The sequence below is a fragment of the Microcoleus sp. EPA2 genome (assembly GCA_020882975.1).
Classification (GTDB): Bacteria; Cyanobacteriota; Cyanobacteriia; order Cyanobacteriales; family Microcoleaceae; genus Microcoleus.
Window position 1 is genome coordinate 115344 of sequence record JAHRFD010000010.1, and the last position, 57671, is coordinate 173014.

At 45.2% G+C, this 57671-nt stretch carries 48 protein-coding genes (2 of these 48 cut by a window edge); 22 read left to right on the forward strand and 26 right to left on the reverse strand.

The features are described 5' to 3' along the window. On the reverse strand, positions 1-358 hold the start of the coding sequence (locus AAFP14_RS11835) for a M15 family metallopeptidase (protein ID WP_341732452.1). The gene continues 764 nt to the left of window position 1, outside the view; only the first 358 of its 1122 coding nucleotides appear in the window; the start codon lies at positions 356-358; the stop codon falls past the left edge of the window. A 204-nt stretch (positions 359-562) separates the two neighbouring features. On the opposite strand from AAFP14_RS11835, the gene AAFP14_RS11840 reads away from it, so the two are divergent. Together AAFP14_RS11840 and AAFP14_RS11845 are read left to right on the forward strand one after the other, a co-directional pair. Further along, positions 563-715, forward strand: a complete 153-nt coding sequence (locus tag AAFP14_RS11840; protein WP_341732453.1) for a hypothetical protein — start codon at positions 563-565, stop codon at positions 713-715. 578 nt (positions 716-1293) lie between these two features. Beyond that, a complete protein-coding gene (locus AAFP14_RS11845) occupies positions 1294-1998 on the forward strand; it encodes a glycoside hydrolase family 24 protein (RefSeq protein ID WP_341732506.1) in 705 nt (234 codons plus the stop codon). Positions 1999-2057: 59 nt separating this feature from the next. On the opposite strand, the gene AAFP14_RS11850 is transcribed toward AAFP14_RS11845, so the two are convergent. Then, positions 2058-2483, reverse strand: coding sequence for a hypothetical protein (locus tag AAFP14_RS11850; protein ID WP_341732454.1), 426 nt, complete (start codon positions 2481-2483; stop codon positions 2058-2060). 63 nt (positions 2484-2546) lie between these two features. On the opposite strand from AAFP14_RS11850, the gene AAFP14_RS11855 reads away from it, so the two are divergent. Further along, positions 2547-3794 (forward strand): MFS transporter, encoded by a 1248-nt coding sequence (locus tag AAFP14_RS11855; protein ID WP_341732455.1) that lies wholly within the window; start codon positions 2547-2549, stop codon positions 3792-3794. A gap of 156 nt (positions 3795-3950) precedes the next feature. Continuing rightward, positions 3951-4151 (forward strand): hypothetical protein, encoded by a 201-nt coding sequence (locus AAFP14_RS11860; protein ID WP_341732456.1) that lies wholly within the window; start codon positions 3951-3953, stop codon positions 4149-4151. 508 nt (positions 4152-4659) lie between these two features. Here AAFP14_RS11860 and AAFP14_RS11865 read toward each other — a convergent pair. Next, positions 4660-5004, reverse strand: coding sequence for a Dethiobiotin synthetase (locus AAFP14_RS11865; protein ID WP_341732507.1), 345 nt, complete (start codon positions 5002-5004; stop codon positions 4660-4662). A 282-nt stretch (positions 5005-5286) separates the two neighbouring features. Here AAFP14_RS11865 and AAFP14_RS11870 point away from each other — a divergent pair, with 282 nt between their 5' ends. Continuing rightward, positions 5287-6804, forward strand: a complete 1518-nt coding sequence (locus AAFP14_RS11870) for an SGNH/GDSL hydrolase family protein (RefSeq protein WP_341732457.1) — start codon at positions 5287-5289, stop codon at positions 6802-6804. Positions 6805-6946: 142 nt separating this feature from the next. On the opposite strand, the gene AAFP14_RS11875 is transcribed toward AAFP14_RS11870, so the two are convergent. The 5 genes from AAFP14_RS11875 to AAFP14_RS11895 all read right to left on the reverse strand — a co-directional run bounded on the left by AAFP14_RS11875 (position 6947) and on the right by AAFP14_RS11895 (position 11130). After that, complete coding sequence (locus tag AAFP14_RS11875) at positions 6947-7759, reverse strand: MlaE family lipid ABC transporter permease subunit (protein ID WP_341732458.1); 813 nt, start codon at positions 7757-7759, stop codon at positions 6947-6949. 79 nt (positions 7760-7838) lie between these two features. Next, on the reverse strand, positions 7839-8876 hold the full coding sequence (locus tag AAFP14_RS11880; protein ID WP_341732459.1) for a patatin-like phospholipase family protein: 1038 nt from the start codon (positions 8874-8876) through the stop codon (positions 7839-7841). Positions 8877-8896: 20 nt separating this feature from the next. Continuing rightward, the gene (gene mtnB / locus AAFP14_RS11885; protein WP_341732460.1) at positions 8897-9526 is read right to left on the reverse strand and encodes a methylthioribulose 1-phosphate dehydratase; all 630 of its coding nucleotides are present in this window, start codon (positions 9524-9526) and stop codon (positions 8897-8899) included. Positions 9527-9570: 44 nt separating this feature from the next. Further along, entirely contained in the window at positions 9571-10239 is a 669-nt protein-coding gene (locus AAFP14_RS11890) for an HAD-IB family phosphatase (protein ID WP_341732461.1), read from the reverse strand. A 138-nt stretch (positions 10240-10377) separates the two neighbouring features. Then, positions 10378-11130, reverse strand: coding sequence for a Crp/Fnr family transcriptional regulator (locus tag AAFP14_RS11895; protein ID WP_341732462.1), 753 nt, complete (start codon positions 11128-11130; stop codon positions 10378-10380). 28 nt (positions 11131-11158) lie between these two features. Here AAFP14_RS11895 and AAFP14_RS11900 point away from each other — a divergent pair, with 28 nt between their 5' ends. Further along, positions 11159-12199, forward strand: a complete 1041-nt coding sequence (locus AAFP14_RS11900) for a DALR anticodon-binding domain-containing protein (RefSeq protein WP_341732463.1) — start codon at positions 11159-11161, stop codon at positions 12197-12199. 293 nt (positions 12200-12492) lie between these two features. Here the strand turns inward: AAFP14_RS11900 and AAFP14_RS11905 are convergent, their stop codons facing one another. Continuing rightward, positions 12493-17604 (reverse strand): DUF4347 domain-containing protein, encoded by a 5112-nt coding sequence (locus AAFP14_RS11905; RefSeq protein WP_341732464.1) that lies wholly within the window; start codon positions 17602-17604, stop codon positions 12493-12495. A 382-nt stretch (positions 17605-17986) separates the two neighbouring features. Between AAFP14_RS11905 and AAFP14_RS11910 the strand changes: the two genes are divergently transcribed. Together AAFP14_RS11910 and AAFP14_RS11915 are read left to right on the forward strand one after the other, a co-directional pair. Then, entirely contained in the window at positions 17987-19357 is a 1371-nt protein-coding gene (locus tag AAFP14_RS11910; protein WP_341732465.1) for an FAD-binding oxidoreductase, read from the forward strand. 170 nt (positions 19358-19527) lie between these two features. Continuing rightward, the gene (locus AAFP14_RS11915) at positions 19528-20937 is read left to right on the forward strand and encodes a (Fe-S)-binding protein (protein ID WP_341732466.1); all 1410 of its coding nucleotides are present in this window, start codon (positions 19528-19530) and stop codon (positions 20935-20937) included. A 160-nt stretch (positions 20938-21097) separates the two neighbouring features. Here AAFP14_RS11915 and AAFP14_RS11920 read toward each other — a convergent pair whose 3' ends face one another. Beyond that, complete coding sequence (locus tag AAFP14_RS11920) at positions 21098-21637, reverse strand: cyclic nucleotide-binding domain-containing protein (RefSeq protein WP_341732467.1); 540 nt, start codon at positions 21635-21637, stop codon at positions 21098-21100. A gap of 470 nt (positions 21638-22107) precedes the next feature. Between AAFP14_RS11920 and AAFP14_RS11925 the strand changes: the two genes are divergently transcribed. The 4 genes from AAFP14_RS11925 to AAFP14_RS11940 all read left to right on the forward strand — a co-directional run bounded on the left by AAFP14_RS11925 (position 22108) and on the right by AAFP14_RS11940 (position 29753). After that, entirely contained in the window at positions 22108-23214 is a 1107-nt protein-coding gene (locus AAFP14_RS11925) for an outer membrane protein (RefSeq protein ID WP_341732468.1), read from the forward strand. Positions 23215-23493: 279 nt separating this feature from the next. Beyond that, on the forward strand, positions 23494-26721 hold the full coding sequence (locus AAFP14_RS11930; protein ID WP_341732469.1) for an AAA family ATPase: 3228 nt from the start codon (positions 23494-23496) through the stop codon (positions 26719-26721). 433 nt (positions 26722-27154) lie between these two features. After that, entirely contained in the window at positions 27155-29029 is a 1875-nt protein-coding gene (locus AAFP14_RS11935; protein WP_341732470.1) for an adenylate/guanylate cyclase domain-containing protein, read from the forward strand. A 121-nt stretch (positions 29030-29150) separates the two neighbouring features. Continuing rightward, entirely contained in the window at positions 29151-29753 is a 603-nt protein-coding gene (locus AAFP14_RS11940; protein ID WP_341732508.1) for a Uma2 family endonuclease, read from the forward strand. A gap of 9 nt (positions 29754-29762) precedes the next feature. On the opposite strand, the gene AAFP14_RS11945 is transcribed toward AAFP14_RS11940, so the two are convergent. The 3 genes from AAFP14_RS11945 to AAFP14_RS11955 form a co-directional block, all read right to left on the reverse strand. Next, complete coding sequence (locus tag AAFP14_RS11945) at positions 29763-30530, reverse strand: YebC/PmpR family DNA-binding transcriptional regulator (protein ID WP_341732471.1); 768 nt, start codon at positions 30528-30530, stop codon at positions 29763-29765. 162 nt (positions 30531-30692) lie between these two features. After that, complete coding sequence (locus AAFP14_RS11950; protein ID WP_341732472.1) at positions 30693-31331, reverse strand: histidine phosphatase family protein; 639 nt, start codon at positions 31329-31331, stop codon at positions 30693-30695. Between the two features lie 106 nt (positions 31332-31437). Next, a complete protein-coding gene (locus AAFP14_RS11955) occupies positions 31438-32127 on the reverse strand; it encodes a class I SAM-dependent methyltransferase (protein ID WP_341732473.1) in 690 nt (229 codons plus the stop codon). Between the two features lie 206 nt (positions 32128-32333). Here AAFP14_RS11955 and AAFP14_RS11960 point away from each other — a divergent pair, with 206 nt between their 5' ends. Beyond that, the gene (locus AAFP14_RS11960) at positions 32334-34163 is read left to right on the forward strand and encodes a polysaccharide biosynthesis/export family protein (RefSeq protein ID WP_341732474.1); all 1830 of its coding nucleotides are present in this window, start codon (positions 32334-32336) and stop codon (positions 34161-34163) included. A 390-nt stretch (positions 34164-34553) separates the two neighbouring features. Here AAFP14_RS11960 and ndk read toward each other — a convergent pair whose 3' ends face one another. Next, entirely contained in the window at positions 34554-35003 is a 450-nt protein-coding gene (gene ndk / locus AAFP14_RS11965; RefSeq protein ID WP_341732475.1) for a nucleoside-diphosphate kinase, read from the reverse strand. Between the two features lie 300 nt (positions 35004-35303). Between ndk and AAFP14_RS11970 the strand changes: the two genes are divergently transcribed. After that, positions 35304-36059 (forward strand): hypothetical protein, encoded by a 756-nt coding sequence (locus AAFP14_RS11970; protein WP_341732476.1) that lies wholly within the window; start codon positions 35304-35306, stop codon positions 36057-36059. A 307-nt stretch (positions 36060-36366) separates the two neighbouring features. On the opposite strand, the gene proB is transcribed toward AAFP14_RS11970, so the two are convergent. The 9 genes from proB to AAFP14_RS12015 all read right to left on the reverse strand — a co-directional run bounded on the left by proB (position 36367) and on the right by AAFP14_RS12015 (position 45905). Next, positions 36367-37476, reverse strand: coding sequence for a glutamate 5-kinase (gene proB, locus AAFP14_RS11975; RefSeq protein ID WP_341732477.1), 1110 nt, complete (start codon positions 37474-37476; stop codon positions 36367-36369). Positions 37477-37750: 274 nt separating this feature from the next. Continuing rightward, entirely contained in the window at positions 37751-38272 is a 522-nt protein-coding gene (locus AAFP14_RS11980) for a YqeG family HAD IIIA-type phosphatase (RefSeq protein ID WP_341732478.1), read from the reverse strand. A 167-nt stretch (positions 38273-38439) separates the two neighbouring features. Next, entirely contained in the window at positions 38440-39564 is a 1125-nt protein-coding gene (gene mltG, locus AAFP14_RS11985) for an endolytic transglycosylase MltG (RefSeq protein WP_341732479.1), read from the reverse strand. A 26-nt stretch (positions 39565-39590) separates the two neighbouring features. Further along, positions 39591-40169, reverse strand: a complete 579-nt coding sequence (locus AAFP14_RS11990; protein WP_341732480.1) for a DUF3727 domain-containing protein — start codon at positions 40167-40169, stop codon at positions 39591-39593. A gap of 169 nt (positions 40170-40338) precedes the next feature. Next, positions 40339-40776, reverse strand: coding sequence for a Holliday junction resolvase RuvX (gene ruvX / locus AAFP14_RS11995; RefSeq protein ID WP_341732481.1), 438 nt, complete (start codon positions 40774-40776; stop codon positions 40339-40341). A gap of 155 nt (positions 40777-40931) precedes the next feature. Next, a complete protein-coding gene (locus AAFP14_RS12000) occupies positions 40932-42254 on the reverse strand; it encodes a GNAT family N-acetyltransferase (RefSeq protein ID WP_341732482.1) in 1323 nt (440 codons plus the stop codon). A gap of 184 nt (positions 42255-42438) precedes the next feature. Continuing rightward, on the reverse strand, positions 42439-43620 hold the full coding sequence (locus AAFP14_RS12005; protein WP_341732483.1) for a F420-0:Gamma-glutamyl ligase: 1182 nt from the start codon (positions 43618-43620) through the stop codon (positions 42439-42441). 263 nt (positions 43621-43883) lie between these two features. Further along, the gene (locus AAFP14_RS12010) at positions 43884-44984 is read right to left on the reverse strand and encodes a FliH/SctL family protein (RefSeq protein WP_341732484.1); all 1101 of its coding nucleotides are present in this window, start codon (positions 44982-44984) and stop codon (positions 43884-43886) included. 180 nt (positions 44985-45164) lie between these two features. Further along, positions 45165-45905 (reverse strand): SIMPL domain-containing protein, encoded by a 741-nt coding sequence (locus AAFP14_RS12015; protein WP_341732485.1) that lies wholly within the window; start codon positions 45903-45905, stop codon positions 45165-45167. Between the two features lie 212 nt (positions 45906-46117). Between AAFP14_RS12015 and AAFP14_RS12020 the strand changes: the two genes are divergently transcribed. Both AAFP14_RS12020 and pcrA read left to right on the forward strand, forming a co-directional pair. Further along, positions 46118-46501, forward strand: coding sequence for a YkvA family protein (locus tag AAFP14_RS12020; RefSeq protein ID WP_341732486.1), 384 nt, complete (start codon positions 46118-46120; stop codon positions 46499-46501). A gap of 84 nt (positions 46502-46585) precedes the next feature. After that, a complete protein-coding gene (gene pcrA, locus AAFP14_RS12025) occupies positions 46586-48955 on the forward strand; it encodes a DNA helicase PcrA (RefSeq protein ID WP_341732487.1) in 2370 nt (789 codons plus the stop codon). 188 nt (positions 48956-49143) lie between these two features. On the opposite strand, the gene AAFP14_RS12030 is transcribed toward pcrA, so the two are convergent. After that, positions 49144-49707 (reverse strand): hypothetical protein, encoded by a 564-nt coding sequence (locus tag AAFP14_RS12030; RefSeq protein WP_341732488.1) that lies wholly within the window; start codon positions 49705-49707, stop codon positions 49144-49146. A gap of 48 nt (positions 49708-49755) precedes the next feature. On the opposite strand from AAFP14_RS12030, the gene AAFP14_RS12035 reads away from it, so the two are divergent. After that, positions 49756-50088 (forward strand): DUF565 domain-containing protein, encoded by a 333-nt coding sequence (locus AAFP14_RS12035; RefSeq protein ID WP_341732489.1) that lies wholly within the window; start codon positions 49756-49758, stop codon positions 50086-50088. Between the two features lie 497 nt (positions 50089-50585). After that, complete coding sequence (locus AAFP14_RS12040) at positions 50586-51674, forward strand: glycerate kinase (RefSeq protein WP_341732490.1); 1089 nt, start codon at positions 50586-50588, stop codon at positions 51672-51674. Positions 51675-51763: 89 nt separating this feature from the next. Here AAFP14_RS12040 and AAFP14_RS12045 read toward each other — a convergent pair whose 3' ends face one another. Together AAFP14_RS12045 and AAFP14_RS12050 are read right to left on the reverse strand one after the other, a co-directional pair. After that, the gene (locus AAFP14_RS12045) at positions 51764-53095 is read right to left on the reverse strand and encodes an FGGY-family carbohydrate kinase (RefSeq protein ID WP_341732491.1); all 1332 of its coding nucleotides are present in this window, start codon (positions 53093-53095) and stop codon (positions 51764-51766) included. A 250-nt stretch (positions 53096-53345) separates the two neighbouring features. Next, positions 53346-54710 (reverse strand): histidine phosphatase family protein, encoded by a 1365-nt coding sequence (locus AAFP14_RS12050; RefSeq protein ID WP_341732492.1) that lies wholly within the window; start codon positions 54708-54710, stop codon positions 53346-53348. Between the two features lie 184 nt (positions 54711-54894). Here AAFP14_RS12050 and AAFP14_RS12055 point away from each other — a divergent pair, with 184 nt between their 5' ends. The 4 genes from AAFP14_RS12055 to AAFP14_RS12070 all read left to right on the forward strand — a co-directional run. Then, positions 54895-56487, forward strand: coding sequence for a CPBP family glutamic-type intramembrane protease (locus tag AAFP14_RS12055; RefSeq protein WP_341732493.1), 1593 nt, complete (start codon positions 54895-54897; stop codon positions 56485-56487). A 227-nt stretch (positions 56488-56714) separates the two neighbouring features. Then, complete coding sequence (locus tag AAFP14_RS12060; RefSeq protein WP_341732494.1) at positions 56715-56927, forward strand: hypothetical protein; 213 nt, start codon at positions 56715-56717, stop codon at positions 56925-56927. Positions 56928-56995: 68 nt separating this feature from the next. Continuing rightward, positions 56996-57343 (forward strand): NINE protein, encoded by a 348-nt coding sequence (locus AAFP14_RS12065; RefSeq protein ID WP_341732495.1) that lies wholly within the window; start codon positions 56996-56998, stop codon positions 57341-57343. Positions 57344-57438: 95 nt separating this feature from the next. Next, positions 57439-57671, forward strand: the 5' portion of a protein-coding gene (locus AAFP14_RS12070) for a helix-hairpin-helix domain-containing protein (RefSeq protein WP_341732496.1). 472 nt of this gene lie beyond the right edge of the window; only the first 233 of its 705 coding nucleotides appear in the window; the start codon lies at positions 57439-57441; its stop codon lies beyond the right edge, outside the window.

The window sequence follows — 57671 nt, forward strand, 5'->3', positions numbered from 1 at the left end:
CTAGCCCTAACTGAGTAGCGAGAACAGGTGTTAACAGTCCAGCAGCTTTTGCTAAACTTTCTTTGAAAGCTGTTTGGAGTTGAGCTTGAATTTCTAGATCGTCAAACAGTTCGCTACACATCAGATTGTAGGATTTGATATTCAGACTCCTGAAGAGACGATCGCCAAAGTTGACATCGGTGCGATCGGGAATTCCACCTCTGGGAGTCGCACTTAAAGCCTCATCAAGACTTTCTAAAGAAGCCGATGGCGCTGTGGGATCTGTCGCTATTTTTTGAGCTATAATTCCAAGCTGCGCCTTGAGACTATCTTCATCAAGGTCTAACAGCTTTTGGGTTAAATCATCCACTTGCAGCATGAAATTTGACCCCTGTTTGTTAATTCAGGTTCAATCATAAGAGAACGATCGCCCAAAAGTTTCTGGCTTTTTGTTGAGTCTTCCATTAACCTAACGGCTAGCTTGCTGCTGATGGTGAGCCAGGAAAGAATCTGTACTTTTGGCTAGGTATTGCACTAAACCAGGCCCTAGGATACCTGTAGGGGCTGGTGTAAACAACCATCTATGTCACAAACCAAAAATTTGATCGACACGCCCCAGCCAATGAATAATCGGAATTGCTATTTTGGGAATACGATCGCCAAATCTGGCAAAATCTTAATGGTTTTACAATTTAGTTCCACCCTTCGCCGTTTTGATTTCACTCTCCCAGCATGAAAACTCTCCAGTGGCCAGCTTGGTTCCCCTATCCGATTTCGTGGTTAAGGGCATTTGCTCTGGCTCAGAGTTTTAGCTTTGTAGTCAACAGGGGCATTCCTCTGGTTAACGATGATAGGGGCTTCCTGAGTTTACTGCTAACCGCTTGGCTGATTCAGTTGCCTTTGTTCTTTGTTGCTCACTTTTTTGCCACGACAATCTTAAATCCTCTCATCACTTTGGTTTCCGCCAGCTTTCTCCGGGGGCGCAAGTTCCAGCGCCGACCTACGGGGATGCGCCAGCACCTGCGGGAAGGCTTGAATGCTCTAGTAGTCATTTTTCTGGCCTTTAATCTGTCCCTGCTGGTGCAAATAGCGATTTTTTATTGGCCCGCACGCTCGATCGATCCAGGACAATTATTCACAGGAATATCTACTCTCACCAATGTGGCGATCGCCGGTGAATTCGATTTTTGGCTCATTAAACTAGCCGCCGCTTTATCAAGTTTAACACTATTAGCCGCACCCCTCTATCAACACGATTTCCGAGTCCGCCAAATGCGGGCTGCTCAAAAATTGACCGAAATTGCCGAACTGGAAATGACTTTGCTGCAAGCTAAAAAACTCCAGCGTCAAAGAATCAATTTATTGAGACAGTCAGAAATTCAAATCCTCGGATTTTTACTGATAATCGCTATGGTGATTGGTGGCGCTGTTTTTTTGGCTGTGAATTTGCGGGGAAATCAGCCGTTTTTATCCCCCGCAACTGAGGCGATCAAAATCCCGCCTTTGGCTATGAAATCTGGCGATCCTTACCTTCGGGCACTGATGCGAACTATTTCTGCTAGCGAATCCAATGTTTCTCGACCTTATCACGTTGTTTACGGTGGTAAATACCTGTTAGATTTGAGCCACCATCCTGATTGGTGCGTCAAGATTGTGAATGGTCCCAATCGCGGCAAATGTACTACGGCTGCGGGCAGGTATCAATTTTTGAGTTCGACTTGGAAAGATAAAGCTCAGCGCTATCACCCCCGGCCTACTAATTTTATTGTTTGGCAAGATTACAGTTTTGAGCCGGAATATCAAGATGCGGTGGTTTATGCTTGGTTGAGCGATCGCCAATTTTGGAAAGCTGATATTTCACAGATGTTGAAGGAAGACAAATTAACTGACGTTTTGCGGATGTTGTCGGGAACTTGGACGAGTTTGGGATATGGCATTGAAACCAATTCTATGAGTTCTAGTTTGCCTAAAGTTTATAGAAAAATGCTTGATGAAGAGTTGAAAAATGCTGGTTCTTAGTTAAGAGTTATTGGTTATTGGTTATTGGTTGTTTATGATTCATTTCCGATAGTTAATAACTAATAGTTCAATTTGGGTAAAAATGCTGTCAAACATTTGTACAATTCTAATCCTGGTCCTGCTTGCAGCGGATAAAGTTGGTCAAAATTAATTGGGCTTCCCGGCTCCAATTTCCACTCTGTTTTCTGGGTTGTTTGGGGAACAATTTCAGTGGCTACTGTGATATTAATGACGTTGTTGTGCAGCGCTAGGCCCCGAAAACAGTAGCTTTTACCTGTGCGTTTGTCGGAATCGCTGCCGGTGATGTATCTATCTTGTTTGCGAAATTGGATTTCTCTAAAAGGTCGATCGATCGCAAAGGAGTCTCGATAGCGGTAGTCTCCGTCAGGTAAGCTGTTGATATTTGGTCTTATTTGAGCGATCGCTGTCGGTGGTTCGAGAGTTAGATTCAGGAAGTCGGCTCGTGGTACTTGATAGTTAAACATAGGTGCAAAAATTAAAAATAGTAACAATATAGCTGAGTTTTTTTTAAAGTGTAGATAAAGTGATTGAATCACCAACTGTCAAAAATTGTCAAAACCATGAAAAATCCTCAATCTCAGTCTTTAATTCTGTGGCGACAAGTAGGCGGCGTGGCGGCTTTGCAGGGAGCAATTACTCTAACTTGGATGCTTTATCGATTGTATTTACCTCAACTTTTAGCGGGATTTGGTTTTGCGGGATTTGATAGGGGAATCACTATTTTAGAGGATATTTTGGCAATTGCGATCGAACCTTTTGCTGGCTGGCTTTCTGATAAGCAGCGTCACTGGATGGGAACTCGTTTTCCGCTGATTGTGGTGGCTACTATCCTGTCGTCGGTTATATTTATGGCGATTCCGGCTATTTTTATTTTCGGCAATCCAGTCTCGCCTCTGCGCTGGATTTTCCCTGTGGTAATTGTGGCTTGGGCGATCGCCATGGCGATGTTTCGATCGCCCGCCGTGTCGCTGTTGGGCGAATATGCAACTCAAACGCAGTTGCCCCACGCCATGAGTTTATTGGTGCTTGTGGGGGGATTGGTTGGGGCTGCAAGGCTTGTGGCGGGGGATTTTATTCTGAGTTGGGGTCCAGCTTTTGCCTTCGCTCTTGGTTCGTTTGTATTGTTGGGTGCGGTGGCTTTTTTGCGATCGGTTAATCCTGATGCTGCGGTGTCGGAATTGCCACCGGATACTGCTATTTCTGGGGCAGTTTCTATCAAAGCCTTGGGGTTAGTGGCGCTGACGGGAATGGCTGTTGCTTGGGGAACTCGCGCGATGGGAGAACGGATTTTGCCCCATGTTTTTAAAACTCAAATTGTGGGTGTTGATGCTAAGTTGTTAATGGCTGGATTTACCTTGGGTTTAGCTGTTTCTTGTTTGCTGGCTGGAGCGATTGCGGTGCGTTTGGGAAACCAAACCACGCTGTTAGCTGGATTAATAGCAACGGCGGTTTTGTTGTTGGTAATGGTTTTGAGTCAGGGTTTTGTGATGGTGGCGGTGACTGTTTTGGCTGTGATTTTTACTAATAGTTTCATTACTACTGGTGCGATTCCTTTTGCTTTGTCTCTGGTACCTCCGCATCGGGGAGGATTGGGAGTAGGATTTTATTTTGGTGGTTTTTCCCTGGGGATGAGTTTGTATTCTATGGTGTTTGTCGCACCTTTGGCAGTTGCTGCTATGACAACGGCGATGGTGGGGGCGATCGCCTTTTTGGTTGCTGCGGTTTGTGTCCTCGCGGGCGATCGACTTAAATTGACACCCTATGTAACAAATTAATAAGAGTTATTATACTGTTTTCGTCGATCCCCAGCTATCGTGAATTATTATTTCATCATTTCATTTATTTGGCAGATCTGAGCAACAATGGAAGTATGGCTCAAGCGCTGAAAAATTTTGCGGGCGCGGCATTCGGGAATAAATGAGGATACAGCTATGTTTTGCCTGACGCGAGAAACTAGAAGTTCTGGGCTAGTGGAAACCGGAAATCGGGAACTGCGAGGATCTACAACCTCTAATTCCCAGAGAACCCGCATTATCCAAGCACGGGTTTACAAGGATGAAGTTTTGGTGTCAGCGGCGCTGGCGGGATTGCCCACACTTTTGGCATCTCTGGAAAGCTTTTGTGAACAGTAAAATTTGGCTGGTTGAAACCTGGAAATAACGGTTTTTTGGTCAAGTGAAATAACCCAAAACTTCGCTATTTCTTGGTTGTGATATCGCAGGATTTGCTCTTCTTGCCCCCAGATGCACCAGACCACAAAAAAAAGCTCCCTATCTTGCTTATTCATAGCCCACGGATTTATCCGTGGGAATGATATCAATTACCGTTATATCGGAATGATTAAACCACAGAGAACACAGAGGACACAGAGAAAGAGAAGAGAGAAATAGTAAGTAATATCAAATCCTCTCTTCATTGGAATTATTAAACTCTCTCTTCTCTTGCTTCGCGTACTTCGCGCCTTCGCGGTTAAATCATTCCGATACAACCGGAATTGATATAAGGGCGAACCATGACCGCAGACAATTTATTAGCTCGCGCTAGAGATTTACAGCGGTCAGGCTAGAGCATCGTACTAATATATTTGCAAAACACAGATCCACCCTAGCGGAACTTATATCTAAAATCCCACTCAGTTAATTATTTCCAGACACCCGAAAAGATATTTTTAACGGCGATCGCAATTCTATTTAAGTCTTCTTTCAGCAGTGGCGGCCAAGAAACTCCCCTGCGAACTCCTGCTTCAAATTGCTGCAAACTTTCTACCGACAGTAAATGCAGTGCCGAGATTAATTGGCGATCGAGCATGGGAGATTCCTGCAAACCCTCAAACAATATTTTTAAAGCTAATAAAATCGATGTCACCTGTCCAGGGACGGGAGAGAGTCCTTGTTGGAGGCGCATCAAAAAAGCGTCGGGATTTTTCTTGGTTTCCAGGGCACTTCCCTGGTCTATCAGGAAACTGCGGGCGGTTTTGTAATCCATTTGATGTGCGATCGAACTCCTGAAATTAATGAGCTTACAAATAGACATCTCCCATAATTTCTGCGCCACAAGCAATCGGGCTTGTTCTTGACTATCTTGTGAGAAGATGCCTCATGGAATCGCTGACTAAATACCAAAATAATTATAACATTTGCCACTCCTTTGTCAACTCTTGGCTGCTGCTATTTCTGGGCGACACCGCTAAAATTGCTATAGTCTATCAAATAGCTCCCGCCCCTCAATATCGGGTCTAGATTCAAGGAGCCTCAAAAATATAAAACAATGAAAAAATACCATAGCCCTAGCATCAAATCAAAAATTTATCGTCACTTCTGGGTATTTTGTTTATCTCTGGTTGTCCTGTTGGTTTCATCCCTCGACAAAATCAATGCTACACCAAGATTTCCCACACCAGTTTCCCCGGAAAACAGTGCTAATTTCGGAGCTAACATTCAAAGGACAATGGGATTGCTCGCGAGCAGCACTCCAGGCGATCGCAAACCAGTACGCATCCTATTTTATGGACAATCTATCACCAAACAAGATTGGTGGCAAGATGTAGCCAACGATATCAGAAAGCGATTTCCCTATGCAGATTTGACCATTGAAAACCGCGCCATCGGAGGATTTGCCGCTGGGCTGTTAATCCGTCCCAGCGAACACGACTTATATCCTTTTTATCCAGATTTGGTAATTTTTCACGTTTACGGAGGAGATGAAGATTACGAAGCAATCATTGCTAATATCCGCCGTCGCACCACTAGCGAAATACTCATACATTCAGATCACATCGACTGGATGCCAACAGGAGAAAAAGACGATCCAGATCAGCTAAAAAGATACGAATGGCACAACACTCATTCTACCCAATGGTTGCCTCAACTTGCCGAAAAATATGGCTGCGAAATTGCCGAAATTCGCGCACCTTGGAGACGCTATTTGCAAGACAATGGCTTGCAGCCAAAACAGCTCTTGAGTGACGAAATTCACCTCAACGATTGGGGAAACTTTCTCCTAGCAGCCCTGATTAAGCCCCACCTCCAATACAATCCAAATTTCCCCAAAAAACCCGATCCAGATTTAGTAAAAACCTATAGAGTTGGTAAGGAAGTCCAGTGGAAAAATGGCAAATTGCGGTTAGAATTTGAAGGAAATAGAATAGATGCGATCGCCGATAAAAACTTCAAGGACAAAGCCAGTAGTGCTAGGATTACCATAGACGGCAAAAAACCATCCGAATTTCCCGAACTTTATGCAATTACCCGCCCCAGTCCCGCCGTTGGCGTCGGTTGGCCAGCCATTATCCAAGTATCAAGTCAGAAACCCCTAATCGTGGAAGATTGGAAAGCAGTAATTACAGAAATTAACAGCGACGCCAGCAAGTTTAAGTTTCAGGTTTTTGGTTCAAAAACAGGTTACGACGGTAGCGGTACAAATGACAAATTATTTGTCTCAAATTCTGGTCGCGTTGTCATTGAACCCAAAAACTGGTGGCTGCAAAGTTCCTATGAATATTCTAAACAGCCAACACCCAAAGGATTTGAGACTGCATGGCAGGTAAAACCAATGTTTGTGGATACCTATGGGACACCAGAAATTACCGATTTAACCCGCGAGTATTATACCACATTGGCTCAGAATTTAAGCAATTCCAAACATATTTTGGAAATCGTTCCTGAAGCTAATGGGAACGTTCCTATTCAGGAAATTCGAGTGTATCGCCCTCCTTACAAGCCGGAACCGAAAAGCCCAAAAAGTCAGCTAGGGACTGATAAGATATTCACCCCACCTACCACTTAATTTGTTGAAGAGGGGGAGAGGGGGAGGGGGAGGGGGAGAAATTAGTTCACTCTTTCATAAAGCGGGTAAGTAACCCGGATTTAGTATCAGACGAAAGAGAACACGCCCTAGGGATAAAAAATAATTTGCCTCACTAATATCATCAACTTCTGGTAATTCCCAACTCATGAAAAAGTAACAGCGACAAAAAGAAATCAGCCACAAAAATAAACACCCAAGAAGTTACCACCGCCGCCGTCGCAGCTTGTCCAACTCCCTTACCTCCCCCGGTTGTAGTCAATCCCCAACCGCAACCCACAATGGCAATAATCAATCCAAAAATAAAACTCTTAATCGCCACCGTGACTAAATCCCAAGGTCCTAAAAAAGTCCGAACAGATTCTAAAAATACTGACGGTTCCAACTCATAAAAAATAGCAGCTACAAACACTCCACCTATAATCCCCACCGCCACCGAAAAAATGGTTAATATCGGCAGCATCACACAACAAGCTATCACCCGTGGTACTACTAAATAATCAACCGGATTTGTTCTCAACATATACAGGGCATCTATTTGTTCCGTCACCTGCATTTCGCCGATTTCCGCTGCAAAGGCTGAACCTACTTGTCCCGCCACTACACCGGCAGTTAAAACAGGTGCTAATTCGCGGCAAAATGCCAAAGCAAAAGCACCTCCTACCGCGCCCACAGCCCCAAATCTAATCAATTCTCTGGCTGATTGAATGGTAAAAATCATGCCGGCAAAGAAGGCTATTAATAATACAGCACGCAAAGAATCTAATCCTACTGTGACTAAGTGTTCCATGATTTTGCGGCGGTCAACTTTGCCACTGAGTATGCGCCACAGCACTTGTCCACCTAGGAACATAGTGACAGAAAATCGCTGAAACCATCTGTTGTTAATGGTTTCATCTAAAGGTCGATCGCGCTTGTCTTGGTATTTTTTCACCAATGATTTAGATTTTATATGTGACAGTGCTGTACGCTAAAGATTAACCACTAATAACCAATAACTAATTATTAATTATTAATTATTCCGCCACTAATAAGTCAATAAAGCGATCCAATTCTCCATCGTATTTTTGTGCTTGCTCTTTGCCAATTTTCACCAGTTGTGATATTTTTGGTTCCGACGCATCATCGATGGGTAGCGGTTCTGTATATAAACTCAAATCAGGACTAATTCTCAAATATTGATGTGGTCTTTCAATGGCATCAAAAATTTGCATGAGTTGATAATGGACTGTTTCAGAAACCCCGGTCATCAGTATACTAATCAAAGGCTCAATCCACTCCACTTGACCCCAGTCTTTGGCTTCTTCGTAGGGATATTTTTTTTGAGCGTCTCCGGTGCCGAGAGATAAGATTACCATCTCCTTTGCCGTCGGACCTCTGTCTGGGCGATCGTCGGGAATGCGGAATTTATTTCTCACTTCTGCATAAGCACAAAGTGCGGGATTGTTGGCAAATACTCCCCCGTCAACTAAAACGTAGGATTCGTTGGTCAAGGAGCGAATTTTGGGAACTTCAAAATAAGAAGGAGCAGCCGATGTCGCTCTGGTTATATCTTTGATGAAATAGTCTTCTTCGGGATTATTTACAGCATCTTGTTGATTGAAAAAGTGAGCTTTTCTCCTTTCGATGTCGTAACTGGTAATTAAACAAGGTTTCAGCAGTTGACTGAGTTGGCCATCTCCAAAGTGTTCTAAAAAGAATTGTTCTAGGCGATCGCTCGAATATTTTTCATCAACTAAACCGTCTAGAGATGTGAGTGTTTGCCAAAAGGAACTCTTAAAAACATCGCGACCACTTTTGATGGAGAAATTAACAGCATCTTCGGCAGACCACAGAGGTCGGTTGGGATTATCTGGGTCGGGAAACAAGTAAAGACAAGTTAAAATTCCTCCGGCACTGGTGCCTGCGATTAAATCAAAATAATCAGCTATTTTTGCTTCTGGGTTGCCGCTTTTTTGTTTCAGTTTTTCTTCAAGGGCTACTCCAACTTGTCCGGGAATAATTCCTCTAATACCGCCTCCATCTATGGAGAGAATCCGGGTATATTTAGCCATAAATATTACCTCAACTTGTTCTAAAATGTATAGTCTAAAATCGATTGACGGGCCATCACCATGTAGCGAAAAATGTATTCGACAATTTCTATGTAATTGTAGGCTGTAGCTGGGGAGTTAGCCCAGACTGTAACGCCGTGATCGCGAATTAACAAAGCGGGTACTTGCGGGGGGGAAATGGCAAATAATTCGCCAATTTCCTGGGCGATTTGTGGGACTGAAAAATAATTGGTAAATAAGGGCATGGATACTTGGGGGTTTTCCTCCCAGACTCCCAAACCTTTGAGCATTTCGATCGCAGGTAAAGACACGGCATCTCCGGCTGCTAACCGAGAGACTAAATTTGCCTCGATGGAGTGAACGTGATAGCAAGCTTGAGCTTCGGGAAAACTCTGATACACCGCTAAATGAATGCTGGTTTCTGCGGAAGGGCGACTATCTGGATCGGGTTGCTCTAGAATTATGCCGTCTAAGTTCATTCTAATAAAATCAGTGGCAGTTAATTTGCCTTTTTGGCGGCCGCTAGCGGTAATCCAAAAACTGCCGTCATCTAAGCGAGAGGAAAGATTACCGGCTGTCCCAACCATCCAACCTCGATCGTAAAAATGTTTTGCCGCTGCTATTAAATCTGTTCTCAAATCGCCGCTCATTCTTTGCCAATCCTCAGCTTTTTGTGCATGATTTTAGTTGAGTTTTAATCCCATTGTTGGGAGAGCTTTTCTAGCACATCAAAAAAATTATCCCATTTAGTATAGGGCTTTTGCTGTTCGTCTAGATATTGGGCCAGTCGATCGCGCGCAAACACCCATGAAGCCTGCAAAGCCATGTTAAAATCCGTGATCGAATCACCGATCGCCACCTGTTCCTCGGCTGGGTGCTGTTCCATTACCCGCACCTTTGACACCAATTCCGTATCTCCCTCAAACTCCGACTTTACTTGCAACCGAGGCCCGGTGGTGTCCACATCCACAGCATAAATAGCGCTAGCCCGATGGACTAAATCGCCGAGGACGGTTTCTACCATAATTCGCAAACCGCCGGAAACAATCACAAAATGCACCCCTTTAGCATCCAAAAAATCCAGTAATTCTACCAATCCCGATCGCCAAAGCTTGGGGCGGGAAAATTCGATAATTTCCCCGTAACATTCCGAGGGAATCGACTCCAATAACTGCCGCACTCCCGATCGCAAACTCAGCCTTCTAGCATACATTTCTGGCATCAGTTCCGATGACAGTTGTGGGGCGAAATGCTTCAGCATAGCCACAAAAGTTTCTTCTACGGTAATCGTGCCATCAAAGTCACAGAAGAGGACTCGTTGCTGATGGTTCGGGATGGTCAATTTTGGCTGTTCATCGGTCATGGTCGATCGCACAAAAGAGAGAACCGTAAAATTTTACACAATTCATCCTACAATGTGGAGTGACAAAGACCGCGATCGGCTAAAAAAACTAACAGTTAACCCTGTTTGGGAACAATCGGCCCCTGGGTTAGACCCAGATTATTCCATGGACGCTTCCGGTTTCGGCTTAGGATTTTTAGTTTTGGGCGAATCAGGGCTAGCCGGTAAACAGATTAAATTGTCATCCTCAGTATTAATCAAACCTTTCGATCGCAACTTACCCATCAACCTAGTGACTGTCACCCGCGTTGAACCAATCGCACTGCCAATTTGAGCATGAGTCAGGGCCCAAGGGAGGCGATAGCCGCGAACCACATCAGGTTCCGTCTCACCTACGTAGGGTTCCCCAAACTCTTCTATCAACAATGTGAGAAATCCCAGCAAGCGGTCGATTGTCCGGCGCTGTCCCAAAGTGCTTAGCCAGAGCAGTTTCCGCTGGTGCTGGTAGCGAAACGCATCCAAAATTTCTCGGCGGAAGTGAGGCCAGTTATCCAAATCGTGCCAGTACATCCACACTACGTGAGTTTGGTCAGCGTGGGCGTAGGCTTGCAGAGTAAACGGCGACTGTGCCACCAGTTCAAAGGGCTGACCCGCTCCTACGAACCCCAGAAAAGCTTCTTCTGGTGCTTCGCGATCGGATTTTGACGATTTTGAAGTGGCACTGACCTGAGCGCTACCTACGAGCCGCACAGACCCCTTTTGTACTAAATACAGGAGTCCCGGCCTAGCTGGAATGCGCTCGTCTTTGCTAAAAGTCCGGCAGCGGTAGTGTTCCTGGGCCCAGTCTATAATTCGTTGCCAAGTTATAAACGGTCGATCGATCGTCTCTAGAGATGTGGAAGTTGATTGCATGGGTGAGGCTTTGGGATATGTGTGACCAGTGAAAAAAACAGGTTTTGCCAATATGGCGATACAAAGTGAGATGACTGACAGCGATCGAGCTTACACTAGCTTAGCTGTGCTTGCTTATTTTTGTCAGTTTTACATAAATATTCAATGTAACAAAAAATACATCTCAATGGTTGAATTCAGCAAATATAAAGTTTTGAGTATGGAGTCAAAATCACAAGACGGGGAGTTGAAAAAACTCACAGTCAAAACTCTGTTGCAGTCACGGCTACAAACTGCAATGGAACGGGCTAATATACCAGAAACTGCCCTAAAACTAGATGAAATTCCCTTAAATCGGTCTCAGAATAGTCTAGGAGTAGTGTACATTTCGGCGATCGCCCTCAAATTGGCTAAAGTGTGCCAGCAGACACCCCAAGCCATCGCCACCCAGTTAGCTGAAACTCTGCAAAGTATGTGTCATCGAGATTTCGCCGTTACAGTCACGCCGTCGGCCATCATTGAGTTTGAGTTCACCCCTCCAGGTTTGGCCTGGTGGTTGCAGCGTTTAGCTCAAACTCCCATTCCTGTTGCACAATCTCGAATAATATCACCCGTATTCTCAGCCGATCGACTGTTTCCTCTTCAATACAGCCACGCCCGCTGTTGTTCTCTGGTGCGAATGGCCCATCGCGATCGCCTAATTGCGATCGCCCAACCCGATGTCGCCACAACACCCCAAATTTGGTCGCTGACGGCCCCCAATCCCTTACCCTGGCTCGACAACGAACAACTGAGATTAATACATCCAGCCGAAAGCCATTTAATTTCCCAACTATTGACAGTGCTAGACAGTCTAGCTTTTGTGTTTGGGGAGTGCAACCAAGAAAGAGCGATCGATCATTTCAAATTAGCAAATAGTTTGAGCACAGCCTTTCAGACTTTTTACAGCCAGTGTACAATTTGGGGCGAAATTAAAAGAGAAAACCTCAAACTCGCCCAAGCCAGATTGGGTTTAGTATTAGCAACTCAGTCCTTGCTGCGATTTATGTTAGAAGAATTATTGAACGCTGTTGCTCCTTTAGAACTCTGATTTTTTCTTATATTAGGGATCGATCCCCCCTAGCCCCCCGATCGAAGGGGGGGACAGGAGTCTTCTCAAATTCCCCCTTCGATCGGGGGATGCGAGGGGGATCTAGACTGGTGCATCTGTGTTTTGCAAATATATTCCTAGGGGCGAAGCATGACGGCTGTAAATCTCTGGCGATCGCTAATAAATTGTCTGCGGTCATGCTTCGCCTATGCGAAATCGGGATGCTCTATTTCATTCTCAAAAAAACGAGGATTTTGTAGGGGTAGTGCCCCCGTGCCTACCCCGCTGCTGCTCTAAGCTAAATTGAAATTGGCCGCACTAATCGCACTTGCAGATACCCCATTCAGAGAGGCTAAAATTTCACCTGTTGCTGACAAACGGATGAAAGTAGCACTGTTTTCTTGAGTAATTGACAATTGTGAGAAAGTGAGATTATTGCCCAGTATTAGCAAATCTTGGCCATCCTCAAAATCCAAGATAGTATCGATACCAGAATTGGTAGAAAGCAAGAATTTATCATTGCCAGCACCTCCTGTCAAAATATCACTTCCCAAACCGCCTGTGAGCAAATCATCACCCTTACCTCCCAGCAGAATATCGTTACCATCACCGCCATTCAAAATGTCGGCACCGCGACTGCCAAACAAGGCATCATCACCGCTACCTCCCAGCATAATATCATCACCTTTGCCTCCGAAAAGAGAGTCATTGGCGATCGCACCGTCGAGGTAATCATTGCCCCTCATCCCCATCAAAACATCATTTGTGTTTCCGCCAGTCAGGATATCGTCCCCGTTTGTACCGATAATTGCGTCGGGCGAATTGCTGCCCAAATCAACGTCGCCGGTGACAACAGGAGTAGCAAGCCCACCAGGTAGTGTCACAGCTTGAATTTGGGTATCTAAAGCCGTACCAGTATTCTCAGAAACTACCTGAGAAATTGTCTTAGTTCCCGCACCAACAGCTTTGAAATCTTGAGTAGTTTCGCCCAAAGTTACTTTTTGGACGCGGGCGACTGCTTCAGGAATGGATGTTCCTGTTGTGCTGGAGACAGCGGCATCAATGCGTTGATTTGCTGTTGCCATTACAGTCGCAGCTTGCGAGGTCATTTGGGTAAACTTTTGACTGTTGAAACGGGAGTCAAATTGCTTGATTCTAGTGGCAGCTTGCTGAATAATCGGTTCTAAATCGGCTGCATTGCTCAGATTTAAAACAGTACCAGATTGAACTCGAATCGTAATTGAAGTGACAACAGCCTTGACAATATCCTTCGTTGCCACACTAGAAGCACCGTCAATCAAAGCAGCAGTTTGAGTGATAAAATTTTGGACTTTTACCATAGCAGATAAAGTTGCGACTCCCCCTGGCTGGTTGTTGTTGGTGGCGTCTATGGGATCTAAGCTGGTCAGGTCAACATTAGTGGGAATGGAAAGGGAAGTTTTGACTAAAGATTGTGCTTCTGCTGGTGCAATTCCTTTGTCGATTAAGTCGGCAACTAAGCTGGTTAAGAGGGTGACAACAGTAGCATCGGGTGGTGCGGTTACTGGTGTTTCTAGGGGTAAACCAGTGGCGGTATCCGTCCCACCAATAGCTACTAAATTGCCTTTACCTGAGTCAATTTCGCCATTTTGATTGTTGTCGAAAGTCTCGAAGGGGAGATTGAGATTAAATTCACCGTTAGAGTCAGTATTAGTTAATGGTTCGCCGGCATCAAGAACGCCATTTTTGTTGACATCTAAGAAGACAGTCGCACCAGAAATGTAACCGTCGATAACCCGCCCGTCTCTGGATTTTATTACCTTGATTATCTGGCTGGCACTTGCACCATAAGGGTCTATTGCTGTTAATTTAGCCCGGAATTCTTGCCAGTTACTTGGGGGAGTTCCGGTAAACTTAATGCTGTTTGTGGCAGAGTCAAACGAGAATCCAAGCCAACTGCTGTTCGGATTGCTCTGTAATAAACTGCCGTCAGGAAGGGTTAGCGTGTAGGTTAGTAGGTCCCCATCCGGGTCTATGTAGACGTTAGGAATGTCCCGATCTAAAGGAGTGTAACGGTAGCCCAGGTGAATATTCTCCTCTGGAGGACGATTAGTGGGCGTTGGCGTTGGTATTGGTATTGGAGTTGGTATTGGTATTGGTATTGGTATTGGTACTAATATTGGAGTTGGTATTGGGGTTGGTGTTGGAGTTGCTATTGGAGTTGGAGTTGGTATTGGAGTTGGTGTCGGTGTTGGTGTCGGTGTTGGTGTCGGCGTTGGTGTTGGTGTCGGTGTTGGTGTAGGCGTGACTGGTGTCGGTGTGGGCGTTGGTGTTGGCGGTGTTGGTGTCGGCGGTTCTGATGTTGGTGTCGGCGTTGGTGTCGGCGTTGGCGGTGTCGGTGTGGGCGTTGGCGTTGGCGTGACTGGTGTCGGTGTTGGCGTCGGCGTCGGTGCAGTGTAATTAATAATAGTTGTGGTAGCGGTATCCGCGGTAATTGTCGGTGTTACCGCTGCGATACCTGTGGCCTCCGACAGGGTGACGGTAATAGTTTCATCGGGTTCCACCGTGGTGTCGCCCAACACATCCAGAGTGATGGTTTTTGATGTTTCACCAGTCGCAAAATTAATCGTGCCAGTAGCATTCCTTGCCCCAGAAGTGCCGCCGATATTGTTATAATCGCTGCTGTTGGTAGCTGTTCCTGCTATTGCATATTTGACGCTACTTGCCCCGTTAGTGACGTTGCTGCGAGTCACAGTGAAAGTTAAAGGTTTTTTGCCGCTATTGCCTTCGTCAATGCTGGCAGTACCGGCAGCAATGGCATAAGTAACAAAAACCCGATCTGAAATAGTTAGAGTTGTTTTCTTTGTAGATCCGGCAATCGCACCTGTAATTGTGCCAAGGTTGAAAATTACAGTTTCGGGGTTTTCAGAGAGATTGTCAGGCTTGATCGTAACTGCAACATTCTTGGTGAGTGCGTCACCTGTTGCACCTGCGGGGAAGGTAATCGAAGTAGGAGAAAAGGTGTAGTCTGTATTTTGGGTGGCAGTGCTGCTGGAGTCGAGGATAATTGGCACAACTACATCGTTTAAGGGAGTGCCGCCTGCGATCTTGACGGGAATATTAACTACTGTGTCTGTTGCTCCTTCCACGCCGCTGTAAGTCGCCGCACCGAAATTAACTGTATTCGATGTATTCAGCAGAATCGAGACAGTATCATCGGAAGTTGCAGCTATATCCAACTTGCCGTCAGCATTAAAATCTCCCACAGCCGAAAAAGAATAATAACTATCAATGTTCACGGCACGCGGGAGCGTAAATGTGCTGAGAGTACCAAATTTACCCGTACCATCTCCTGACAAGACTGAAAGTTCCTCAGTGGTGAAGCTAGGCGTCGCTAAATCGAGTTTGCCATCGCCACTAAAATCCCCTGCAACGACAGATTCGGGACCTCCATATAGATAACGTGGGAGACTAAAGTTGTTAGCAGTATCAAAATTACCCGTACCATCTCCCAAGAAGACTGAGACAGATTGATTGGAGCTGTTATTAGCTGCAATATCGAGTTTGCCATCGCCATTAAAGTCGCCTGTGACGACAGTGCGAAACTCTGTTCTGGGGGAGGTAAGGTTAACGGGGGAGTTAAAATTGCCTTTACCATCTCCTAAGAAAACGGAGATGTTATTAGTCTCTGAATAGTTCGATGTGACTAAATCGAGTTTGCCATCGCCGTTAAAGTCGGCTTTGTCAATAGTAAACTTTGGTGTTTGTGTATTAATCTTAACGGGAGTACCAAAGCTACCAGTACCGTCTCCAACAAGTATTGAAATGAAGTTATCTCGATAAGGAGTTGTGGCTAAATCTAACTTGCCATCTCCATTAAAGTCACCGGCTACGATCGAAGCATGATCTATATTTTCACCGAAGTTGGTGGGATCGCCAAAAGTACCAGTACCCGTCCCCAGACGGATGGAAACGAAATTGCCGTTACCTTGTAAATTCTTACGATTCGCTACAGCTAAATCGAGTTTTCCGTCTTTATTAAAGTCGCCAAATGTAACCCCAGAGGGATTCTCCTTACCTGCTGGCTTAAGTAAGCTGATAGGAGTACCAAAGCTGCCCGTAGTGCCCGTACCCAACAATATGGAAACATCTCTTGAGACGAAGCGTTGCTCCGTACCTGCTACCACTAAGTCGAGGAAACCGTCACCATTAAGGTCGCCCGTATCAAGGTCTCCAGCATTTGGTACAGTATAGTTTCTGGCTTCACTGAAGGTGGCAAGGACGTGGTTATATGCTGCTAGAACTTCGGGCCGAAATGCTAAAGGTGCTGCTATTTTCCCGGTTGTGACTTCTAGTTCCCAGTCGCCACCTTTTGCTGCACTGCCGGTGAGGTTTTTGGAGGCGGCAACGTTGGTATTTGTGAGTTGGGCGATGCGCTGGATGAAGGTGAAACCGTCTCGATCTAAATCTAAATTTAAATCTAAATCTATCGTTTGTTCCCCGGTTCCGCCGGGGGTTGAAACCCCCGTCTCATAGCGAAAGTCCTCTGAAGAGGACTGTTGATTCGATTGTTTATTGAGATTATTTTCAGTCGGTTTCAACCGACTTGCGCTATGAGACGGGGAATTAATTCCCCGGCGGACTTTCGGGTAAATGCGAGATAGATCGATCGCCCGTTCACGATCTTTGGCGTTTTCGAGCTCGATCGCCCGTTCACGATCTTTTGCGTTTTGGAGATCGATCGCACATTCATCATTTATCGCCCGTTCATCATTTATCGCCCGTTCATCATTTATCGCGTACTCCTCCGATCCGCCAGGGGTTGAAACCCCCGTCTCATAGCGAAAGTCCTCTAAAGAGGACTGAATACCCACCTTGTTTTCAGTCGGTTTCAACCGACTTGCGCTATGAGACGGGGAATTAATTCCCCGGCGGACTTTGAGGCAATCGCCAGGCCCCGATGCGACATTGCAATCGATCGCGTTTTCATTGTCGATCCCGTATTCATTATCGATCGCACATTCATCCGATCCGCTGGGGGAATTAATTCCCCGGCGGATTGTCGGGCAATCGCCAGGCCCCGATGCGACATTACAACCATAAATCAAAATTTCTGCACGAGGAGTTAAAGCACTCCGCCACTGCTGCAATTTCTCGGCATAAGTTTCCAGATTGTCCGCACACAATCTAGTTTTTCCCAGTTGCAAACTACCCGGAGCACCGTGAGAAACTATGTGAATGCTATCAATATTTGTGCGATCGCCCAAAACTTCGGTAATTTGTGCGATCGCATCCCGGTTCCCATCCAAAACCACTACTTCGGTATTCGGTGTTGCCCCTGCAATCAAACTTTGATAATCTGTAACCAGGCGATCGATAAAAGCGATCGCACTTCCCGAAACCTGAGTGTTTAAATTTGGCATCATACACCTACTGTGAGTTCAAAAAATAGTCAAAATTTGTTGTACCAACGATAACGGCTTATTACTTAAAAGATCTGTTAAGATTTAATAAAAATGTATTGATACATAGTCCTTTAGAGCGCTCCAATCGATTGCTTTGTCCCCAAAACCGCCAGGGATTTAAATCCCAGTCCCATCGCCAAATTCGGTTTCAACCGACGGTCAAAAAAACCTGAAAATAATTATCAAAAAATGTGTATTTAAGTCCTGGTTTAGAGGATTTGTGGTATGAGACAGGGGTTGAAACGAAGAGCCGATTAGTGTGTAAGTGTGGATATTGTGGTACAGTATTTGGGGTGAATTATTGCGAATTTGGAGGTGAACCCACCCCTAAAGCTTATTGAGAATGCTGCAAGATGTCAGCTCGATCGCACTTTTTGCCGTATTGCTATTAAATCAGGTGACTATAAACTTGGCACAAATCAAACAACTAGAAACTATTGTCGGCAATGCTGGCATCTGTCAGTGGCAAGATACAGAGGCTTTTTGGCAACAACAGATAGACACAGCAGTTAGCCCCGGCACGAAAGTAGACAGCATCGTTTATCCCAATACCCAGGCAGAACTCGCGGCTGTGATTGCTTGGGCTGGGCAAAATGGTTATGCTGTCTTGCCTTGTGGTGGCGGCAGTAAACTGGATTGGGGCGGTTTGGTCAAATTAGACTCGAATCTCCGACTCATGGCTGTCAACACTTCGCGCCTGAATCGACTGATAGAACACGCTGTAGGCGATTTAACCGTGACTGCGGAAGCGGGGATGAAGTTTGGGGATTTACAGCAAGTTTTAGCCGCCGCCGGTCAGTTTTTGCCCATCGATCCGGCCTACCCACAGCAAGCAACCTTGGGTGGCATTGTCGCTACTGCTGACGCGGGTTCCCTGCGCCATCGCTATCGGGGGGTTCGCGATTTGCTGTTGGGAATGACTTTTGTGCGATCGGACGGTAAAATAGCCACTGCGGGCGGCCGAGTAGTCAAAAACGTCGCCGGTTACGATTTGATGAAACTATTTACCGGTGCTTACGGCACTTTAGGTATCATTAGTCAAGTCACTTTCCGAGTTTATCCCCTCCCCGTCGCCTCCGAAACAGTCCTCTTGACTGGGGCACCAGGGGCTTTAACTCAAGCAACCCAAATCCTCTTATCTTCGGCTTTGACTCCCACAGCCGTGGATTTACTATCACCGGATTTAGTCGCCAAATTAGGTTTAGGAAAAGGCTTAGGATTAATAGTCAGATTTCAAAGTATTCCAGAGAGTGTTAAACAACAATCAGCCCGCTTGCGGTCAGTTGGGGAAAAGTTGGGTTTGCAAGGGGCTAGTTGGGGCGAAAATGATGACCATCAGTTATGGCAAACATTGCCAGAAACTATCTGGAATCATACCCAAGACTCTCCGATTATTTGCAAAGTAGGAGTCAGGCCCTCTGAAGCTGTCAAGGTAATGGATGAATTGCCCATACAGGATGCTGTGATTCATGCCGGTAGCGGTTTGGGGATTTGGCGCTGGGAGAGTGCGACGGCGGAAACATTGTTGCAAATACGCCGAGTCTGTGAAGCTAAAGCAGGTTTTTTGACTGTTTTGGCTGCGCCTCCTGCTCTCAAGCAACAGTTGGATGTTTGGGGCTATACTGGAAGTGCGATCGATCTTATGCGCCGGATTAAGCAACAGTTTGACCAGGAAAATATTTTGAATCCCCATCGTTTCCTTAATGGTATTTAGTTTAAAGTTTGTAGTCAGGACTTCAGTGTTTGTTTTTTGACGAACCGCGAAGACGCGAAGAACACGAAGGAGGAGAAAAGAAGAGAAGTGTTTGTTTGCTTCTGATTTCGATTTTCAATAACTAAAGCTTTATTCTTGGTTCATTTTTTCTTATTTCTTCTTTCTGCCCTATGCAAACTTCCGAAAAATCTCAAGTTCCCAGCGATAATTTAAAACCTGCTAAGGAAAGCAATTTTTTAGCACAAAATTCTCATTTACAAATTCCCGAACTCCAGGGTTTTGATACTCATAATCCTCCGAATCCTAAATTAATTGATACTTGCGTGCATTGTGGCTTTTGTTTGTCCACTTGTCCTAGTTATCGCGTACTGGGTAAAGAAATGGATTCCCCCAGAGGCCGCATTTATTTGATGGATGCTATTAACGAAGGTGAAGCACCTTTGAATGAAGCAACTTCCCAGCATTTTGATACTTGTTTGGGCTGTTTGGCCTGTGTTACTACTTGTCCATCGGGTGTACAATACGATAAATTAATTTCCGCCACACGTCACCAAGTTTCTCGGAATCAGGAACGCTCTTTTTCTGACAAAGTAATTCGCACTCTGATTTTTAATCTTTTTCCCTATCCTCACCGATTGCGGCCTTTACTTGTGCCTTTGTTTATTTATCAAAAATTAGGACTATCTCAACTGGTTCGCAGCACAGGTTTACTGAAAAAAGTATTTCCTCGTTTGGCTGCGATGGAATCTATCTTGCCGAAAGTTACTGTGGATTCTTTCCGGGATAATTTACCAGCGGTAATTCCAGCCCAAGGTGAAAAACGCTATCGAGTTGGCGTGATTTTAGGTTGTGTACAGCGGCTGTTGTTTTCCCCGGTTAATGAAGCTACGGTGCGGGTTTTAACTGCTAATGGTTGTGAGGTGGTGATTCCCAAAAGTCAGGGATGTTGTGCTGCTTTGCCAGAACACCAAGGACAAGGGCAACAGGCACAAACTTTGGCGAGACAAATGATTGACAGCTTTGAAAATACGGGTGTGGATTTTGTGATTATCAATGCTGCGGGTTGTGGTCACACTTTGAAAGAATACGGTCATATTTTAGCTGATGACGATGCCTATCGGCAGAAAGCTGAAGCTTTTGCGGCTAAGGTTAAGGATGTGCAAGAGTTTTTGGTAATGGCGGGTATGACGGCAAAACTTCATCCTTTGGTGGATGGAGATTTGACAATTGTTTATCAGGATGCTTGCCATTTGTTGCACGGACAAAAGATTAGTGCTCAACCTCGTCAGTTGTTGCAACAAATTCCGGGAGTGAAGTTAAAAGAACCTATGGATGCTGCTTTGTGCTGCGGGAGTGCGGGTGTTTATAATCTGTTGCAGCCGGAGATAGCTGATGAATTGGGAGTGCAAAAGGTGGAGAATTTGCTGAATACTGGGGCGGAGTTGATTGCTTCTTCTAATCCTGGTTGTTCGCTGCAAATTAAGAAGCATTTGGAGTTGCAGGGAAAAGAGGTTTGTTTGATGCACCCCATGGAGCTTTTAGATTATTCTATGCGAGGTATTAAATTGCAGAGGAAGTAGTAATTGGTAATAGGTAATTGGTAATAGGTAATTGGTAATTGGTAATTGGTAATTGGTAATTGGTAATAGACATCTCCCAAAAAGCTTCTGAAGCACAGGCTGTCTGACTTGTTTCACTATAATTATGGGAGATGTGTTGTTGGGATTGATGAAAATTGTTTCAATTTCCTCTTAAACGCTGCAAGAGGGATTTAAATCTCGATTGGGCTAAATCGGGATTGTCCCAGGCTTGGGAGATGGGGAGTTCGTCCTGTGGTTGTTGATATACTAGGTCGTTGGTATCTTCGCCTAAACGCTTGACAGTACCGCGCAATCTGGATGATAAAAATTTGGTAATGGCGCGATAAAATCGCAGGGAAAATAGTACGTCTTGTTCGAGTTTTTCGGTTAGTAGACGTCTAGAAATTGATAGGATTAGGCATTCTTCTTGGGCGATGACACTAGCAGATGGCAGTCTTCCGTCTACAAAGGACATTTCGCCTAGGACTTCGCCGGAAATAATTGTCCCAATTGGTTTGTTGCCTAGGGATGAGGCAAATACGCTCAAAGTGCCATCGAGTACGATATATAGTGCTTCTAAGGGTTTGCCTTCGGTGATAAGTGTGGTGCCGGCTTTGATTTGGGTGCGCTTCCCGTTAGCAACCATCCAATCAATGTCCCGATCGCTCAATTCCCCTAATATAACTAAAACTTTGCTCATAAAATCAGGTTGAGATTAGATAGTATGTAAACCAATTGTTAACTGCGGATGTTGCCTAGACGGTTTTGAACTCTCGCTTGGTGTTGGTTTCCCGCTGGTGTGGCCAGACTTGCCGGATTTTTCCCTGTTGCTGTCGGTGCAGTGTACCACCTTGTCTATTTAATCGCTAGCTGGGTACTAGCTCACTAGAAGATTTTATCTTGGTCTCACCTGCGATCGACTCTGTACTCTGCTAACGACACAGCTTTTGTATAAAATCTTCCCTGGGATTGATTTTTGGTCGATCGGCAAATTATAATAAAACCGACAACTGATAGACACTCAAAGAAGTGCATCGGCTGGAGAGTTGACTCTTCAAAGGTTAAGTGGCAATGTAGGAACAAGACCACTCAGATTTTTGTCAAGTTTAAACAAAGCTCTCGACTTTAGCTCTGATACACTTTTAACACACCATTGATTGAGGAAAATCTGTGAATAATCTATTTTCCAGGTCTACTTTCGCCTTAGTAAATCTTGCCGCTTTGGCTGTTTGTTGCAGTACCCTGTCAGTTAAAGCTGAAACTGGCAACTTGCCAGATACCGCCACATCAGCAAGTTTGCCCTCTCAAAACATCCCTGAAGTTTCCGAGCCCGTTGCGACTGTGGCGGTTAAAACCGATGCAGTAACAACTGCTAGTAATAAAGAAATTGATTCTATAAGTTCTCTACAACTAGATGAGGGAGTCAAATCTGAGTTAGTACCAGAGACAGCAACTTCGGAATCACCCACGAATGTGGAAGCATCTGCCATGGCACCAGCCACATCAGATGTCGCAAATTCCGAAATTCCGGCGACTGAAAATCTGGAAAATACATCTATGACTGCTGCTGAGACTAAAGACTCCGAACCAGCAGCTACCATCGCTGATAATAGCGCTAAAGTGCAGCCTACTGCCGAAAACGCCACCAAGGGCGATCGAACTTCCGAACTGACAGCAGTCAATGCTGATAAAGAAGTCAAAACTGCCAAGGAAGTCTTGAGTAATCCTGTGAGCACTTCGGCATCGGCCTTGACAAAAGAACCGACAACTGCTACAGAAAAACCGGAAATTGCCTCAGCACCAACTCAAAAAGTGGCTCAAGCAAACCAAGTCAGACCCGGACGCTCTACCCGTTCTGGCCCTAGCTACATCGGCATTGGCGGTAATCTTGGTTTTGGGGGAGATACAGCCTTGGGCGACACTTCCTTTGCGATTCTTAGCAAAATTGGTTTGACCAACAATTTCTCGGTGAGGCCTAGTGTTTTGTTCCGGGACAACCTCACGGTTTTGATTCCTGTTACCTACGATTTTGGAACGGGAAATGCAGTAGAAGTCAGCGATGATTTTGTGATTACTGCTGCTCCTTATGCAGGTGCTGGCGTGGCATTTTCTACCGGAGACAACAGCAATTTTGGCTTCCTGATTTCCGGGGGCGTAGATGTGCCACTCTCTAGAAATTTTACAGCAACGGCTGGGTTGAATATTGGTTTTCTGGATGGTACTGAAGTGGGATTGTTACTGGGTGTCGGTTATACCTTCCCCAATATTGCTCGATAGTTGGGCTGTTTGAGCAAATCTATAACAAGTAAGTAGGTGGTTGGCTGTAGGATTGCAGCCAACCTTTTTTTTTTGATTTAGGAGCGATCCCCAGAGTCGGGACTTCTTTGAGAAGTTATATCAAATCCTCTCTTCTCTTCCTTCGCGTCCTTTGCACCTTCGCGGTTAAATCATTCCGATACAACCGGAATTGATATTATTCTGGATCTGGATTGAATAACTAGCCAACACCACACAAATAGTGTTACTTATAAGAGATTGTATGGCGCGATGCCTTAAATGATTCCTATACAACTGACACTTAAAAATTTTCTCAGCTATCGCGAAGCTGCTTTAGACTTTCGCGGCTTGCACACTGCTTGCATTTGCGGGCCTAACGGTGCTGGCAAATCTTCACTCTTGGAAGCGATTACCTGGGCTGTTTGGGGCTGTTGTCGCAGCGATGAAGATGAGATCATCCACATGGGCGAAATAGATGTTCGGGTTGATTTCACTTTTGCTACTGGTGGCCAAGTTTATCGGGTAATTCGCCATCGCCGCCGCGGACAATCCGGGAGTTTGGAATTTCAAGTAGCAACCAACCTCCCCTTCCACGCCCTGAGTAAAAGGGGGGCGCAAGAGGAGAATTGTGCCCTTGGTGAGGGAACGCAAGCAGAATTCACTTCTTCTTCCTCGCTTACTAAGGAGGGGCTAGGAGGGGTGAATTTTCGCACGCTGACTGATAAAGGTCTGAGAATCACTCAGCAGAAAATTCTCGAATACATTAAATTAGATTACGAGACTTTTATCAACTCAGCCTATCTGCGACAAGGGCGAGCTGATGAGTTTATGCTGAAAAAGCCGATCGAGCGCAAACAAGTGTTAGCAAATCTGCTCAAACTCGATCGCTACGATGCTTTGTCGGAACAAGCCAAGGATAAATCGAGACAATTTAAAACTCAAGTTGAAGTGCTCAAACAGAGTTTGCAAACCATACAAGAGCAACTGCAACAAAAAGATGCGATCGCCACAGAACAAGTCCAATTGCAACAAGTAACGACGCAATTGCAACAACAGCAGGAAATTGACACCGCACAGTTGCAGCAACTGCAACTGCAACACCACAATCGCCAAACTTGGCAAACACTCCTGGCTGGCTACCAACAACAACATCACAACATCTCTCAAGAATGCCGTCGCTTGCAGCAAGAACTAGCCGGAGCCAAACAGCAGCAAAATGAGCTGCAAGCCCTGCTAGAACAAGAAAATGAAATTACAACAGGAATTACTTATTTCCACAGTTTACAAGCTAATGAAGAGAGTCTAGCAGGGAAATTAAAAGCTAACCAAGAGGCTCAAAATCAACGTCAAAAATTCCAAGAACAGCAGCGGCAAGAATTGAGTGTTTTGCAAGGCAGAATTCAACAATTGCAAGCTCAGTTAGATGTTTTGCAACAGCAAGAAACTGAAGTGATGGAAGTGCTGAAACAGCAGCCGGAGGTGGAAAAAGGACTGGCTAAATTGCAAGTAGCCCGATCGCAACTCCAACAACTAGAACAACTGCAACTGCAAGTTTCGCCCCTACTCCAAGAGCAACAACAGACACAAACTAAACTCGATCGCGCCCACGCAGGTTTAACCGCCCGCTTGCAGGAAATTAACCGACAGTTGCAAGTGGAACAGCAGCAGCGACAGCCACAATTGCAACAGGAAATTTCGGCAATTGCTAATCAAATTTTGCTGTTAGAAAACAAGCGAGTTTATCAGGAGCGAGTCCGAGAAAAAGGCAGAGAAAGACACAACTTTCTCGAAAACCTGAAAGCTAAAAGCCTGGACTATCAAACTAAATTAGATGAAATCGATCGCAAACTGCAACTTTTACGGAAAGAAGAAGGCGAAAAAACTGCCGAGAAGGCTTTGCTACGGGAAAGTCAAGCAGCGAATTTGCTGGAAAATGAGCAATCTCACTCGCATTTAGTGGTGCGCCATGCCGATTTTGGAAATTGTCCTTTGTGCGATCGACCTTTAGACGAGCACTACTGGAATTTGGTAGTCAAAAAACATCATACCCAACAGCAAGAAATTTGGAACCAACTGTGGGTAGTCCGCGAACAGTTAGCCGTGTCGGAACGGGAAATTCACGTCCTCAGACAGGAATTTCGCCAACTAGAAGCTGAGTTAGCCCCCTACGAAGAATTGCGGGAACGGCGCGCTAATTTGCAGGCTCAATTGGAGGCCCTAGGTAAGGATGAAAACCGCTTGCACATTCTGCGCAAAGATGCTGCGGAAATAGAGCGATCGCTCCGTACTGGGGATTACGCATCCGATGAGTATGCCCAACTCCAACAAATCGAACAGCAACTGCAAGAACTTAATTATAGCGATCGCAGTCATTCCCTCGCCCGCAGTGAGGAAAAGCGTTTGCGGTGGGCAGAAATTCAGCAATCTCAAATCAAAGATGCTCAACAAAGACTTCATAAAATTAACGCCCGCCGTCCTGAATTGCAAACTCAATTAGTCGCATTACAGCAGCAGTTAGAACAGGAAAAAAATAGTTCGCCCATACAGCAACAAATTCTGTCTTTAGATAGATATATTGCGGAAGTTGGTTACAATTTTGAACAGCACGAACAAGTCCGCAGCGAAATGCGCCGGACGCAATTTTGGCTTCCTAGGGCAGAAAAACTGCGCGCGGCAACTCAGCAGTACCCACAAGTGCAGCAGCGACTTAATGAAATAGCTAGTTCGATGGCTGTGCGCGATCGAGATTTGCAAGCTGTCAGCGCTCAAATTTCCGCCATGAGCAAGCAGTTGCAAGAACATCCCGATCCCAGAACACAAATAAGTGCGATCGAACAACAAATCAGTCGCCGTCGCCAGCAGCTAGACCAACATTTGGGAAGTCTGGGACGGCTTCAGCAACAGCAGCAAAGTCTAGAAACTTGGCAAGTTCAGCTAGTAGCTCAAAAGGAGCAAATGCAAGTTGCCAAACGCCAGCAGCGAGTTTATCAAGAGCTTGGTCAAGCCTTTGGCAAAAATGGCATTCAAGCTTTGATGATTGAAAATGTGTTGCCTCAACTAGAAGCAGAAACTAATCAAATATTATCCAGGTTGAGCGCCAATCAATTGCACGTTCAATTTATTACTCAGCGGGCTGCTGCTTCTAAAAAAGCCACTAAATTGATTGATACTTTAGATATTTTAATCGCCGATGCCCGTGGCACTCGTCCCTACGAAACTTATTCCGGTGGTGAAGCTTTTCGGATTAATTTTGCGATTCGGTTGGCGCTGGCGAGATTGTTATCTCAGCGGGCAGGGACGGCTTTGCAAATGTTGATTATTGACGAGGGATTCGGGACTCAGGATGCAGAAGGATGCGATCGACTGATTGCAGCTATTAACGCGATCGCCTCCGATTTCGCCTGCATTCTAACTGTCACCCATATGCCACACTTAAAAGAAGCTTTTCAAGCCAGAATAGAAGTTAACAAAACTGCTCGCGGTTCTTGTATCAGCTTGTCGGTGTAGAGTGATATCAAATCCGTTGACATCGGAATGATTAATCTCTCTCTTCTCTTCCTTCGCGTCCTTAGCGCCTTCGTGGTTAAATCATTCCGATACAACCGGAATTGATATGATGGGCGAAGCGCACAGGAAATGACAGATTGGGAACTGTCGATCCGCTATCAAATTATGGTAAAAAAATATAAGGGAAGCCTGGGGTACATCTGGGCATTCTTGCCAGGGAAGAGAACTGTGGATTTAAATTCCAGTGTGGGAGTAGGTTCTTAAGTTGTTGACAAAGGTGCAAAATATCAGAAACCTCTAAATTTTAATTCCCAATTGCCCTCCGTTTTTGAGCGATCGGGGCTTTAAATTCGCAGCATAAAACGCTGAAATTAGCTGAAATTAATCGAAATCAGTGCTGCGCTATCCTAAATCCCCTATTGGCGACTCGATTATGTTGAAAAAATTACCTTTGCCCTGGTTTCGCTACATTCCAGCAGGTTTGACGCTGAGTTTGGGTATAGGGTTGTCTGTGTTTACATTTGCCATTGTGTGGAACTGGGAAAACGGGCGCTGGGACTACGAAACCCACCGTCGCATGGATGATATCTCGATCGCCCTCGAAAGGCAGCTAAACTCCGATTTAGACGCAGTGCTCGCCCTCAGCGACTACATGAAAGCTTTCCGCACAGTCGATAAGTCCTCCTTTGCCCGATTTGTAGGTCGTCCCCTATCAGTCCACCCCAGTCTGCAAATCCTGGCGTGGCTACCCCGCATCCCCGATCGCGATCGCGCCGACTACGAAGCCCAAAACCAAACCCAAAACCAGCCCAAGTTCCAGATTACAGAATTAGGTCTCCAAGGACAACCAATCCCAGCCCGTCAGCGTTCCGAATACTTCCCTGCTTTATACCTAGAACCCGCAGCCACCAACAAAAATGTTTTGGGCTTTGACTTCGCCTCCCAACCACAAATCCGGGCCGCACTCTCTCGCGGGCGAGATACCGGAGAAATGGTTGTCACCAGCTACATGGGTTTAATTCAAAATAATTCCTCGGAATTAAATCTATTAGCCATAGTCCCGATTTACGAAACCAGCACCAAACTAACTACCGTCGCCTCCCGTCGCCAACTGCTGCAAGGATTTGTCATGGGAGTATTTCGAGGCAAAGATGTGTTGCAAACTTCTTTAAAAGGACGCAATACCGACTATCTAAATATTTATATCTCTAGCGAGGCTCCAGACAAGCCAGAAGCATCCTCAATTTCACGGGATAGCCGCCCCCCCGTTCGGCAAGATACACCAGCCACCAGCCAAGTTAACGAATTTTCAGTGCTGTTTCAGTCCGACAGCCAACAACTCTTGCCGGGGTCCGCCGAGTTGCAACACCAAGTCAAGTCAAACTGTCCCATTCTCAACAATCCGGGTCCAGATTATACCGCTTGCAGGAGACGCCTCAAAATTAGCGATCGCGATTGGTATGTCTACATCTCAGCCAGTCGGGAAATTCGTAAAAATCGCAAACACTGGCGTTCTTGGGGCACTCTCACCATGGGGATGTTATGGACTTTCATTCCCGTCACTTATATGCTGACAGCTTTGAGCCGCACAGCCCAAATCGAAAAACTAGCCCAAGAAAGAGCCCGCCAAGCTTCCCAGTTGCACGATGCTTACAAACAGTTGGAAGCCGAACAAACAAAGTCCGATCGACTCTTGCTAAATGTGTTACCCGCCGCGATTGTCCAGCGTTTGAAGCACAACGAAAATAATATTGCCGAAAGTTTTAGCGAAGTAACCGTCATGTTTGCTGATATTGTCGGGTTTACAGAACTTTCTTCGAGAATTTCAGCCACCGCGGTGGTGGAAGTGCTCAACGATATTTTTTCCGCTTTTGACCACTTGGCCGATCGCCACGGTTTAGAGAAAATTAAAACTATCGGTGATGCTTACATGGTAGTCGGTGGTTTGCCTACGCCCCGAAAGGATCACGCCGAGGCGATCGCAGCAATGGCGATCGATATGCTACAAGAAATTCGCCGCCTCAGTTTACAACATTCAGAACCTTTCAGCATTCGGATCGGCATTCACACCGGGCCAGTAGTAGCCGGAGTTATCGGACTCAAAAAATTTATTTACGATTTGTGGGGCGACACAGTAAATATTGCTTCGCGAATGGAATCCCATGGGATTACCGGCTGCATTCAAGTCACCGTAGAAACCCAAGAACTCTTAAAAGATAAGTATACTTTTCAGAAGCGTGGCGCTATTCAAATTAAAGGCAAAGGTTACATGATTACTTATTTGCTAACTGGCAAAAAAGATTATTAACACCGCCCAAAAATGGATATAAGCCTCCGACTCCCCGATCGACTAAGACTTTCGATCGCAAAGCTAAGATATGATAAGCTCAAGGTATTCTGTCACCCCTGCACCAAAAAAAGGAAAAACCATGACGACGCTGCTAATTCAAACCGAAAGCGTCCCACTGACGGTCAATTTCCCTGCGATCCAATCGATGACTGTTGAACAGTTCTCTGAATTCTGTATAGTTAATCGCGATTTGAGAATTGAGCGTACAGCCAGTGGGGAAGTTATCATTATGTCACCCGCCTTTTCAGATACAGGGAACCGCAACATTAAAATTGCTCAGCAACTTGCAAACTGGGCAGAAGAAGATGGCACAGGTGAAACGTTTGACTCCAGTGCAGGCTTTACCTTGCCGAATGGAGCAATCCGCTCCCCCGATGCCTCCTGGATTAAATTAGAGCGCTGGAATGCCTTAACTGAAGAACAAAAAGCCTCATTCGCACCGATTTGTCCAGACTTTGTGATTGAATTGCGGTCTGCTAGTGACACTCTCAAGGGATTGCAAAACAAGATGCAAGAATATATTGAGAACGGTGTATCGCTCGGCTTTTTGCTCGATCGCAAAAATAGAAAAGTCTACATCTACCGTCCCGATAGCGAACCTGAAATCTTGGATAATCCTGAAACAGTCAGCGCCGATCCAGAGTTACCGGGATTTGTCTTGCGGATGGCAAAAATCTGGTGATTGAGATCGTTAAACCATACTCAAAGACATCAATTCATCTGTCATTTCAAAATTAGCAGTCACACTTTGGACATCATCCAAATCTTCCAGTGCATCCATTAACTTCAAGAGCGATCGAGCTTTTTCAGCATTGTCTATTTCCACTATAATACTGGGAATCCAACGAATCTCTGACTGCAAAACTTGAAAACCTTTCTGTTTCAAAACCTCAGAAAGATTTTCCAAATTAGCCACAGTCGTAAACACCTCACCACCTTCCTCATCTTCATCAATAGATATCAACTCATAGGATTGAGCCTCGGCTTCTAGGGACGCTTCAAACAATTTTTCCTCATCAATAAAACCGCCTACCGTACAAACCCCTTTTTGGTCAAACATCCAGCCCACGCAGCCAGTTTCACCCAGATTCCCACCATTTTTTGTAAAAGCTTCCCGCAAGCCAGCCGCCGTGCGATTGCGATTGTCTGTCAGCGCTTCAATCAAAATAGCCACACCGCCAATACCGTAACCTTCGTAGCGGATAGCTTCTAATTCCGAACTCGCCCCAGACAAACCCGCACCTTTGGCGATCGCCCTTTCTATGTTTTCATTAGGAATACTCGCCGCCTTCGCTTTTTCAATAGCCGTTCGCAATTGAAAATTGCCCGCCGGATCTGACACACCGCTGCGGGCTGCGACAATAATTTCACGAGATATTCTAGCAAAAACCTTGCCTTTAACGGCATCAACTCTAGCTTTTTGGCGTTTAATATTCGCCCACTTACTATGTCCAGCCATACCGATTATGAATTGTCGATTTGATATTTTTTAAGAGACTTCTCAAGTAATTCTGGCAAGGTAGACATCCCGCCAACCCTGAACAGGCTTTTGAGGAGACATCTGATGAAATTGAACAATCTCAGCCTAATTTTAATACACAAGATTGTATAACTCTCAACTTTAATTAAACCGAATCATCACTTCTGTGTCGCTGAGATGAGAAGTATCACCATTAAGTTCGATCGACCATTCCCCCCCATCCCGTACCACTTTCACCAAACAACACAGAGAAGCATTAATTTCCGTTTCCAGACCCCCCGCCAGTCCGATCGCAGTCCCTAACACCGACGCACCATGACCTACTAACAGTATATCTTCAGGAAACTCAGCGACAAGGCGTCTAGCAGTTTCGCCAGCCCTTTTAAGACAAGCCTCCCCTGTTTCTGGATAATTTGCCATCCCACCTTTATAGGAAGCATCAATCCGAGGGAAACGCTCACATAAAGCCTCCACAGAAAGAGTTTCCGGCATTTCCGTCATCCATTCAGGATTCAGCCACTCGCACAATCCCCACTCTAATTTTAGCGACAAATCCAGGGCCCCGGCCACGTAGTTTGCCGTTTGGACGGTTCGCAGAAAAGGAGAAGTAAAAATGTGAGAAATGCCTTCACCTTTGAGGCGGTTAGCCAATTGTCTAGCTTGAATATGTCCATCTTCTGAAAGATAGGGATCGTAGCGGTGTTCTGCGGTGAGAAACCAGTCGGGGTTAACGAAGTCGATGCGGTTTCCGTGTCGTGCGATCCAGACTGTTTGTGGCATGAGTTGGTTTGAATTTGGCGAATGGTTTAACATTATATCAAATAGGATGCAGACTGAAGATAATTTGAGGAGTTTACGTCTAGACAATGTTCAACCGCCGAATACTCTAATTCGCCACACTCCATACTCGCAACAATTGATAGCCTCCCCTTTGAAACTCATAGGATACATCCTGAACTTCTACTTTATATCCTTGTCCTTTCAACTCTTCGATAATTGGCGCTAGGAAAGGAGAAGGTTCACCCGAAATTTTGATCACAGGAAAAATCCGCACTTCCCTAGCAGTACGACACATTTCGCGAATTGATTCCCGATGAAATTCTTCCGTAAAATGGTCGGAATAAGTAAACAAAAAATGACTGCATAGTGCCAAATCAAACTGACCATTCTCAAAAGGTAATATCGGCAATTCACCAGTTACATAACGGCGTTCCTGAATCCCTTGGGGCAAATCTTCCAAGAATTGCTGCATCGCCGCCATTCTCACTTCGCCCAATTTAGTTGGTGACTCGATATTTGTCCATAGGTAGTCATCTACATTGGCCCTGACTCCATCAATCACCCTTTGATATGTTTCCTGGATGCGTTCGGCAATTTCGGCCGCCGAAAACTCATAAACAGGATCGCAAGAAGTTACTTGATTACCTTGGCGAGTCATTTCTGCATTGAAGCTAGCTGGACCTCCAGCACAGTCAAGTATCTTTAACTTCCGGTCGGCCGATGTCAGGTGGAACATTCCGATATATTCGTCCAAGCAGCGACCCCAAGGAATCACTCGATCAAGCTTAAGTCCCACGTATTTTTGACTCGCAAATAAGAGTAGACGATCTGGATTTTACAGCAAAGTGAGGCTACACTGGATGTCAGTTGATTTGAGATTTTAGATTTGAGATGTTAGATTGACTCCCCAGATGAATGTGGAGCTTAAACTTTGGTCTAAAATTATAAACTAATTAACCGAATTGCGATCGCCCCGGAACAGACTGCCACCAGAAAAAAAATATGAAACATACCGTTAAAGGCGCTACCAGTCTTAGTTTATCGGCACTCGTGTTATTGAGCAGTTCACTACCCACTATCGCTCAGTTACCAGCCCTCAGACCCAGACCACCCATTCCTAACCCAAATCCAGTAAGACTACCGCCACCGCCACCTCTTCCTGGTGCTCGCGTCCCCCTGGGCAATTCCGGTTTACCCACCCAGGAATCACCTTATGTTTTAGGTTCGGGCGATCGCATTGCTTTAGATATTTTCGGTGTCCCTGAATTTAGCAAAGAATACCAAGTATTAGTTGACGGTACCCTCAATTTACCAATCATTCGTAGTGTATCAATTCAAGGGCTAACATTGCAACAAGCCGCCAGCGCCATTACCAGGCGATATGAACCCTTCATCAATGTGCCCGTTGTCACCGTAACTTTGATGGTTGCTAGACCCCTAAACATCGGGATTGCTGGAGAAATTACTCGTCCCGGTTCCTACAAGATTAATCCCTCCAGAGAAGGGGGAGGAGTCAAATTTCCCACTTTGATGGAAATGCTGCAACTTGCAAAAGGAGTCACATCCGCAGGAGATATGCGGGCCGTCCAAATCCGCCGCCCCCGCAGAGGGGGACCAGAGCAAGTTATTACTGTTAATTTGCAGGAATTTTTAGATACCGGAAATCTACAGCAAGACGTCACAATCCGAGATGGAGATACAATTTATATACCCACAGCCAGTGCTCTGAATACTCAAGAAGTACGTCAAAGAGCCAGTGCCAATTTTTCCGCTGATATTACTAAACCAATTGGTGTGGTCATTGTCGGCGAGGTAAGTCGCCCTGGACCTTATACTATATCTGCTGCTGATTTGCGATCGACCAACCAACAAACGGAACTCGGTTTTGTTAGCATCGAGCAACAGCAAGGAGCCGTGGTGGGTTTACCAACTATCACCAGAGCACTCAAAATTGCTGGCGGTATCACCACAGAAGCAGACATTCGCCGCGTGCAAATCCGCCGCCAAATCAGAGGAGGCAACGAACAAACTATCATGGTAAATCTCTGGGATTTGCTGCAAAAAGGTGATGCTACCCAAGATGTTTTGTTGCAAGAAGGGGATAGCGTTATTATCCCCACCGCAGCGAACGTAGACTTGACAGAAATTTCCCAAATTGGCAGTAGTAGTTTCTCTCCCAATGCCATTAGCATCAATATTGTAGGCGAAGTAGTCAGACCTGGAGCTTTGTTAGTTAAACCCAGTACATCTCTCCACCAAGCTTTGCTAACTGCTGGCAGTTTCAATCAATTGCGTGCCAAAAAAGACAAGGTGGAACTGCTACGTTTGAACGCCAATGGCACTGTTTCTCGCCGTACCATAGATGTTGACTTTGCCCAGGGTTTGAATCCAAACAATAATCCCACTCTCCGCAACAATGATGTGATTCTTGTAGCGCGATCGGGCTATACTAGGGTAGCAGATAATGTCAACAGTTTCTTGCAGCCCTTCACCGGAGTTGCAGGTGTCATCAACAGTGTTAGCGGAGTTTTGAGTGGTTTTCAAACAACTATCAACACTTTTCAGAACTTATTTTTAGGCGGAGATTTCGACCGACGCAATCAGCTTAGACAGATTCGCGAACAACGCCAAGATAGAGAACAGCAACGTGAAGACAGACAACTAGAAAGAGAGATACAACGTGAAGATAGATTACAGCAAGCAGAAGACAGAAGACTGCAACTTGAAGACAGACAGCGACAAATAGACTTGCAAAATCAACAACTTCAGATTCAACAACAGCAACTTCTCCTCCAAAACCAGCAGCCACAGGAAACTCAGTCTAATCCTTGATCTAGCGATCGCCTTGGCACTTGCTACAATTGAAAAATCCCATAGCCACAATATCAAATCCGGTAGCATGGGAATTATTCATCTCTGTTACCTCCCTCTGTGTTCTCTGCGTTCTCTGTGGTTAAATCACGATGCAACAGTCAACGAAAAAACCCAGAATTTTTCCCTAATTCTGGGTTTTTTCGATCGTAAAATAGGTGGGTTAAATAACCTTTTATGACTGTATTAAACTCTCTCTTCTCGAACTTCGCGTCCTTAGCGCCTTCGCGGTTAAATCACCTGACGATACAACCGGAATTGATATCACCCCCGGAATTAGCCAACAGTCTACTTCCCTCGCCGAATAATCTCAGATCATCTCCCGATTCATCAATCGGGAGAATCTCAAAACTACTCCACAATCCAAGGAGTTAAACAAGGTTTCCAATCACTCAATTCTTCATCCTTGAACCAGAGACTAATTTCCTGATTGGCAGTTTCCACAGCATCCGAACCGTGAATAATATTGCGGCCGACATTCACAGCAAAATCACCACGAATTGTCCCCGGTTCCGCATTCAGAGGATTCGTTGCGCCAATGATTTTTCTCGCCGACGCCACAACACCATCGCCTTCCCACACCATCGCCACCATTGGGCCAGAAGTGATGAAGTTTACCAATCCTTCAAAAAATGGTCTTTCTTTGTGGACACCGTAATGCTGTTCGGCTAATTCGCGAGTCGCCACGATCAGCTTCATGCCAACTAGCGTAAAGCCTTTGGCCTCAAAACGACCGATAATTTCGCCAACGAGTCCGCGCTGTACGCCATCGGGCTTAATCGCTAAAAAAGTGCGTTCCAAGCTGAGCTCCTAAAATTTTCTTAACTGATCCAAAAAATAGATTAACCCAGAACGTACCCAAAGGCAATTGAGGAAATGGCAAATTGTCCTTTGCTACCATGGCAACGCTACTAGGGAAGGGTTTCCTCAAACACACCATCGATGGGTTCTGCACCCTATGATGCAAATCACAATTTTTCCTGATGTACAATACCAATATCTATGATGACCAGCACTGTTATCTATGCTTTTGACATAGATAATAGAACTAGGCATTAACCGTATATTGAAAACAGCGATCGCACAACAAAGGCTATAAAGATGAAAGAGATTGTAGCATTCATTGAACACAAAAAGCAAGAATTTGTGAAATTGCCGTTGTTTGAATTTCTAACTAATAAAAGTATCCACCCTAATCAAAGGCTAATTTTTGCACCTGTACTCGATCCTTTGGCAGTGGGATTGAGTGATTTAAACAAGTACGTCCTCCGAGATTCTGCAAGTAATAACAAAGTTCAGGAACTGATCAACAAATATACTTACAAAGAAAATTACTACTGGCACGGCTATCTGGAATACTTGGAGGCACTGGGATTCAACCAATCCATGAGTTACGGAGACTTTAGACTGCTTTGGGGTGAAGAAACGAAAAAAACTCGATCGCTCTGTGCTACCTTGGAACGCTACGCTTTTGAAGCATCTCCTCTGCAAAAAATTGTGTTAGTGGAAGTTCTCGAAGCAACGGCGACAGTTTTCTTTGAGGCTGCCCTAGAAGTGGTAATGGAATTACAGAAAATCACAAAAAAAGAATATGTCTATTTTGGAGGTGGTTATGTGCGTTTGGAAAATCATCACATTTTAAATACGCCAGAAATGTTGCAATTACTTCAAGAAATCAAACTGACTGAGTGGGAAAAACAACAAGCTTTAGAATTAGCTGACAAAGTATTTGAATTATTTACAGACGCGATGAACGAATTATTTAGACACACGAAAACCAATTCTTGCAATACGGTGCTGCAAGTGGCTTCCTTTGTGGGATTAGATTCCTCCATCGACTGTTTGGATTTTTTGTGATAACAGGAGATCCGGTTCCCCTCCAGGGAGGGGCTAGGGGTCAGGGCTGTTTCATTCTCACCAAAAAAAGGGTTTTGTAGGGGTAGCGCCCCCGTGCCTACCCTCTTCATCCACGATTTTGTATGTGTTTGGTGAGGTTGGGGCGGGCACTCACAGGCACCGCCCCTACAAGAGAATGAAACAGCCCTGGGCTAGGGGTGGGTATTATTCCCTATCATCCTTTTTTGAAAATCAAACAGCCCGTCCCAAGTGGGGAAGAAAGAAGAGGATGCAGATTTTTTCCGTTAAAAGTATCTTCGTAAAATAGCTAAACAATGACTAGATTATCTCTGTGAACCACAGTTTCTACTCCTGGATAGCCTAAAATTTCCGCAATTTTATCTGACTTGCAGCCCTGAATTTGTCTCAATTCTAAACTATGATAATTCACCAGTCCCCTGGCAATTTCTTTGCCTTCTGTGTCGCATAATCGGACGGCATCTTCTGCTTGAAATTCTCCTTCTATTTGCGAAATTCCCGCAGCTAGCAGCGATTTTCCACTTTGAGTAATCGCGTTGACAGCACCCGCATCTAAGTACAGTTTCCCCACAGGAATTAGCACGTTGGCTATCCAATGTTTCCTCGCGTTTACAGGGCGCGGTTGAGGCTCGAATTGGGTACCGATGGACTCTCCGTTGATGATTTTTTCAATGTTGGCGGGGAAGCAGCCGTCGGTGATGACGGTACGGACTCCTGATGCTGTGGCGATTCTGGCTGCTTCAATTTTTGTCACCATTCCGCCGGTGCCCCAACCGCTGCGGGAATCTCCGGTTTGTACCTGAAATTCTGTGAGCTGTGCCATACTTTGGACTAGGGCTATAGGTTGGGCGTCGGGATTGCTGCGGGGATCGGCGGAATAAAGTCGATCGACATCTGTGAGCACGAATAACCAATCTGCTTCGACTAAGCTGGCTACTAATGCTGAAAGCGTATCGTTATCGCCAAATTTTAGTTCATCTACAGCTACAGTATCGTTTTCGTTGACAATCGGAATCACCCCTAATCGCAACAGTTGCCCAAAGGTATTGGAAGCATTAACATAACTACTACGCTGCACTAAATCGTGGCGTGTTAGTAAAACTTGGGCGATCGGCTGTTGTAGAGTAGTAAACAAGTCATCGTACACCCGCATCAGTCGCCCTTGTCCTACGGCGGCTACAGCTTGTTTGAGAGCGATATTTCGCGGGCGTTCTGTCAATCCCAAGCGCGCGCAGCCAACTCCAACGGCACCGGAAGAAACCAAAACGACTTGATACCCTTGTTGACGCAAATTTGCCAAAACCTCTACTAATGCAGCAATGGTTGAAAGGGCTAAGTTTCCTGTAGTCGATCGAGTGAGTGTAGAAGTTCCTATTTTAACAACAATAGTTTGAGTCATTTGTTATTGGTTGTTTGTTATTTGTTATTTGTTATTGGTTGTTTGTTATTAGTTGTTTGTTATTTGTTATTTGCTGTTTGTTGTTTTTTATTGGTTATTGGTGCTGCCAGCCAGCGAGGCGTCGAAGGGTTATTGGTTGTTGCTCATTGGGAGCAAATAACAAATAACCAACGACTACCGTTATACTCCGCGAGTTTTTAATCGCCAGCCCCGCCCCTAAAAAAACACAAAAAAAACAACAAGTAACAAATAACTAATAACAAATAACTAATGACTAATCTTTAGTTTTCAGAGATGCGCCCAAAGCTTGAGAAACCCAAACTTCAAAAGAGCGTACCGGATATTTCCTCACCGCATCCCCAGCATCTACCATGGGTTCTACTAAAATAGTGAACATACCCAAACGATTGCCTGCTAAAACATCGGTAAAAAGTCGATCGCCCACCATCGCCACCTGTCCCACGGGCAAATCCATCGCATCCAGTGCTCTGCGTAATTTGCGACGCGAGGGTTTAGCAGCACCAGTGATGTATGGTAGATTCAAAGAATCCGCTATTCGACCAATCCGATTTTGACTTAAATTATTACTGGCCAACCATAGGGATACCACGGGCTTAATCTCTTTTACCCACAAACTGAGTTCGGGAGAAGCATTTGATGCTGTGATAGGGACGAGAGTTTCATCCACATCTAACACTAATCCTTTTATGTGATATTTCTGAAGAATATCAGCCGTTAAATTCACGACAGCAGTGCCAAGAACTAAATCGGGCTGTAGTAGTTTACCCCAAGACATAATTATTTTAGATTTTAGATTTTAAATTTTAGATTTGGAATTGGGCATTGGGTCTTGGTTATTGAGAATGTATTACTTGTTATTTATTCCTGCTTTTTTGTTGGTGATAATTACCCATTACCAATGACCCATTACCAATTACCAATTACCCATTGTCTCCTATTCTGCTATTGCCCCGATCGCACTTTTTGGTCAATTTGAGCCACAGCAGCATCGTGTTCCGCCTGAGTGCGGCTGAAAATGTGAGTGCCGTCATACCGCGCCATAAAATACAAATATTCCGTATTTTCAGGAGCCAGAGTCGCTTCCAGACTCGCGATTCCCGGAGCTGCGATCGGAGTTGGTGGTAGTCCTGCGTTTATATAAGTATTGTAAGGAGAAGGCGTTTCTACCTGCTTAAAAGTCAGAGGCTTTTCCTTAGTTTGCCTGATGCCCAGAGCATATTCAACAGTCGGATCGGAACCCAACGGCATACCCTTTTTCAGACGGTTGTTGAATACCCCAGAAATGCGGTTGCGCTCACTGGCAACCACAGCTTCTTTTTCCACAATACTCGCCAAAGTGACCCACTCTTTCAAATCCAGCTTAGTATTTTTCTGATTTTTTTGATAGACCGGCAGAGCCACCTGCTCGAAACGGCTGAGCATTTGCTTAATCACAGCTTCTGGGGTGATAGCATCCCCGTCTAGCTGATAAGTATCCGGGTACAAAAAACCTTCCAAATGAGGCAAACCGCTCGGTAGCCAAGGGTATTGAGCGTAGGGAACTTGAGTCACCACCGCCATAAAATTCTTAGCTGGGAAAAAACCTTGTGCTTCAAAATAAGCGCTCATTTGTGTGAGCGACCAACCTTCGGGAATCGTGAAACTTTGCTGTACAACTTCACCTTTCCAAATTTTGTCAGCCACAGCGCTCAGTGGCTGAGTGGGTGACAGTTGGTAAGTCCCTGCTTTAAAACCTCCCTCCCGGTTTTGCAGAGTCAACCAGCGGGCCCACATATTCCATGCAGAGGCCGATCTAATTAACCCCGCAGCTTCCAAATCTCGTCCGATTTGTTGGCTAGAAGTACCTTCGGGAATTTGGATAGAAACAGCATTTGTGACTGCTGGGGTCGTTGACTCAGCAGCTAGTTTAGCAGGGGCGGAAGCCCAGCTCCACCAAGCCCAGCCCTGCCAAGCGCACACGCCCCAAACCGCCGGGAGTAACGCCAGGTAAAACAACCATTTAGAAACTTGCGGAGTACCTTTTCGACCCTCGCGCGCGCTGCTTTTTGTCAGTTGTTCTCGATCCATAGTCCCTTCTGCCTTCAATTTAAGATCTAATCAAGCTCGTCAAAGAACTGGTCTTCTAGCATGGGTAACATAGGTTCCAGTCTTTCAAACTCTTCTTCCGAGAGCAATTCTGGCTGACCGTCATCATTCATTCTAGCTAAGATAAAGAACGGGTCGAGAGGCGTATAAATAGCATATTCCTGCTCTTCGTGATAGAAGCTGGTCAACCACATCAATTCCTCAAAATCTGACTCCTGCTCTGGATCGGCATCTGGCTCGGCATCCTCGTCGGGAAAATCTGGCAATTCGCCAATTACCGTCAGAGTCACAGCCGTGCGCCGGAGTGTTAAGTTCTGCTCTTGCAGGACAACTCTAGCGGTATCAAAAATTTTGTCAATTTCGGTCTCGTCTTCTACGGGAACTGCTGCTTCGTCGCTTGTTTCGTCTCCGTTCCAAGTAAAAATTTCTACTGGTGAGTCAATGGGAAGCAGTAAAGCGTATTCTTGACCTTCTAAGTCCATAGAATATTCTATGTTGCAAGTCAGCGATCGCCCAACTTCGTCAGTCAGGGTGACGGAAACTGCGTCGGATTTGCTATTCTGTTTGCGGTATGGGGATGAGGACATCGCGTGTATCTTATTTTCCTTCTTCAGTACCGAGTTTACTGGGAAATTTTCGGCCGTGCGTCAACGGTTACAGGTGTGCGTAGCAAACTTGCACAACTAGGATATCACGGCTTTGTTAAGCTGCTGCGAAATTGCTAATGAGGCCAAGGCCATGGGGCCATCGATCTGCCTATGCTTGCCTTCTGTCGTCTAGCCAGCGCTGTAATATTAGGGCTGCGGCTTTGCGATCGATCAAACCTTTGTTTTGCGAGGGCGAAATTCCTTGTGCTTGGATGAGTTCCTCTGCGTGAACAGAAGTCAAGCGCTCATCCACGTATTCTAGAGGCAGTTCTAAGGCTCTGGCGATGCGAGTGGCATATTTCTGTACCTGTCGGGCTTGGGGGCCTACGTCTCCGCTCAGGGAGTAGGGCAAGCCTGACACCAAAATTTGCACATTCCGCTCTTGGACGAGCTGTCTGATGTAAGCTACGTCTCGATCGAAGGAGGAGCGCACTAGAGTTGTAATACCCGTAGCGATTAAACCAGTGCCATCACACCCGGCGATGCCGACTCGTTTGAGTCCGATATCTAGTCCTAGTGCTGAAATCCACAATTTTTGGTCTGACATGATCGATTGATTTGAGAGTTAGTTAGTCCTCCCAAAATTCTTGTTTAACGAACCGCGAAGACGCGAAGGACGCTAAGAAATCAGAGAAGGGAGAAGGGAAGAAAGCAGGAAGTAATTGATTTTTTTTTCTACTTTCTGCTTTCAAATATTAATTATTAACTTTTTTCTGGCGAGTCTCCGTCTTGAGGCAATTCTGGGAATTTTACAGGTATGATGCTGCTGTTATCTGTTGCTGCTGATTCAGAGTTTTGAAAGTTCAAGGGGTTAATTTGATTGCCTTGGTTGTTTCCTGAGTCTGTCAACAGGGGTTTAATCTCTGAGGATGGGGCGCCGGCTGGTTCGGCTGCGATCGGTCCTAGCCACGACATCCTACCGGGTACGGGTTTGCGAGTTGGCTGGAAGCTTTGCAGCATTTCTGATAGCTGGAGTCCTTCGAGTGAGACCAATTTGGACTCGCGTAATTTGTGCCATACCGATCGCGACATCAGCAAACTGTGTTCCACACGCACGGCTCCAAATTGCTCTAAATAAGCTTCTCGTTCGGGTTGATAATCAGCGGAAGCTAGGTTTAGGCTTTGTACTGGAAAATCTTGGACGAGGCGGGCCATTTGGGATAGCAGTTCTGGGTAGAGCCAGGTGTAGGCTGGGTGTACGGTCAATTGGGCGACGTGAGGCTCGTTACCGCTGCGGGATAGCTGCACTTGAAAGTAGCCGATCGCAGCTTTCCGCTGTGGTTCAAATACGTAAGCACTGACTACTTCTGTTTTTGCTAACCACTGTCTGACACCTTCGATCAAAGCACCTAAAAAACTGGTTTTGAAGTCTTGAATGTGGCGATCGAATACTTGCCGCACTTGCGGTGGCATGGATGCGGTATCTAGTTGATAAAGTAACTGAGCGTCGGCATTGCTCACCGGCAGCAGGTTGGGCAAATCTGGGGTAGAAATGGCCATTTCTTGAAGACGTTCTGGGCCGATCGTCCAATAGGTCATCTGGGCCAAAGGTTGAAACCCATTTTGCCGATACAAAGCCAGGGCAGATTTGTCGCCCACATTCACTTCCAGCAGCCATGTTCTAGCCTCCCACACTGCCTCGAAGCAGTGTCGCAGTAGCATGGAACCAATTCCTTTGCTACGGGCTTCTGAGTCTACGCCGATGCGATCGATCCGCCAAGTGCTGCGGGTGCGGTTGAAGGGAGAAATCTGAATTACGCCCTTAACAATACCCTCTTCTTCAGCAACATGAGCCCTAAACAGCGACTGAAAAGGGTTAGGAAACAGGCTTAAAATCTTTAGGAGTCCGTACCAACGGCGAAGTTGGTGCAACTTGCGGTTCAATACCAAGTCTGGGCTTGCGCCCTTGGGGTTTTCTGCCTCGTCGGTTGTTTCCGCGCAAAGTTGTTCCATCGCCTCTATGTCGCGATATTGAAAGGGGCGAATCGCAACCTGGTTTTGGTTTGGGGAATGGAGTGAAGTCATAGCACGAAAGTGGGGAATAGAAAATTAAAAATTAAAAATTAAAACTTTCCAAAGGGGAAGAATTAAGGAAATTTTGAGTTTTGAATTCATTGCTGATAACTCAAAAATTTTCTCTTCTCTTCCCTTCTTCCTTGGATTAAAAATTAAAAATTTCTTTTTTAATTTTTAATTTTTAATTTTTAACTCAAGATTGCTTTGGCATGGGTCGAATTACAACCACCGGTGTGCGCTCATCTGCATTGCCTGCGGGGTTGCTACGCAAGGCTTGCTCTAAAAATGTTACCGATAAATCGGAGGTCGCTGCTAATATCTTAACTGCTTTCAAGTCATTAGCGTCTACGATCGCCGCGGCAAGTCCGGTTTCTCGTTGAATTTCTTCTACAACTTGCTGGGGATTGTCCGGTCCAAGCACGATAAATTGGTCAAAGGGAGGTAATGTGCCCGTAACATCGTCAATCAGTCTAGCTTGTTCCCCTGCTAGTTGGTAGAAGACTCCCGGTTTACCCAATACTTTAGCTACAGCGCCGATCGCAAATGCTGCAACAACCCGCCAAGGCCCGACTACATCCACCAAAGTCTGCATCCCACAGGCTGTAGCCAAACTCGATGTGGGTAAGAAAAACAAGCAAACTCGCTTAGCCGCCCATCCGGGTTTGACTTCGCTGGGATGGCGGTAACGTCCCTGCATCAAAGCTAAGGGAGTTTCTGCTAGGGCGACAATATCTCCTTTCTGGGCGCGGGGAAGCACGTAACGCTTGACAATTTCGACAGGATTGTCTACTTCTGTCAGGATGTGGGTGCGAATTGGCAAAACTTCTGCAACTCCGACATTACGCGCATTGGGTACTGTCTCGGAGTTGGGAAATTGCAGCGGTACTACGACGTGGCGGACTTTCGGGATGCGGCCGCCTGGGCCGTAGGTGGTGAAATGTACTTGCACCCAAGCTGACTGTAGCTTGCTTAAATCTTGTCCGTGAATGTCTATGGAGACTTTGATTTTTGTCGATTTTTGGGCTTTGACTATGTAGCCGAACCAGTAATCGTCGGCTCTAGCTGATGCGTCTTTGTGGCAAGGAATCACCTTTGTCTTGGAAGTCACATCATCCAAACTGCCATCTGAGATCAGTTTCACCTCTGCACGCACTTCCGGCAACATAATCTCAAACCGCTGTGTGAGGTTGCGGAACTCCATTTCCCCTACTAACAGGTAGTGGTTGGCTTCGTTTATGGCTAAGTGCCATTCTCCGGCTGTGAGTTCTAGTTTATTTCCACGGGGAAGCAGGCGATAGTTCAACTCCAGGCCTAGCCCGCCTAATGCTAGCAGCGAACCTGCTGCTGCGATTCCTGTTGCTAAAGTTTCAATCACTCTAATCACCGCTAATAATAATTTCTGTTTACTGTAGTCGATCTCGGTTACTTCGATCGCCGATCCGGTAGTAATTGAAGTTCTGGGGATTGTTGGGGCCGCTGGGCTATCTGTGGCGAGGTTGGGGATGGGATGTGCGATCGGGCTTTAACAAAATCAACTAAATGTTAGAATTCCGACAAAGTTCTTCAACAGATTTCATTGGTAGATAAAGCTTCATCGGGTAGCCATAAATTCTACCCGAACAGGTCTTATCCCGGTTTTTATCCCAACCTTGCTCTCAATTCATCCGCCGATAATCGAGGCAATTGTTCTACAAAAAATGTCAATTCATCCACAGGAAATGCTAATAAATTGGTAAGGGCTGTAGGCAGAAGCTCGCCCAACTCACTTTGGCGCATTTTTAAGACATTTTCGGCTAATAGTCTGACCGCTTGTTGTCTTCCTGCTTCATCGACTGTCAGCATCGATATTGCCAGCAACAGTACCGTAAATTCCGCAGCCTGCAACTTGGATATTGCAGATAAAAAAGCAGTCATTTTTGAATTAATTTCTCCAAATCGCCCTCGCAGAAAATTTTCTAAAATCAAGCGTTGTTGTGCTTGTCTACCTTGTTCAATTCCTTGTTCAATTCCTTGTTCAATTCCTTGTTGTTGTGCGGCTTCTAACTGTTCTCGAAAAAGTGATGGAATCGCCATAATTAACTCCCGCTCTTCTGGCTGTAACTCCTGTTGGGTATCTGTTACTAAGTTTGACTGTAACTGATACAACAATTCTAGCGCGATAATCCGTAACGGATCGTCTGTTGCTAAACTGCTCAACTGGGCGATCGCCCGTTGCTGCACTTTCCCTTTGCCCAAAATCCTCAGCCACAGGGTTTCTGGGGTTTCTGGCAATTGGTGGATCGCTACAATTGCCGATTTTAAATGCCTTGGTAAAAAATAAACTCCCTCGCTCCAATGCTCAGGGTTTGGTATCGCACAAAAACCCTCCACCAATCCTTTCGATGCTGTAGGTGTCAAAATCCACAGTCTCGGTAACTGAGCATCGTCATAGCGAGTATTTTCTCTTCTGGCTTGCCGCTCCAATTCACCTCGTAAATCCCATAACTTACTCATGCAGCTAATCACTTCGCCGACAGTTACGGGATTGCGAAACGGTTCAAAAATTGCCGTCGTCTCAGCCATTTTTCCCAACAATCCTAAAGTTGCTGAATATTCAGGAATTACAGCGTTGGGAGTGAAATAAACATCTATTTCTCGCACTTCTGCTGTAACATCGCGCCCGATATTTACCGTTCCGATAGGAGACAGCAGTTCTGTCAACAATTCTTTGGCAAAGCGATCGTGTATAAATCGCGTCATAAAAATTTAGTTGGATATTTACTGATTTAATTTTATCAGGTTATTAGGATATTTCACTTATTTTATATGATAAAAACTAGACAGACATAAGAAACTAAATCACCTAGAAACCCGACTATTTTAAAAAGTCGGGTTTCTAACAGATCTCGCATTTTAAGTTCAATTAGAATGCAGCCCCCATCAATAACTAATTTGCAAAGTCACCGATGCTTCAATCTGTTGTTCCCCTCCCACCACGGGTGTTGTAGCCTCAGCAGCAACACCACGAGTACCCGCCAATTGCCGATACATAGGAGGCGGCGCGGAAGCACCATTAACTTGAATATTCACAATTTCTCCCCGCTTGAGATTCAGCGCGCTTAAGACTGCATCAGCTTGCGATTTAGCGTCTTGAGTTGCTGTTTTGAGGGCTTGTTTTCGAGCAGATTCGATCGCACTTTCGACAGCCACAAAACTCACACCATCAATGCGCGTGGCCCCGGCATTCACTGCATCATCGAGCAAAGTTCCGGCAGATTGAGTATTAATCCGAAAAGTGACGGTATTCGTCGCTGTATAGCCAGTCAAGCGCTGCTGATTGTTTTCGTAGCTGTAGCTGGGATTGAGGGTGATGCCGGTGGTTTCGAGTTTTTCGACTTGGCGCGATCGCAGTAACTCTACCACAGCAGACGATCGCCTCGCCGCTTCCTGTTGCACCTCGGCCGCCGTTTTTCCCTGCACCTCAACACCCAAACGAACTTGAGTCTGTGTAGTCGGAATTACTTCGATCCCCCGCCCAGTAACTGTTAGCGTTCTCAGCCGCTGTTCTTGAGCCCTTGCCTCGCCCAATCCAGTGAAACTAACGAGAGTTAAGGTTAAACATAAAGCTGTTAGCAGACTGCGGAAATTTATGCGATCGCCAGAACGTAAAATAGGATTCATAAACTTGAATATCCTCACATACAATAGATGGTATAATCTTATGTTGCAATAGAAATTTTGAGACATCCGCACGGTTACACTTTTAGAAACTTAAATTAATAGGGAATGGGGAATGGGGAATTGGGAATTGGGAATGGGGAATGGGGAATTGGGAATTGGGAATTGGGAATTGGGAATTGGGAATTGGGAATTGAGCGTAGAGTCATTAATATATGCAATCATTAAAACAACTTGCTAGAAAATTCAAAAAAGAAACTTACGCTATTTATTTAGCCAGTATTGACCCCAGAGTGCCTTGGTATGCGAGAATGTTAGCGGGTGTTACGGTTGCCTATGCCTTCAGCCCGATCGACTTAATTCCCGATTTCATACCAATTTTGGGCTATTTAGACGATTTAATCATTGTCCCTTTGGGGATTTGGCTAGTAATCAAAATGATTCCGCCACAGGTTTTAGCCGAGTGTCGAGAACAAGCCGCCACACAAATCAAGCGAGGGACACCCACAAATCAAGTCGCTGCTGTCGTAATTGTCGCCATCTGGATTGGATTCGGAATATTAGCTGCAATTTGCCTCAAACAAATATTTAAACGTTAAAAAAATAGGATATTCTGAAGCACTAAAACGATTACTTTAGGTGTATTTTCCTTCTTCCTTCTTCCTTCTTCCTTCTTCCTTCTTATGACTCAAACTACCGACTTTCTGAACACTCTCAACTCATCTCAACGTCAAGCAGTCGTGCACTATAACGGGCCAATGTTAGTAGTAGCCGGGGCCGGTTCTGGCAAAACGCGGGCGCTGACTTACCGAGTTGCTAATTTAATTCGCACCAATCGAGTCAATCCTGAAAATATTCTGGCGGTGACATTTACCAATAAAGCAGCCAGAGAGATGAAAGAAAGAATTGAGAAACTGCTAGCCACTCAACAAGCTGAAGCTGAATATGGCTTACCTTTGGAAGAGTTAGCACCCGATGTGCAAACTAGATTGCGATCGCAAATTTATCGTAACATTACCAAACACATTTGGATGGGAACTTTCCACTCTCTGTGCGGCCGGATTCTTCGCTATGACATTGAAAAATATCAAGACGAAAAAGGCAGACAATGGAAACGCAATTTTTCAATTTTTGACGAATCTGATGCTCAAAGTCTGGTCAAACAAATTGTCACCAAAACTCTCAACCTCGATGACAAGAAATTTGACCCTCGCAAAGTACGATACGCGATTAGCAACGCTAAAAACAAAGGTTGGTCCCCCCAAGAATACCAGTTAGCAGAACCGGATTATAGAGGTCGCGTAATTGCTGATGTTTACACTCGTTACCAAGATGCTTTAGCAGCCAATAATGCTTTAGATTTTGACGATTTAATCCTAGTCCCTGTGCAACTTTTGCGCCAAAATGAGCAAGTATTAAATTATTGGCATCAAAAGTTTTGTCATATTTTAGTTGATGAATACCAAGATACTAACCGGACTCAATCTGATTTAATTCGGCTTTTGGTGACAAATAATGCCGACCCGAAAAACTTCGATAAATGGCAAAATCGCTCTATTTTTATAGTCGGTGATGTCGATCAATCAATCTACAGTTTTCGCATGGCAGATTATACCATATTGCTGGAATTTCAAGAAGATTTTGGGGATGGTTTGTCTGATGCAAAAACTAAGACTATGGTAAAATTAGAAGAGAATTATCGATCGCGCTCGAATATCCTAGAAGTGGCAAACCACTTAATTCAAAACAATACCGAACGCATCGACAAAGTTCTGCGGGCCACTCGCGAACCAGGAGCACCGATTACGATTTGGCGCGCTGACAATGAAATAGATGAAGCAGAATTTGTGGCTGGTCAAATTCAAACCTTGAAGCGTCAGAATTCGGAGTTTGAACAAGGGAGTAATTTTGCGATTCTGTACCGCACTAACGCTCAATCTCGCTCCTTTGAAGAAGCCTTAATGCGTTTAGATATTCCCTACAATATTGTCGGCGGTTTGAAGTTTTACGATCGCAAGGAAATCAAAGACATCCTAGCATACCTGCGAACCCTTGCCAATCCTGACGACAGCGTGAGCCTCAAACGCATCATTAATACTCCCCGGCGCGGTATTGGCGATACTACATTTGGGAAAATCGAAGATGCTGCAACTCAATTGGGTATTCCGCTGTGGGAAATCCTCAAGAATGAGTCTGATGTGAATACCATCGCAGGGCGATCGGCAAAAGCTATGATTAAGTTTGCCACAATGATTTCCCATTGGCAATCGCAAGTTGAAACCCTGCCTGCTTCGCAAATTGTTCAAGGAATTATCGAAGATTCTGGTTATATTCAAGACCTCAAAAATCAAGGAACCGAAGAAGCCGAAAATCGCATCGAAAACGTCCAAGAATTGTACAACGCAGTGCTGCAATTTGAAGAACAAAACGAAGAAGCCAGCCTCACAGCATTTTTGTCAAAAGTATCCTTAGCTTCAGATTTAGACGACTTACAAGAAGAAGATTCCCGCGTGTCGCTGATGACGCTACACTCTGCCAAAGGGTTAGAATTTCCCGTAGTATTTCTAGTCGGAATGGAACAAGGTTTATTTCCCAATTTCCGCAGTTTAGATGATCCCAGAGCCATAGAAGAAGAACGGCGTTTGTGTTATGTTGGGATCACTCGCGCTCGCGAACTACTCTTTTTAACTCACACTCGCGAACGTCGCCTGTGGGGAGGTTTCCGGGAACATTGTACTCCTTCGCTATTTTTAGGGGAATTGCCACGAGAGTTTATCGCTGGAAGTGCGGGGAAAACTAAGGCTGGAAAAACTGCTGCTTCCCCTGGTAAAACCAATAGTTCAGCATCGAATTCCCGGCGTTCTCAACAGAGTAAAAATTTACAATTGGTAGATTGGAAAGCGGGGGATCGAGTTGTTCATCCTGCTTTTGGGCTGGGAGAAATTACTCATGTTTTGGGGGATGGAGAGAAGGTTAATTTGGCTATTAAGTTTTCGGGTTTGGGTCGAAAAATTATCGATCCCAGGAGTGCTAAGTTGCAGCGGTTGGATTAGTTTTTGAGGATTTTTTTAACCACAGAGAGCGCAGAGGGCGCAGAGAGTTGAATAATTATGATGGAGATTTTTTCAGGGTGAAAAAATTAAGCGGTTGGATTAGTTTTTGAGGATTTTTTTTTTACCACAGAGGGCGCAGAGGGCGCAGAGGAAGAGGAGTGAGTTGAATCATTCTGATTGAGATTTTTTCAGGGTGACAAAATTAATTGCCATTCTCCGGCTTTGGTGTTCCAAGCGGGGGAGGCTGTTTCTCCGGCGACGTAGGGCCCCCAGTAGCGACGAGAGCCATCTTGAGCGAAGACAACCAGAATGTCTCCTTGTTTGATTTTGAGTTTTCCTTCGGGAAGCGAGAGCATCAGTCCTTTGCCGCCACCTTCTCCTGGTGCAAAGTCCCAGTGAGCGGGTTTGTTGTAGGATTTTTCGGCTTCTCCCTTGGCCAACAGGGCCACTCGCACGGGGTGTTCGCTACGGTTACTGACGCGCAAAGTGCCGATGGCTTCTACGTTTGCAGGTATTGATGAGGCATTGCTGATTTCTTCTGGTGGGTTCGGGGTTGATGTGGGCTTGGGTTTGGGTGGAGTTACTATTTCTGGGGTGGCGGTGGTGCCTGGAGGGAGTACGGTGGCTGTCGGTGGTAAATTGTTTGGTAGGGTGGAGCTGTGGGAGATGGTGATTTCAAAACGTCTTAAGAAGAATGCTGCCATCAGGACGATCGACAATCCAGTTACTATCTGGTAAATTTTAATTTTCATACAGTTTAGGATTTAAAAATAGGTGGCACATAGTAATTACTGTTTTTTATGCAGAATACCCGAATAAATAGATTTATTGATGTTCTCACTCAGCAATTCGGACGCTGGGTGAGTAATCCTTGGCGACGGATTTCGCTGTTTATGATTACTCTGCTATTCGGAAATTTTTTGGGAACAGCTATTTCTACAATTGCGGGACAATCTGCTAATTGGGATATTGTCGCTGCTGCTTGGTTGATTTTTTTGACTGAATTGGTTAACCGATTTGTTTATAGTGGCAATCAGCCTGCGGTGCTTTCTCTGTGGGTGGATTTGCTCAATGCTCTGAAAATTGGTGTGATTTACAATTTATTTGTGGAAGCTTTCAAGCTCGGTTCTTGAGAAGGAATTAGTGACCCCCTACCCACCCTAGCCCCAGGGCTGTTTCATTCTCACCAAAAAAAGGGTTTTGTAGGGGTAGCGCCAAGAGTGCCTACCCCTGCCACCAACGATCCAATGCGCGTTTGGGGCTGACCGGGCCGGCACCCAGGGCTGTTTCATTCTCAGATAAATCATCGTTTTGTAGGGGTAGTGCCCCCGTGCCTACCCTCTTCGTCCACGATTTTGTATGTGTTTGGTGAGATTGGGGCGGGCACTCTTGGCACCGCCCCTACAGAGAATGAAACAGCCCTGGGCCGGCACCGGGGCACGGCCCCTACAGAGAATGAAACCGCCCTGACCCTAGCCCCCCCAAGAGGGGATGGGGGAAATTTAGGAATAAGGAAGAAGCACAACAAAATAATATCGATGGTTTTAGGAATTAAAAACTTCCTAATTACCGACAAGGTTCAAATATCATTTTTGAGTTAAAAAGCTGTGAGTTTTGAGAATAGGTTGCTATGACTTTAACGCTTGTGGAAATTTTAGAAGGATGGAGAGCTGGAAATTGCCCGATCCAACGTGATTTCGAGCAGTTAGGCCTGTGGGAACTTGCTGATGATTGGCGATCGCCTGCTTTTGGCATTACTCCCGAAAATGCGGCTGAGGTTGTTCGCCACAAAGCCGATTTATTCTTTTCTGTTATTAACTTATTACATACTTTTCCCGCAAAGTCAACTAATTTTCTCGAAAATTTGTGGGTTCTTTGGCTGCCGTTGGCTATGAAATTGTCGTCTGAAACACAAAGTTTAAAACGCCCTTTAATTCAAGGGATTTTGGGAGGGCAAGGAACGGGCAAAACCACTTTATCTGAGGTTTTACGGCTGATTTTAGCGAAATTGGGCTATTCTACTGTCAGTCTTTCTTTGGATGATCTTTACAAGACTTATGCCGATCGCCTCAAACTCCAACAAGAGGACCCACGGTTAATTTGGCGGGGACCACCTGGAACTCACGATATTGAATTGGGCATTTCTGTTTTGGATCAGTTGCGTTCCAATCGGAAAGAAGAATTAGCATCAGTTAAAAATATCAAACTACCCCGATTTGATAAGTCTGCTTGGGGGGGTGCAGGAGATAGAATGTCTCCTGAACATATTTCAGATGTGGATATTGTACTGTTTGAAGGCTGGTTTGTGGGTGTAGAGCCCGTGGATGAGCTACAATTGAATCAGTTTTTAGAGGGTGCGCCGTTTCCAATTTCCACAGAGGGCGATCGACAGTTTGCTCGTGATATGAATGCTAAATTATCGGATTATGTACCGCTGTGGAATCGCTTGGATCGATTGATAGTTTTGTATCCCCAAGATTATCGTGTTTCTAAAATTTGGCGCAATCAAGCCGAACAGGAAATGATAGCGAGGGGGAAGTCGGGAATGACTGAATTGGAAATTAATCAGTTTGTGGAATATTTTTGGAAAGCGCTGCATCCAGAGTTATTTATTAAGTCCATAGTTGCTAGTGGGGCGAGAGTGGATTTGGCAATTGAACTTAAGTGCGATCGGACTATTCAGAAGATTTATAGCTCGAAGTATAGAAGTTGTCAATAATATCATCTCTCTCTTCTATTCCTCTGCGCCCTCTGCGCTCTCTGTGGTAAAATCATCCATAGACAAACCTCAACCACATAACATCCAATCTAAAACAGGTTGATTTTCCCCCTAGCTAATAATGCACTTCCATAAGCAGCATCAGTATGAACCGGAGTTAGCACAGGAACTTTCAAATAACGCTTTCTGATCTCACTCCAAACCTGATTTTTTGCCCCACCACCAGCCGTATAAACCTTTGTCAAAGGAGTTGCACCAAACTCCTGCAATAATTCATATCCCCGCGCTTCAATCCGGGCTATACTTTCTAGCAAACCCTGCAAAAATTCCACAGCATCAGCAGGACGAGGTTCTAATCTAGGAAGCAAATTTGGGTCGTTATTGGGAAAACGATCGCCTTTTTTTAACAATGGATAATAATCCAGCAAACTAGGTCGATGGGGGTCAATTTGTTGGCTATAATTATCCAATTCAGTATCAGTAAAAAAGTGGCGTAGCACAGCACCTCCGGTATTAGAAGCACCTCCCACTAACCACAAATCCCCCCCAGCCCCCCCTTGTGAAGGGGAAGTGAAACGATGACTATAAATTCCGTAGGTGGCATCATCTACACGGGTATAACTTAACAGTTTGAGGGCTAAAGTTGAACCGAGAGAAGTTACTGCTTCCCCCGGAGAATTGACGCCGCTAGCTAAAAAGGCTGCTATGCTATCGGTAGTACCAGCACAAACTATACAGTCGCGGGGAAAGCCAAATCGATCGCCTATTTCTGCTGTCACAGGTCCGATCGCTGTTCCCGGTGCGACAACTTGGGGTAATCTAGGGGCGATGGACCCAGAAACACCCGCAATTCCCTCTGTCAGCCAATGGGGATAGCACAAATTGGCAACATCGTAACCCAATTTCAGAGCATTGTGATAGTCGCTAATTCCCAATCTTCCGTGTAGCAAAAAGGATAACCAATCTGCTTGATGCAGAAAAAACCTTGGGGCTGTTTGCTTCTGTAGGGGCGGTGCCCCCGTGCCCGCCCCCTCTAACCACCACAGGAGTTTTGCCAGACTTGATGTAGCGTTTAATACCGTGTGATGGGCTGGTGCGATCGCCCGCAGTCGATCGACTACCGCCACACCGCGTCCATCATTGTATAAAATTGGCTCCTCTACGGGTATACCTTTGGTATCACATAGCATCACAGTGGAGGAAGTGCCATCAATGGCGATGGATTTTATTTGAGTGCGAAGGGCTAAGGGAATTTGCTCAATTACCGCCCAGAGTGCATTTTGCCAGCGTAATGTTAATTCTGATGCTGGGTCGTCTTGACTAAAATTATACTGTTTATCACAATGTATATTACCATGGGAGTCGATCGCCGTCGATCGCACTCCTGTTGTACCAAAATCTATGCCTAAGTAAAAATCCATTAAGAATTATTTAACCACAGAGAGCGCAGAGACCGCAGAGAAAGAGAAAAGACAGATAATAGGGAAGTGAGGTATGTTGTACCAAAATCTATGCCTAAGTAAAAATCCATTAAGAATTATTTAACCACAGAGAGCGCAGAGACCGCAGAGAAAGAGAAAAGACAGATAATAGGAAGTGAGGTATGCGGATAATAAGCAATTATGAAGCATACCTCCTTTTCTTGATAATTCAAGTTTTAACTTTTAATTTCTACAGTGCACCTGCCGCGGTTTGGTCAAAAACACTACCACTCAAATGAGTTGTCACATTCATCGCCTGCAATACTGGCAAACCTTCTGGGCCATGGGGATAATCTATCACGCTAACCGCACCATTTCCCTGTTTGAACTTCCAGAAGTGTTCTGGTCCTAAGCCAAACAAATGACAGAGAATTGCCTTGTTAATTGCATCATGAGCAACCACAATCCCTGTACCAGAAACCGATTGTACTATATCTCGCCAAGAGGCGATCGCTCTTTCCCAAACTTCTTGTAAATTTTCCCCCTCTGGCATTTGTACATTTTCAGGAGATGTTTTCCATTCTTGCAGCAAACCTGGATAGGATGATTCTATTTCTGACTCAAATTTTCCTTCCCACAATCCGTGACTGATTTCTCTTAACTCATTGCGGAGTTCCAACTTCAAGTCTGGGTGATATTGGAGGATAATTTCTGCTGTTTCCTTGGGGCGCAACATCGAACTGCTGATGGCAAAATCTAATTTGACATTCTTCAGGAATTCGGCCGCCTTTCCAGACTGTGCGCGACCATTATCATTGAGCGGTACATCTATTTGTCCTTGAAATTTTCCCGCTCGGTTCCAGTCAGTTTCGCCGTGACGTACCAGCAACAAACGTGGCCCGCGATTTCCCTCCCTTGGCTTCGGAAAAATTTCCCCTGTGTGAGCTGTTAAATTCACCGATTCTAGTTGAACTGCCAATTTTTGTTGCTGCTCACTTTGCTCACTGGTGGCAACAGGAGCAGTTCCAAAATTGATAATGCTAATCCCGCAATTTGACTGCTGAATAGATTGATAGTAAGCGGGAGAAATTTCCGATGCTGTGGCGATCAGTGCCCGGTTTATGCCGTTATGAGCTACTACTAAAATTGTGCCAGAACTATGCTTAGATAATAGTTCTTTCCAAAACATTCTAGCGTTAGCAAAAATTGCCAAGACGGGAAAGTGTTCGATTTCTGCTTCCTTTGATGGCAGTTTCATCGAAAATTTGTCGGGATTTTGCTGCCAAGATTGATAGGCTTCTGGAAATTGGTCGATCGCATCTTGACGTAGCATTCCTTCCCACAGAGGTAAATCGATTTCCATCAATTGATCTGTGGGCTGGAGTTGGGGCGGATTTGTCAAGCGGGAAACGATTATTTCGGCAGTTTCTTTAGCTCGTTGCAGGGGACTGCTGTAGGCGGCATCAAAGGTGATACTGCTGAGCGTTTCGCCTACTTGAAGGGCGGCGGTGCGCCCTGCTTCTGTCAAAATTGATTTATCCAAACGGCCTTGGATACGGCGTTCTTGATTGTAAGTGCTTTGACCGTGACGGACTAAGATAACGCGAGTAGTCATTCGATTTTAGATTTTAGATTTTAGATTTTAGATTTAGCCTGGGCATAAATCTGGGGCTTGAAACGATTCCAAAGATGAGCCAGTAGAAATTTTACCAGTTCCGGGGACACTCTCGCTAACAACCGCCTATGATTAAAGACGAAATAGACTTAGGCACGGATACGCGCGGGACGGAACAGGCAGAATGACACTAAAGCGGATATTTTTAGGTATTTTAACAGCGATCGCGATCGCCTTGGTCGGTTTGTCTTTACTTGCTAGCTGGAATGAGCCACAAATTCAAAGTCGGCTGGAACTCTATCAGACAAATTTACTGCTTCATGCTTCGGAGTGGCAGGGGGAAAATAATTCTAATTCTAATTTAACTTCTGTTCGCAGCACTATTATCGGTTCCGCTCCTTTAGATACTGCTTTAGCTCAGTATCAAGAGGCGCGAACATCGACTCAGAAAACTCTCACTACAACTCAAGCGCAATTTAAACAACTTCCAACTCTCAACCCCTCTTCAGATGTTACTGCAAACCAGCTAAAATTTTCTCAAAATAAGGAGCTGGAAGAGTCAATTAACAAGTTGTCAACTCTGGAAAGCGAGCTTGCTTTGCGGGTGGGAATTTTGCAGGCAAGTACGGGTAAAATCAATCTGGCTCTGAAAACTTGGCAAGATTTGATCGATAGATACAATACTCAAAATAATGCCGATGCTTCCAGTCAAGCTGCTGCGGTTTTAAAGGGAATTTGGAGCAATCCTCCTCAACTTTTGCCTGATGCTGAATCGAGCATTAAAAAGTCTTTAGATGGTTGGTTTCGCTATCGTAGTCTGGCTCAACTTTATAAATTAGAGCAGCGTTCTCAAGACCTGGTTTCCCTGCAATCTGCCGAACAAATAATCGCTGCAAATTCTGTGGAAAAGTTGGCGATTGTGATTGGGATTCCGGGAATCGGACTTTGTATAGGTACGGTGTTGTTGGCTGGTTTGACCGTGCAGTGGTTGTTGCAAAGAAAGCAGTTAGAACCAACGGGTTCTGGACCAATTTTGGCTCAAAATTCTAGCTTGACTTGGGATGTTCCTTGGGATGGCGAGATTGTTTGGCAGGTCCTTGTGGTCGGTTTTTTCTTTGTGGGACAAATCTTGATCCCCTATTTGTTGCTGCCACTTTCTCTGTCGGTTTTTCATTTAAATCCTGCTAGTTTTGACCCGCGTAGTAAGGCTTTTTATATCTTTGCTACTTATCTATTATTGTCGGCGGGGGGACTTTCTGTCTTGTATTTTTCTGTAAGGTCTTTTTTGCCTTTACCTGAAAGTTGGTTTCGGATTAATTGGCGGGGAAATTGGTTTTGGTGGGGTTTTGGTGGCTATTTTGTGGCTTTACCTTTGGTAGTTTTGGTGTCGCTGATCAATCAGCAGTTATGGCAGGGACAAGGTGGTAGTAATCCGATTTTGCCGATCGTCCTTGAAGGTAAGGATAACCTGGCTTTGGCGGTGTTTTTTGCCACGGCGGCGATCGCGGCTCCGGTTTTTGAGGAAATTATGTTTCGGGGCTTTCTGTTGCCTTCTCTGACTCGCTATTTGCCTGTTTGGGGGGCGATCGCTACTTCTGCTTTGTTGTTTGCTGTGGCTCACTTGAGCGTCTCGGAAATTCTGCCTTTGGCGACTTTGGGGGCGGTGTTGGGATTTGTGTACACGCGATCGCGCAATCTCCTTGCTCCCATGCTACTCCACAGTCTCTGGAATAGTGGCACTCTCCTGAGTCTGTTTCTTTTGGGCGGTGGGAGTTAATTCGGGCTTTTGTGAATAATTGTTAATTTCCTTTGCTTTTTTGGCGACTATCCTCAGTACCCTAGGGTGCTGAGGGCGCAATTTTTGAAGCTGAGTGGAAAAACTTGCGTTAACATTGGAGTTAGATCTTGGTCAGTGCTTTTTAGCTGGCGCGATCGTACAGCACGCAACTTGACAGTCTAGCCAATTTTTCTGTACATCTTAAGTAAGAATCAGGCTTTAACGCAATGAGCAATTTTAATAGCCACAAGTTAGACGGAACGCGGACTTGGATGCGTTTCTTACCCTACGCAGCCTTTGGTCTTTTATTATTTTCTCTGAATTCAGCAACCGAACTAAATTATTTCTGGAGAGGCTACTTGGTGATTCTCGAAGCTCAAACAGGTATAGTTTTGCTGTATTTTGCGATGTCGAAGTTTCGCACATCTAAAAATAAATGAGTAAAGATTAGTAAGATTATCCAGCCAGGTAGTTGCAGTGACACTTAAAAAATGGGGTACACAAAAAAATGGTTAAAGATAAAACAGTAGCAGTTTTGTTGGCTTTCTTTTTAGGAGGCTTTGGCGCTCACAAATTTTATTTGGGAAATAATTTGGCCGGGGTATTATATTTGCTATTCTCTCTGACATTCATTCCCTCAGTAATCGCATTTTTTGATTTTCTCGGCTTGCTACTGATGTCGGAACCAGCTTTTCAAGCACAGTACAATCCAGGTATGTTGCAATCGGGCCGCTTCCTGCGATCGGCAACAGATGTCACTGGGGCGATCGCCGATCTCAAAAAACTTTATGATATGGGTGCAATTACAGCAGAAGAATATGAAGAAAAACGACTCAAACTACTGCGAGATTTGTAATTAATTATGAAGGAAGCAGGAACCAGGAAACCCGCCCTTCAAAGAGTGGGATAAGAATGAGTGTAAAATAACAACTGTTTAAGGATAAAATTAAAGTGTTTCAAGATTTACACTGGCTGCGTCAAACTCCCAAGTGGGTGTGGTATTCTTTTATTCCCTACTTCGGCGGATTGGCGATCGTCTATGCAGGCCAAAAAACAAATATTCGCAGTTGGATCGGGTGGGGCGCGGGCTTTACTTTAGCCGCAGTAGCCTTATCGGCTTCAGCTAATTTGGGCCTGCTAGTTTGGGTAGCTCAAATTGTCACTGCATTTTCTTTGAAAAAACG

Bases quoted from the DNA above. Each gene is read 5' to 3' on its own strand.
- AAFP14_RS11960 (WP_341732474.1), top strand. From the start codon at position 32,334: ATGAAACATACCGTTAAAGGCGCTACCAGTCTTAGTTTATCGGCACTC.
- AAFP14_RS12035 (WP_341732489.1), top strand. From the start codon at position 49,756: ATGCAGAATACCCGAATAAATAGATTTATTGATGTTCTCACTCAGCAA.
- proB (WP_341732477.1), bottom strand. From the start codon at position 37,476: ATGACTCAAACTATTGTTGTTAAAATAGGAACTTCTACACTCACTCGA.
- AAFP14_RS11910 (WP_341732465.1), top strand. From the start codon at position 17,987: ATGCTGCAAGATGTCAGCTCGATCGCACTTTTTGCCGTATTGCTATTA.
- AAFP14_RS11840 (WP_341732453.1), top strand. From the start codon at position 563: ATGTCACAAACCAAAAATTTGATCGACACGCCCCAGCCAATGAATAAT.
- pcrA (WP_341732487.1), top strand. From the start codon at position 46,586: ATGACTCAAACTACCGACTTTCTGAACACTCTCAACTCATCTCAACGT.
- AAFP14_RS11940 (WP_341732508.1), top strand. From the start codon at position 29,151: ATGACGACGCTGCTAATTCAAACCGAAAGCGTCCCACTGACGGTCAAT.
- AAFP14_RS12065 (WP_341732495.1), top strand. From the start codon at position 56,996: ATGGTTAAAGATAAAACAGTAGCAGTTTTGTTGGCTTTCTTTTTAGGA.
- AAFP14_RS11950 (WP_341732472.1), bottom strand. From the start codon at position 31,331: ATGCCACAAACAGTCTGGATCGCACGACACGGAAACCGCATCGACTTC.
- AAFP14_RS12030 (WP_341732488.1), bottom strand. From the start codon at position 49,707: ATGAAAATTAAAATTTACCAGATAGTAACTGGATTGTCGATCGTCCTG.
- AAFP14_RS11905 (WP_341732464.1), bottom strand. From the start codon at position 17,604: ATGATGCCAAATTTAAACACTCAGGTTTCGGGAAGTGCGATCGCTTTT.
- AAFP14_RS12060 (WP_341732494.1), top strand. From the start codon at position 56,715: ATGAGCAATTTTAATAGCCACAAGTTAGACGGAACGCGGACTTGGATG.
- AAFP14_RS11935 (WP_341732470.1), top strand. From the start codon at position 27,155: ATGTTGAAAAAATTACCTTTGCCCTGGTTTCGCTACATTCCAGCAGGT.
- mtnB (WP_341732460.1), bottom strand. From the start codon at position 9,526: ATGAGCGGCGATTTGAGAACAGATTTAATAGCAGCGGCAAAACATTTT.
- mltG (WP_341732479.1), bottom strand. From the start codon at position 39,564: ATGGATCGAGAACAACTGACAAAAAGCAGCGCGCGCGAGGGTCGAAAA.
- AAFP14_RS11895 (WP_341732462.1), bottom strand. From the start codon at position 11,130: ATGCAATCAACTTCCACATCTCTAGAGACGATCGATCGACCGTTTATA.
- AAFP14_RS11915 (WP_341732466.1), top strand. From the start codon at position 19,528: ATGCAAACTTCCGAAAAATCTCAAGTTCCCAGCGATAATTTAAAACCT.
- AAFP14_RS11860 (WP_341732456.1), top strand. From the start codon at position 3,951: ATGTTTTGCCTGACGCGAGAAACTAGAAGTTCTGGGCTAGTGGAAACC.
- AAFP14_RS11930 (WP_341732469.1), top strand. From the start codon at position 23,494: ATGATTCCTATACAACTGACACTTAAAAATTTTCTCAGCTATCGCGAA.
- AAFP14_RS11850 (WP_341732454.1), bottom strand. From the start codon at position 2,483: ATGTTTAACTATCAAGTACCACGAGCCGACTTCCTGAATCTAACTCTC.
- AAFP14_RS11970 (WP_341732476.1), top strand. From the start codon at position 35,304: ATGAAAGAGATTGTAGCATTCATTGAACACAAAAAGCAAGAATTTGTG.
- AAFP14_RS11865 (WP_341732507.1), bottom strand. From the start codon at position 5,004: ATGGATTACAAAACCGCCCGCAGTTTCCTGATAGACCAGGGAAGTGCC.
- ruvX (WP_341732481.1), bottom strand. From the start codon at position 40,776: ATGTCAGACCAAAAATTGTGGATTTCAGCACTAGGACTAGATATCGGA.
- AAFP14_RS11990 (WP_341732480.1), bottom strand. From the start codon at position 40,169: ATGTCCTCATCCCCATACCGCAAACAGAATAGCAAATCCGACGCAGTT.
- AAFP14_RS11845 (WP_341732506.1), top strand. From the start codon at position 1,294: ATGACTTTGCTGCAAGCTAAAAAACTCCAGCGTCAAAGAATCAATTTA.
- AAFP14_RS12015 (WP_341732485.1), bottom strand. From the start codon at position 45,905: ATGAATCCTATTTTACGTTCTGGCGATCGCATAAATTTCCGCAGTCTG.
- AAFP14_RS12050 (WP_341732492.1), bottom strand. From the start codon at position 54,710: ATGACTACTCGCGTTATCTTAGTCCGTCACGGTCAAAGCACTTACAAT.
- AAFP14_RS12045 (WP_341732491.1), bottom strand. From the start codon at position 53,095: ATGGATTTTTACTTAGGCATAGATTTTGGTACAACAGGAGTGCGATCG.
- AAFP14_RS12010 (WP_341732484.1), bottom strand. From the start codon at position 44,984: ATGACGCGATTTATACACGATCGCTTTGCCAAAGAATTGTTGACAGAA.
- AAFP14_RS11890 (WP_341732461.1), bottom strand. From the start codon at position 10,239: ATGACCGATGAACAGCCAAAATTGACCATCCCGAACCATCAGCAACGA.
- AAFP14_RS11980 (WP_341732478.1), bottom strand. From the start codon at position 38,272: ATGTCTTGGGGTAAACTACTACAGCCCGATTTAGTTCTTGGCACTGCT.
- AAFP14_RS12000 (WP_341732482.1), bottom strand. From the start codon at position 42,254: ATGACTTCACTCCATTCCCCAAACCAAAACCAGGTTGCGATTCGCCCC.
- AAFP14_RS11920 (WP_341732467.1), bottom strand. From the start codon at position 21,637: ATGAGCAAAGTTTTAGTTATATTAGGGGAATTGAGCGATCGGGACATT.
- AAFP14_RS12055 (WP_341732493.1), top strand. From the start codon at position 54,895: ATGACACTAAAGCGGATATTTTTAGGTATTTTAACAGCGATCGCGATC.
- AAFP14_RS12020 (WP_341732486.1), top strand. From the start codon at position 46,118: ATGCAATCATTAAAACAACTTGCTAGAAAATTCAAAAAAGAAACTTAC.
- AAFP14_RS11880 (WP_341732459.1), bottom strand. From the start codon at position 8,876: ATGGCTAAATATACCCGGATTCTCTCCATAGATGGAGGCGGTATTAGA.
- AAFP14_RS11945 (WP_341732471.1), bottom strand. From the start codon at position 30,530: ATGGCTGGACATAGTAAGTGGGCGAATATTAAACGCCAAAAAGCTAGA.
- AAFP14_RS11870 (WP_341732457.1), top strand. From the start codon at position 5,287: ATGAAAAAATACCATAGCCCTAGCATCAAATCAAAAATTTATCGTCAC.
- AAFP14_RS12040 (WP_341732490.1), top strand. From the start codon at position 50,586: ATGACTTTAACGCTTGTGGAAATTTTAGAAGGATGGAGAGCTGGAAAT.